This is a genomic window from Actinokineospora sp. (genome assembly GCF_050699995.1).
Lineage (GTDB): Bacteria > Actinomycetota > Actinomycetes > Mycobacteriales > Pseudonocardiaceae > Actinokineospora.
In genome coordinates this window covers 1-54,026 of sequence record NZ_JBOHGC010000292.1, presented here as the reverse complement: position 1 = coordinate 54,026, position 54,026 = coordinate 1, and the positions used below count along the sequence as shown (strand labels likewise).

The 54,026-nt window shown below is 68.9% G+C and carries 50 protein-coding genes, 1 tRNA gene, 1 pseudogene and 1 riboswitch; of the genes and pseudogenes, 26 read left to right on the top strand and 26 right to left on the bottom strand.

Annotation, left to right across the window (positions count from 1 at the left end):
• Positions 1-87: 87 nt before the first annotated feature.
• The 7 genes from ACRDSQ_RS14665 to ACRDSQ_RS14635 form a co-directional block, all read right to left on the bottom strand.
• Entirely contained in the window at positions 88-765 is a 678-nt protein-coding gene (locus ACRDSQ_RS14665; RefSeq protein WP_431421654.1) for a hypothetical protein, read from the bottom strand.
• A 126-nt stretch (positions 766-891) separates the two neighbouring features.
• Positions 892-3,234: a hypothetical protein gene (locus ACRDSQ_RS14660; RefSeq protein ID WP_431421652.1), complete on the bottom strand. Its 2,343-nt coding sequence runs from the start codon at positions 3,232-3,234 to the stop codon at positions 892-894.
• Positions 3,231-3,776 (bottom strand): nucleoside hydrolase, encoded by a 546-nt coding sequence (locus ACRDSQ_RS14655; protein ID WP_431421661.1) that lies wholly within the window; start codon positions 3,774-3,776, stop codon positions 3,231-3,233. The genes ACRDSQ_RS14660 and ACRDSQ_RS14655 overlap by 4 nt, the downstream gene beginning before the upstream one ends.
• Before the next feature lie 292 nt (positions 3,777-4,068).
• Positions 4,069-6,462: a TNT domain-containing protein gene (locus ACRDSQ_RS14650; RefSeq protein WP_431421651.1), complete on the bottom strand. Its 2,394-nt coding sequence runs from the start codon at positions 6,460-6,462 to the stop codon at positions 4,069-4,071.
• Positions 6,462-7,922 (bottom strand): TNT domain-containing protein, encoded by a 1,461-nt coding sequence (locus ACRDSQ_RS14645; RefSeq protein WP_431421650.1) that lies wholly within the window; start codon positions 7,920-7,922, stop codon positions 6,462-6,464. The genes ACRDSQ_RS14650 and ACRDSQ_RS14645 overlap by 1 nt, the downstream gene beginning before the upstream one ends.
• An 884-nt stretch (positions 7,923-8,806) precedes the next feature.
• The gene (locus ACRDSQ_RS14640; protein ID WP_431421660.1) at positions 8,807-9,934 is read right to left on the bottom strand and encodes a PQQ-binding-like beta-propeller repeat protein; all 1,128 of its coding nucleotides are present in this window, start codon (positions 9,932-9,934) and stop codon (positions 8,807-8,809) included.
• A 2-nt stretch (positions 9,935-9,936) separates the two neighbouring features.
• Complete coding sequence (locus ACRDSQ_RS14635; RefSeq protein ID WP_431421649.1) at positions 9,937-13,086, bottom strand: scabin-related ADP-ribosyltransferase; 3,150 nt, start codon at positions 13,084-13,086, stop codon at positions 9,937-9,939.
• Between the two features lie 1,042 nt (positions 13,087-14,128).
• Here ACRDSQ_RS14635 and ACRDSQ_RS14630 point away from each other — a divergent pair.
• Positions 14,129-14,812, top strand: coding sequence for a hypothetical protein (locus ACRDSQ_RS14630; RefSeq protein WP_431421648.1), 684 nt, complete (start codon positions 14,129-14,131; stop codon positions 14,810-14,812).
• On the opposite strand, the gene ACRDSQ_RS14625 is transcribed toward ACRDSQ_RS14630, so the two are convergent.
• The 5 genes from ACRDSQ_RS14625 to ACRDSQ_RS14605 all read right to left on the bottom strand — a co-directional run bounded on the left by ACRDSQ_RS14625 (position 14,718) and on the right by ACRDSQ_RS14605 (position 21,568).
• Positions 14,718-15,551 (bottom strand): WXG100 family type VII secretion target, encoded by an 834-nt coding sequence (locus ACRDSQ_RS14625; RefSeq protein WP_431421647.1) that lies wholly within the window; start codon positions 15,549-15,551, stop codon positions 14,718-14,720. The two genes, ACRDSQ_RS14630 and ACRDSQ_RS14625, sit on opposite strands and share 95 nt — an antisense overlap.
• Positions 15,552-15,572: 21 nt before the next feature.
• Entirely contained in the window at positions 15,573-16,058 is a 486-nt protein-coding gene (locus ACRDSQ_RS14620; RefSeq protein ID WP_431421646.1) for a YbaB/EbfC family nucleoid-associated protein, read from the bottom strand.
• A gap of 85 nt (positions 16,059-16,143) precedes the next feature.
• Positions 16,144-18,672, bottom strand: a complete 2,529-nt coding sequence (gene otsB, locus ACRDSQ_RS14615; protein WP_431421644.1) for a trehalose-phosphatase — start codon at positions 18,670-18,672, stop codon at positions 16,144-16,146.
• A gap of 15 nt (positions 18,673-18,687) precedes the next feature.
• Positions 18,688-20,133 carry an alpha,alpha-trehalose-phosphate synthase (UDP-forming) gene (locus ACRDSQ_RS14610; protein ID WP_431421642.1) on the bottom strand — a complete coding sequence of 482 codons (1,446 nt, stop codon included), beginning with the start codon at positions 20,131-20,133 and terminating at the stop codon, positions 18,688-18,690.
• Positions 20,134-20,221: 88 nt separating this feature from the next.
• Entirely contained in the window at positions 20,222-21,568 is a 1,347-nt protein-coding gene (locus ACRDSQ_RS14605) for a threonine/serine ThrE exporter family protein (RefSeq protein ID WP_431421659.1), read from the bottom strand.
• Between the two features lie 161 nt (positions 21,569-21,729).
• Here ACRDSQ_RS14605 and ACRDSQ_RS14600 point away from each other — a divergent pair.
• A tRNA-Thr gene (locus tag ACRDSQ_RS14600) sits at positions 21,730-21,805 on the top strand.
• Between the two features lie 213 nt (positions 21,806-22,018).
• On the opposite strand, the gene ACRDSQ_RS14595 is transcribed toward ACRDSQ_RS14600, so the two are convergent.
• Positions 22,019-22,210: a hypothetical protein gene (locus ACRDSQ_RS14595; protein ID WP_431421641.1), complete on the bottom strand. Its 192-nt coding sequence runs from the start codon at positions 22,208-22,210 to the stop codon at positions 22,019-22,021.
• A gap of 243 nt (positions 22,211-22,453) precedes the next feature.
• Between ACRDSQ_RS14595 and ACRDSQ_RS14590 the strand changes: the two genes are divergently transcribed.
• Positions 22,454-22,960: a SigE family RNA polymerase sigma factor gene (locus tag ACRDSQ_RS14590; protein ID WP_431421640.1), complete on the top strand. Its 507-nt coding sequence runs from the start codon at positions 22,454-22,456 to the stop codon at positions 22,958-22,960.
• Positions 22,957-23,451, top strand: coding sequence for a hypothetical protein (locus ACRDSQ_RS14585; RefSeq protein ID WP_431421638.1), 495 nt, complete (start codon positions 22,957-22,959; stop codon positions 23,449-23,451). Before ACRDSQ_RS14590 ends, ACRDSQ_RS14585 begins: the two co-directional genes overlap by 4 nt.
• 21 nt (positions 23,452-23,472) lie before the next feature.
• Here the strand turns inward: ACRDSQ_RS14585 and ACRDSQ_RS14580 are convergent, their stop codons facing one another.
• Complete coding sequence (locus tag ACRDSQ_RS14580; RefSeq protein WP_431421637.1) at positions 23,473-23,595, bottom strand: hypothetical protein; 123 nt, start codon at positions 23,593-23,595, stop codon at positions 23,473-23,475.
• 200 nt (positions 23,596-23,795) lie between these two features.
• Between ACRDSQ_RS14580 and ACRDSQ_RS14575 the strand changes: the two genes are divergently transcribed.
• From ACRDSQ_RS14575 to ACRDSQ_RS14525, 11 genes and pseudogenes are all read left to right on the top strand, one after another.
• A complete protein-coding gene (locus ACRDSQ_RS14575; protein ID WP_431421636.1) occupies positions 23,796-24,629 on the top strand; it encodes a hypothetical protein in 834 nt (277 codons plus the stop codon).
• A complete protein-coding gene (locus tag ACRDSQ_RS14570; RefSeq protein WP_431421634.1) occupies positions 24,553-24,930 on the top strand; it encodes a peptide-N-glycosidase F-related protein in 378 nt (125 codons plus the stop codon). Before ACRDSQ_RS14575 ends, ACRDSQ_RS14570 begins: the two co-directional genes overlap by 77 nt.
• Positions 24,931-25,111: 181 nt before the next feature.
• Positions 25,112-25,900 (top strand): PIG-L deacetylase family protein, encoded by a 789-nt coding sequence (locus ACRDSQ_RS14565; protein ID WP_431421633.1) that lies wholly within the window; start codon positions 25,112-25,114, stop codon positions 25,898-25,900.
• A gap of 80 nt (positions 25,901-25,980) precedes the next feature.
• Complete coding sequence (locus tag ACRDSQ_RS14560) at positions 25,981-26,748, top strand: Abi-alpha family protein (RefSeq protein WP_431421632.1); 768 nt, start codon at positions 25,981-25,983, stop codon at positions 26,746-26,748.
• 32 nt (positions 26,749-26,780) lie between these two features.
• Positions 26,781-27,980 (top strand): DUF445 domain-containing protein, encoded by a 1,200-nt coding sequence (locus ACRDSQ_RS14555; protein WP_431421658.1) that lies wholly within the window; start codon positions 26,781-26,783, stop codon positions 27,978-27,980.
• A gap of 43 nt (positions 27,981-28,023) precedes the next feature.
• Positions 28,024-29,052 (top strand): L-glyceraldehyde 3-phosphate reductase, encoded by a 1,029-nt coding sequence (mgrA, locus tag ACRDSQ_RS14550; RefSeq protein WP_431421631.1) that lies wholly within the window; start codon positions 28,024-28,026, stop codon positions 29,050-29,052.
• A 140-nt stretch (positions 29,053-29,192) separates the two neighbouring features.
• Positions 29,193-29,795: a diaminobutyrate acetyltransferase gene (ectA, locus tag ACRDSQ_RS14545; RefSeq protein WP_431421630.1), complete on the top strand. Its 603-nt coding sequence runs from the start codon at positions 29,193-29,195 to the stop codon at positions 29,793-29,795.
• Positions 29,713-30,957, top strand: a complete 1,245-nt coding sequence (ectB, locus tag ACRDSQ_RS14540; RefSeq protein WP_431421657.1) for a diaminobutyrate--2-oxoglutarate transaminase — start codon at positions 29,713-29,715, stop codon at positions 30,955-30,957. The genes ectA and ectB overlap by 83 nt, the downstream gene beginning before the upstream one ends.
• Positions 30,954-31,358: pseudogene (locus ACRDSQ_RS14535) on the top strand (ectoine synthase); the annotation flags it as partial. The gene ectB and the pseudogene ACRDSQ_RS14535, both read left to right, overlap by 4 nt.
• On the top strand, positions 31,347-32,219 hold the full coding sequence (gene thpD, locus ACRDSQ_RS14530; protein WP_431421655.1) for an ectoine hydroxylase: 873 nt from the start codon (positions 31,347-31,349) through the stop codon (positions 32,217-32,219). The pseudogene ACRDSQ_RS14535 and the gene thpD, both read left to right, overlap by 12 nt.
• A 214-nt stretch (positions 32,220-32,433) precedes the next feature.
• Positions 32,434-35,190, top strand: coding sequence for a BTAD domain-containing putative transcriptional regulator (locus ACRDSQ_RS14525; RefSeq protein ID WP_431421629.1), 2,757 nt, complete (start codon positions 32,434-32,436; stop codon positions 35,188-35,190).
• Positions 35,191-35,377: 187 nt separating this feature from the next.
• Here the strand turns inward: ACRDSQ_RS14525 and ACRDSQ_RS14520 are convergent, their stop codons facing one another.
• A complete protein-coding gene (locus tag ACRDSQ_RS14520; protein WP_431421628.1) occupies positions 35,378-36,181 on the bottom strand; it encodes an SGNH/GDSL hydrolase family protein in 804 nt (267 codons plus the stop codon).
• A gap of 193 nt (positions 36,182-36,374) precedes the next feature.
• On the opposite strand from ACRDSQ_RS14520, the gene ACRDSQ_RS14515 reads away from it, so the two are divergent.
• Positions 36,375-37,013, top strand: a complete 639-nt coding sequence (locus tag ACRDSQ_RS14515; RefSeq protein ID WP_431421626.1) for a DUF3159 domain-containing protein — start codon at positions 36,375-36,377, stop codon at positions 37,011-37,013.
• Here the strand turns inward: ACRDSQ_RS14515 and ACRDSQ_RS14510 are convergent.
• The 3 genes from ACRDSQ_RS14510 to ACRDSQ_RS14500 all read right to left on the bottom strand — a co-directional run bounded on the left by ACRDSQ_RS14510 (position 37,010) and on the right by ACRDSQ_RS14500 (position 39,643).
• Positions 37,010-37,948: an N-acetylglucosamine kinase gene (locus ACRDSQ_RS14510; protein WP_431421624.1), complete on the bottom strand. Its 939-nt coding sequence runs from the start codon at positions 37,946-37,948 to the stop codon at positions 37,010-37,012. The genes ACRDSQ_RS14515 and ACRDSQ_RS14510 overlap by 4 nt on opposite strands.
• 65 nt (positions 37,949-38,013) lie before the next feature.
• Positions 38,014-38,463, bottom strand: a complete 450-nt coding sequence (locus ACRDSQ_RS14505) for a winged helix-turn-helix transcriptional regulator (protein WP_431421622.1) — start codon at positions 38,461-38,463, stop codon at positions 38,014-38,016.
• A 157-nt stretch (positions 38,464-38,620) separates the two neighbouring features.
• Positions 38,621-39,643 (bottom strand): SIS domain-containing protein, encoded by a 1,023-nt coding sequence (locus tag ACRDSQ_RS14500; RefSeq protein WP_431421620.1) that lies wholly within the window; start codon positions 39,641-39,643, stop codon positions 38,621-38,623.
• Positions 39,644-39,780: 137 nt separating this feature from the next.
• Here ACRDSQ_RS14500 and ACRDSQ_RS14495 point away from each other — a divergent pair, with 137 nt between their 5' ends.
• Complete coding sequence (locus ACRDSQ_RS14495; RefSeq protein ID WP_431421618.1) at positions 39,781-40,533, top strand: GntR family transcriptional regulator; 753 nt, start codon at positions 39,781-39,783, stop codon at positions 40,531-40,533.
• The gene (locus ACRDSQ_RS14490; protein ID WP_431421616.1) at positions 40,530-42,005 is read left to right on the top strand and encodes an MFS transporter; all 1,476 of its coding nucleotides are present in this window, start codon (positions 40,530-40,532) and stop codon (positions 42,003-42,005) included. The genes ACRDSQ_RS14495 and ACRDSQ_RS14490 overlap by 4 nt, the downstream gene beginning before the upstream one ends.
• A gap of 43 nt (positions 42,006-42,048) precedes the next feature.
• Here the strand turns inward: ACRDSQ_RS14490 and ACRDSQ_RS14485 are convergent, their stop codons facing one another.
• Together ACRDSQ_RS14485 and ACRDSQ_RS14480 are read right to left on the bottom strand one after the other, a co-directional pair.
• Positions 42,049-42,735, bottom strand: coding sequence for a hypothetical protein (locus ACRDSQ_RS14485; protein ID WP_431421615.1), 687 nt, complete (start codon positions 42,733-42,735; stop codon positions 42,049-42,051).
• Positions 42,736-42,771: 36 nt separating this feature from the next.
• Complete coding sequence (locus tag ACRDSQ_RS14480) at positions 42,772-43,392, bottom strand: hypothetical protein (protein WP_431421613.1); 621 nt, start codon at positions 43,390-43,392, stop codon at positions 42,772-42,774.
• Between the two features lie 105 nt (positions 43,393-43,497).
• Here ACRDSQ_RS14480 and ACRDSQ_RS14475 point away from each other — a divergent pair, with 105 nt between their 5' ends.
• Positions 43,498-44,319: an AfsR/SARP family transcriptional regulator gene (locus tag ACRDSQ_RS14475; protein ID WP_431421611.1), complete on the top strand. Its 822-nt coding sequence runs from the start codon at positions 43,498-43,500 to the stop codon at positions 44,317-44,319.
• Here the strand turns inward: ACRDSQ_RS14475 and ACRDSQ_RS14470 are convergent.
• The 3 genes from ACRDSQ_RS14470 to ACRDSQ_RS14460 all read right to left on the bottom strand — a co-directional run bounded on the left by ACRDSQ_RS14470 (position 44,309) and on the right by ACRDSQ_RS14460 (position 46,472).
• On the bottom strand, positions 44,309-45,262 hold the full coding sequence (locus tag ACRDSQ_RS14470; protein ID WP_431421609.1) for a threonine ammonia-lyase: 954 nt from the start codon (positions 45,260-45,262) through the stop codon (positions 44,309-44,311). The two genes, ACRDSQ_RS14475 and ACRDSQ_RS14470, sit on opposite strands and share 11 nt — an antisense overlap.
• Positions 45,263-45,427: 165 nt before the next feature.
• Positions 45,428-45,607, bottom strand: coding sequence for a DUF397 domain-containing protein (locus ACRDSQ_RS14465; RefSeq protein ID WP_431421607.1), 180 nt, complete (start codon positions 45,605-45,607; stop codon positions 45,428-45,430).
• Positions 45,573-46,472: a helix-turn-helix domain-containing protein gene (locus ACRDSQ_RS14460; RefSeq protein ID WP_431421605.1), complete on the bottom strand. Its 900-nt coding sequence runs from the start codon at positions 46,470-46,472 to the stop codon at positions 45,573-45,575. Before ACRDSQ_RS14460 ends, ACRDSQ_RS14465 begins: the two co-directional genes overlap by 35 nt.
• A gap of 93 nt (positions 46,473-46,565) precedes the next feature.
• On the opposite strand from ACRDSQ_RS14460, the gene ACRDSQ_RS14455 reads away from it, so the two are divergent.
• From ACRDSQ_RS14455 to ACRDSQ_RS14445, 3 genes are read left to right on the top strand one after another with little or no spacing between them, the layout of a single operon-like run.
• Positions 46,566-47,033, top strand: a complete 468-nt coding sequence (locus ACRDSQ_RS14455) for an NUDIX domain-containing protein (protein ID WP_431421603.1) — start codon at positions 46,566-46,568, stop codon at positions 47,031-47,033.
• Positions 47,034-47,051: 18 nt separating this feature from the next.
• Complete coding sequence (locus ACRDSQ_RS14450; RefSeq protein ID WP_431421601.1) at positions 47,052-48,275, top strand: type IV toxin-antitoxin system AbiEi family antitoxin domain-containing protein; 1,224 nt, start codon at positions 47,052-47,054, stop codon at positions 48,273-48,275.
• Entirely contained in the window at positions 48,275-49,192 is a 918-nt protein-coding gene (locus ACRDSQ_RS14445; protein ID WP_431421599.1) for a nucleotidyl transferase AbiEii/AbiGii toxin family protein, read from the top strand. The genes ACRDSQ_RS14450 and ACRDSQ_RS14445 overlap by 1 nt, the downstream gene beginning before the upstream one ends.
• Positions 49,193-49,273: 81 nt before the next feature.
• On the opposite strand, the gene thiE is transcribed toward ACRDSQ_RS14445, so the two are convergent.
• Positions 49,274-49,921 (bottom strand): thiamine phosphate synthase, encoded by a 648-nt coding sequence (gene thiE, locus ACRDSQ_RS14440; RefSeq protein WP_431421598.1) that lies wholly within the window; start codon positions 49,919-49,921, stop codon positions 49,274-49,276.
• A gap of 28 nt (positions 49,922-49,949) precedes the next feature.
• Positions 49,950-50,056, top strand: a riboswitch (TPP riboswitch).
• Positions 50,057-50,059: 3 nt separating this feature from the next.
• Here thiE and thiO point away from each other — a divergent pair.
• From thiO to ACRDSQ_RS14420, 4 genes are read left to right on the top strand one after another with little or no spacing between them, the layout of a single operon-like run.
• The gene (gene thiO / locus ACRDSQ_RS14435) at positions 50,060-51,175 is read left to right on the top strand and encodes a glycine oxidase ThiO (protein ID WP_431421596.1); all 1,116 of its coding nucleotides are present in this window, start codon (positions 50,060-50,062) and stop codon (positions 51,173-51,175) included.
• Positions 51,172-51,372, top strand: coding sequence for a sulfur carrier protein ThiS (gene thiS / locus ACRDSQ_RS14430; RefSeq protein WP_431421594.1), 201 nt, complete (start codon positions 51,172-51,174; stop codon positions 51,370-51,372). Before thiO ends, thiS begins: the two co-directional genes overlap by 4 nt.
• 1 nt (position 51,373) lies before the next feature.
• A complete protein-coding gene (locus ACRDSQ_RS14425; RefSeq protein ID WP_431421592.1) occupies positions 51,374-52,129 on the top strand; it encodes a thiazole synthase in 756 nt (251 codons plus the stop codon).
• 29 nt (positions 52,130-52,158) lie between these two features.
• Positions 52,159-52,605, top strand: a complete 447-nt coding sequence (locus tag ACRDSQ_RS14420; RefSeq protein ID WP_431421589.1) for a MarR family winged helix-turn-helix transcriptional regulator — start codon at positions 52,159-52,161, stop codon at positions 52,603-52,605.
• Here the strand turns inward: ACRDSQ_RS14420 and ACRDSQ_RS14415 are convergent.
• Entirely contained in the window at positions 52,602-53,414 is an 813-nt protein-coding gene (locus tag ACRDSQ_RS14415; RefSeq protein WP_431421587.1) for an ion transporter, read from the bottom strand. The genes ACRDSQ_RS14420 and ACRDSQ_RS14415 overlap by 4 nt on opposite strands.
• 9 nt (positions 53,415-53,423) lie before the next feature.
• Positions 53,424-54,026, bottom strand: a 603-nt coding sequence (locus ACRDSQ_RS14410) for a PfkB family carbohydrate kinase (protein WP_431421584.1), incomplete at its 5' end; no start/stop codon positions are given.

Genomic DNA, 54,026 nt, shown 5'->3' with positions numbered 1-54,026 from the left:
CTCCCGACAACGGGCGGTTATAAGGAACGCCGATGCTTCCGCCATGTCCGGCCAGTGTCGCCGTCATCGCCCCGTGTCACGTGAAGATCAACCAACCGTGTCGTCACGAAAAGTGCGAAACCTCAGGCGTACACGTTGGTGGAATATCAACGCGCCCTGGAGCAACCACGGTGGGATCGAATGTTCCGCCCGTGGCATCAGACGCAGCTCGTCGGTGTAGTGCTCAGCCTTGTCCAGATGGCCGGGTTTGATCCGCCAAGTGGGCTCGACCATTGGATTCTCAAGCCTGTGGACGGCGGGGGCGTCCGGGGTGAACTCAAAGCTGATGCCGGGGTACGCACCGATCACGGAGCTGAATGTCCGCATCCGCACCCGATGCAACCACTGGCTGACCATCGCGGGCGGCGCCCACGGCCGTGGCTGTACGCCGGCGAAGGTGATGGTGGCGGACACCTCCATCCGGCGGGCGGTTGCCCAGCAGGTGACCGAGAGCTGCTGCCATCCTGGAGGCGCGGATCCGGCGATCGCCGCAGCGGCCCACTCAATCACCGTGCTCGCGTCGGTCATGAGCCGGTCGGACACCATCACCGGAGGAAATTCCGGCCACGGCCACGGCTGCGGCATCGGCGGCATGACGCGGATCTGGACAAGCGCGTCGCCGGGTTCGCCCACCAGCCCGGTGATCGAGTCGGCGGCGATGAGGGCCGGGCCTTCCTCGGTGAGCCGGAAGGTCTGGAGACTGAAGACCGACTCGAGCATCGCCATCGGGATCTGCTCGAACCGGAAGGCCCGGTCTCCGGTGACGGCGACCTCGAAAGGCACTGGCTGGTTCATGTCTTCTGATCCTCGATGGTCGGTTTACGCCTGCGATGCCTGCCGAATCGCGGACGATCACTCCGCGATTGGCGCGCCACCTGCGATCTCGGCCAAGTGCTCGCCTCGCATATCGACGCCGACTTGGCCGCCCGCGTTGACCACCACGAGGACGCCGGGCAGCACCGATAGCATCGGTCGCAGGACGAGCCGTTCGGGGGTGTCGGTGTCCGCTGGAAGGTATCGGGGAGACGAGTAGACCGGGAGCACGTGGTTCCCCTCGGCGTCGCGCACGATCATCGGGCCGCCGTCCGGGGCGGGCACCGTCCAGAACTCGGTGTCGAGGGCAGGGAGCAACACCGCTTCATACGGCAGCCATCCGGCGGTGACCAGGTTGAGCACGTTCTCGAACGGGTTCTCCGGGTCGGGCAGGCCCAGGCGGCGCGGGCCGGGGCGGTATTTGTCGTTGAGCCAGGCTTCACCAGTCGGTTCACCGTCCAGACCGACGCGGTACGCGCCCAGCAGTGTGGGCGTCGGCAGTCCGCCCAGTAGCCGGGGGTCAGCTTCCTTGTCGGCGCACCACAACCAGCCGTCAGGGTGCTTGCGCGCTTCCACGCGCATCGCGTCCGTAATGGGCGGAAGGCCTGGGTGTGGCGGTGTGCTGGGTGTGTATTTCGGGTCGAACACGACGTGCGCTCGGGTGGCCAAGGCCTCGAGCAGGTCCCGGTTCGGTGGGTCGGAGGGCAGGCCGGGGGTGCCATGCCAAGCGCCGATCAACGCCCCGACCAACGCGCCGGTGAGTGGGTCAGGGGCAGCGGACAGCGCGGCGGACGGGTCATGGCCGAGTTTCGCGGCGAGCAGCAGGGCACGTTCCCACGGGGTGTCCAACCACTGGTCTCGCACCGAGGTCTCGCGCTGTTCGCGCAACTCGAGAATGTGTGGACAGAGGCCCAAATCGGTCAACGCCACGTGTGTCGCCCGGGAGAGCAACCCACGGTCGAAGACCCGGTCGAACACCGGGCTGATGTCCGCGTTCCATATAGGACCGGCGAGCCAGTGATTGCCCGACGCCACGGCCGCGACCAACCCAAGCACCTCAGGGACGGGAGTGGCTGTGGGCAGCATGGCGTCCAACCAACCCGGCGGAGATCGGTCCAACCACAGCGAGAAATGCTCCCTCTCCGCCCGGTCGTGTGCGTCCTGCAGCAAGTCGTCCGTCGCCCGCAGCAGGCCCGCGGTCAGCGTTCCGTCACCGCCCGCGATGGACTCGCCAAGGGCGAAGCCGACGTAGGCGCCCGCGACCCAGGCCCAGCCGTGCGGCTGCTTGCCCATCAGGTCCCAGTCGACCGCCTTGCCGAAGGTCGGCGCGATCCACATCGGTGTCGTGCCATGGCCCCAGAAGCGCTGGGCACCGGCGGGTGGCGGCCCCTTTCGGTCTGAGCACGTCCAGATCAGGGCATCGGTGAGCACTGCGCGCTCATCGTCATCGATCGTGAAGCCGTTTTCCTTGGCCTCGTCCAGCCGCTCCATCAGCCGCGCCCGAACCACCTTGGCCAGGTGCGGTCTGCTGGTCGGATCCAAGGCCGACAGGGCCTCAATCACTCGCTCAGTCCATGCATGGTCGAATTCGGGCAGTTCCCGGTCCACGGCGGGAGGGTGCGGGAATGGTTCCGGCCACCGGTGCAGTGAATTGGCGTTCTTGGAGAGCTGGACCTGTGTCGGGTGGCCGGGGTTGATCCGTACCTCGTCCGCGGACATCGTCGACAGCAGCTCGCGCACGCTGATCTCCCGCCAGGACCAAGTGCGCGGCGGCATGCGAACCGGCGCGCTGTACGCCTCCAGCCACGTCCGGCCGTCCTCGTCATGCACCCGGTACGGGTTGCCTGCAGGGCAGTACACGGTGATATCGAGGAAGCCGGCGAACAGCCGGAGGTCATCCCCAAGCCACTCCTGCTGGTCGTAGGCGAGGAACTTGTCAGCGGGAGTTTGCGGTGCGGGCCAGCCCAGCCACACCGAACCCGGCCGGTACGCGGCGTTGCGTCGGAACTCGGCCGACCCAAGCGCCCGCACCCAGCCCAGCACGGCCGACTCCGGAACGCTTAAGTGCGCGAACGCTGTCTGATCCCATTCCGGGTCGACCACCGCGAGGTCCAGCCCGGGCTCGGGCCAGAACTCCGGCATACCACGTGTCCACGGCGACGGCGGACCCGAGGGAACGAATCGCCGCGGCGCGCTGCCGTCGTCTGGAACCTCTACCGCGGGCAACGGCACGATGTCGTCGTCAACGGCGTTGTATGGCACGTACCATTGGCCGCGCACCAGCACGACATTCTCGGTGAGGACGCGCAGTTGATCAGCAGCTTGACCATGGGTCGCTCTGATCCACTCCAGTGCGACGGCGATAGCCTCGTCTCGGTTCACCGGCCGCCTCCCCGCGCGCCCGCGGCTTCCAGCCCGCGGTCAAGCCAGCCCATGAACACCGGATAGTTCGCTGTCACGCTCAGCCTGACCAGGTGCCCTGTGGGGTTGATGGTCAACCGGCCTGCCGCGTCCACGAGCACGCGTTCGCGTGCCAGGCCCACGAACGGCATTTGCAGGCCGGCGGCGAGAGTCAGCGCGTCGTGCTGGATTGTGGATGGGTGGAAGTGCTCGAACCATTGATCCAGGTGGGCGGCCACCAGTCTTGCCCAGGGGAGTGCGTCGGGCCGGGAGAGGCGATGGTGCAGTGTGCCGCCGCGGCGTATCTCGATCTCCGGGGTGAACGTGGTGTCCGACAGGACTAGTTTCGGCAGGCGAGCGGTGCTCACCAAAGTGGCGGCCGCGACCGGATCCATCCGGAAGTTGTGCTCCGCGCGCTCGGGGTCGCGGTAGTTCACCGCGCCGCCCTTCTGCGTCACCACAAGCCGCTCGGCGAGATCCGGCCGTGCTGTCAGCACCTCGGCCAGGTTCGTCGCCGGACCGATGCAGTCACGACCGGGACATCGGTGCGGCCCAACAGGTCCAACAGCATTCGAACGAATCGGGCTCGTCGTCCACCCAGTTCGTCCACAGTGGTCACCAGTGCCAGTGTCGGCTCCCGCGCCGCGAGAACGATCGCGATGGCGTCGTCCGGGTCACAGCCCGCGTCGGTGTCCACGATCAACGGCGCACCCGCTTGTGAAGGCGGGAACGGCCCCCCGGACACGGTTTGCGGCAAACCGAAGCGGCCCGCGAGATCCACCAAGTCCTGCCGATCGCGATTCACTTCCCGGTCCATCACTCCGGTCGAGGCTGTGAGCGGGTGCGGTAGGTCGCGACGACGTCGTCGCCGGGTAGTTCGATGCTCATCTCGCCACCCGGGTTGATCACCAGGGTGACTCCGGGCAGCGCGCCGACCAGGCCTTCGCCCTGCGCCTGCATCGGGGCGTTCGCGTTCGGCGGGAGGTAACGGGGCGACGAGTACACAGCGAGGAACTGCCTGCCCTGCCCGTCGACGCCGATGCGTAGGCCGCCCGCGCCATCGGTTTCCAGTTGGAACGGGGAATCGAGCACCGCCGGCAGGATCCGCTCGTGCGGCAGCCAGCCCGCGGCGACGAAGTTGAGGACGAGTTCGAACTCCGACAGTGGTTCCGGGAAGCCGCGCTTGCTCGGGCCGGGCAGGTAGGCGTCGTTGATGTAGGTCACGCCGGTCAGGTCGCCGGAGTCGTCGACCTTGTAAGCGCCCAGGAGCGTGAAGTTCGGCGCCCCTTCGATGTAGCGCGGGTCCACCTCCGGGTCGGCGCACCACACCCAGCCGCCGGGGTTGCGCTTCGCCTCGGCGCGGAGGGCGTCGGTGATCGGCGGGAGGCCAGGGTGGCTCGAGGGCCCGTCGGTGATCTCCTGGATCTCGCCGGTCCCGAGGTAGTGCGCGATGGGTTGCGGCAGCAGGTAGATCCGGCCGCCGGCAGGCGACACGGCGGTGATGACGCTCCAGGTATAGGGGAGCCGGTAGCGGTGGTATTCGCGCTCGGCGTGGTCGGCGGGCAGCCCACGCTGCTCGAACGGTGTGTCGGCGGCGTAGACCAGGTTGCCGTCCGGTGTGCCATAGCGGTCGACTTCGAGGTCGGCGGGCAGGACCGCCATGACCTGGGTGAACTCCTGCAGCGGCGGGTCCAGCTCGGAGAGCGTGCCGAACGGCGCCTGCCACCAGGGGATCTCTTCGTCCTGGCCGAACCGCAGCTGCTCGTGGTCGGCCACGAGCTGCCCGCAGAAATAGGCGGCCGCGTCCCCGACGTCGCCGAAGCGCTTCCTCGACCTGGAGGAGTCGCCCTCGGCCCGGTACACCACGTACCAGTCGCCTTCGCGGACCAGGCACCAAGCCTGGTCCTGGTGTGCGCCGAGTGAGTAGAACCGTGGACTGGTGCGGTATCTGGTGATCACGGAGCGGACCGACGTCATCGCGTCCTCGAACGCGGCGTCCACTTCGGACTCGCGCCACGGCCTGCCCATCGCCAGCGCGGCGGCCCGACGCATCGCGATCTTCGGGACCTCCGCCGGGAGCTGGTAGTGGTTCGTCCGGATGTGGTCGACCAGGTCCAGCACCGGCGGGACGTCGTGCTTGTCCAGGTAATAGGCGACCGCGCTGGGCCACACGAACCGTCCGTCGGTGTGGAAGCCCATCGGCACGGCAGGCTCGTCCTGCGGGGCGAGCAGGTCGGCGGTCAGGCCGCGCGACGACAACACCAGCGGCGCGGCGCGTAGGTAATCCAATACCAGCGCCATTTCCCGCCTGCCGACCATCGGCCGGTACCAAACCGGGCGATCCTCGGCGTCCACCCCGTCGAACAGCCGGACCAGCTCAGTGGTGCCGCCTTGATCCTCAGCCCGTGTGCGCGCGCTCAGATTCGCCGACCACAGGCGCTGCCGCTGGTTCACGGCGGCCCCCAGCAGCCAAGGCTGCGTAATCGCGGCCCGCCTTGGGAGCAGGCGCAACTCGTCGCCGAGGGATCCGCGGCCCCCGGGCGCCTGCCACTCGGGTTCGTTGTCGAAATCGTACTGGACGTCGGCGGGCGCGCCCGGTGTGAACCTGAACCGCGCGGTGAACCACGTTCCGAAGTTCGACCCGAATTCGCGCATACGCGACCGGTGCAGCCATTGGCCGACCATCGCGGGAGGCGACCAGGAGCTTGTCTCACCACCGGCGAAGGTGACTGTCGCGGTCAACTCCATCCGCCGAACCGTTGCGGTGCACTTGATTTCGAGAGCCTGCCAACCTTCGGGTGCGAGACCGGTGACCGCGGCCCACGCCGCTTCGACCACCGGCCGCGCCTCGGCGTGCAAGACGTCACCCGGAACGATGACGGGAAAGTTCGCCCACGCCTGGGGAATCTCCGGCATCGTCCGGACTTGGACCAGGTGGCTCGTGCCCGCGTCGAGGTACCCGGCCAGCGGGTCGGCGTCGTGGACCGGCACGGCGCCGTCCGGCGTGAGACGCACTGTGGCGAGGTCGAAGACCGACTCGAACAGGGATCGCTCGACCTGCTCGACCACACGGCCGTCGGCCAGCGTGACGACCAGGTCGCCGAAGTCCCTGGGCTCCAGGTAGGCCGACGTTCCCGGCCCGTATTCGAACCGGAACGCCTGATCTCCATCGACCCCGATGGCGTGCCGCACCTCGACTGACTCACTCACTAGCGGTCTTCCCCCTGCATCCATAGGCTGCCCGGCGCCACGTGTCGCTCAAGTGAGCGGGGCAGCAGGTACGCGGTGCTGCCACCGGGCTGGTTGTGCCACGGCACGGTGGTGCCGGTCAGCACCTGGAGCGGACGTCGCACGTGGTACACGCGCGGTCCTTGCTCAGCACGTTCGGCCCGCAGTGACATCGCGGAGAACGGTGTGTCCTTGGCGAAAGTCAGGTTCCCGGACGCGGATCCGTAGCGCACCAACTGGTCTCCGGCAGGTAGCACGATCATTCGCTTGTCCCGCAACAAGGTCAGCGGCGGCTCGCCACCGAGCGGCTGGATCGGCCACTCGTCGAGCACGGCCTGCGTCTCGCGGATCTCGGGAGCGTGCAGGCGCGCCCGCAGCGGATCGATCAGCAGCGAGCCGAGCAGCTGCGCCGATGCCTCGGCCAAGCGGTCGAAGACGACGGGATTCACCGGCTCGCCGTTGTCGTAATAGGCGACCTGCCAACCCGCTTCCGTGCGTTCCAGGCACCAGTGGTGGTCGCCGTGCCGACGGAACAGGTAGGCACCGCTGCGCGACACCCCGTATTCGTCCAGTCGCTGTTGCAGGATCCGGAGTTCTTCTTGTTCCTTGGTGGTCAACCGCATCGGGATCGGCGGCAGCATGATCGGCTGGCCGGTGATGGACGCCTCGGCCTCGGCGACGGTGAGGTCGTTCTCCTCGGGGACGGTGAAATCCTGGCTCCTGATGTGGTTCACCAGGTCCGGTTCCGGTGCGATGCCGTGCTTGCGCAGGTAGTGCGGTACGTCGGCGGGCCAGATCCAGGTGCCGTCGGTGTGGTACGCGACCGGGACGTCCTCCGCGCCGTCGATCAGGTCCTTCTCGAAGCCGCGTTCGACGAGGAACGCGGGTGCTGTGTCCAGGTAGGTGAGGATGCGCTCCACCTCGGCCCGCGGCACGGCCGGGCGGTTCACGTTCGGCGGCCGACCGGGCACGACCTGGTCGAAGATCCGGGCTTGGCGGTACTTGGGTTCGGGAAGCAAAGCCCGAATCCACGCGGGTGTGTTCTCGGTGGCGCGTGGGAAGCGGTCCAGTTCGACGATGTAGTCGCCCATGGTCGGCTCGTGGTGCCAGCGGGGGAGGTCGTTGTGGTTGTAGGTGGCGCGGTAGCCGTCGTCGGCCCGGAGCCGGAACGAGTGCGAGAGCCAGGTCCCGATTTGGGGGTCGTACATGCCTTCGCGGAGCCAGACGAACAGGGCGGTGAGGGTGGGGTTGGGGAACCAGAGCAGCGGGGTGCCGTTGGCGTCGGTGACGTTCCAGTCGAGTTCGCTGTGTGACCCGGTGGCCCGGAACTCGATGTCGAGTTGCTGCCAGCCGACTGCGAGCACCGGGCGCACGGTGGCGCTGATTCGCTCCAGGAGTTGGTCACGCTCGGCGGCGTCAAGCGGGGCGTGGCGACGAATCACAAAGGGAGCGTCCCTGCCTCGGTCCAGTTCCCAGACCTTCTGCGGCATGTCGCCTATCTCGTGCCGTGCCAGCCAGATAGTGGTGATTTCCGCCGCAGAGACATCTCCGACCCATGGCATTCCCCGCTCGTATTGGACCAGTCCCAACTCTTGTGCCCTGGACTGGTCGCTCGTCAGGTGCACGGTGAACCGACCATCGATCCGCTGGCTATAGACGTTCCACTCTTCGCCTTTGGCGGTGCACAACAACCTTACCCCGAATTGTTGATCCAATTCGGCGTCCGGGACGTAACGCACGTGGGTGTTGTACCTGGGCTCGAACCCTTCAGGCACATTATCCCCTGGAAGTACCGAGATCCGCGTTCGACCGGGCGAATCATAGGAGTTCCGGAACACCCGGCCCTTCCAGAACGCGTACGGGCTGGTCGGGAACTCCCAGGCGTTCGTCGTGCTGTTCATCCTCGCCTCGCGTTCTCGTTCATGGCAGCCGACCCATTCTGGCAGCAGTGGCCGCTTTGTGGCCGGTCAGCCACGCGTCGCCACCAGGCGTGGTGGTCCACCGCTGTGTCGTGCGATTCCAGGCCGCCAACAATTCCTGCTCTCCCTCGGTTGTTCAAAGCCCATATCTCGGCTGGATCGCGGTCAAAACCGGCCAACCCGAGTATAAACTCCGGAACGGTGTGATCGACACTCTTCGTGAATCCATTGCCGGTGAATGGGGGATGCGTCGCCGCCCATTTTAAACTGGTCGGCTTCACTGTTTCCGCCATAGGGCGCGGTGGTGCCGGTGAGCGCGTGGAGTGGGCGTCGCACCACGTACACGTGCGGGTCCTTGCTCCGCGCGCCCTGAGCGAGGACTCGGAATTTGCCTTTTCCTTCATGGTCTAGATCGTGGTCAATGCCCACAGTTTTCCCTTCGCACCGACGTAGACGGTGCTTGTCGATCCGACGATCGGGAGATGGGTCAAGGGGCCGGGGGCGTACCAGGTCCGCAGGTGTCGGCCGTCGGCGTCCAATGCTCGCAACAAGGTATTCGCGGACATGTCCTGCCACTTGTGGTAGGTATCCCACTGCCATTGAGTGGGCGTCGCGGAGACGATGAGGCCCCCATCGGGTTTGGCCACTATGTCCGCGATTTCCGTGTGTAGCGGATGTTCCCATGCCAGTCGGCCATCCGGATCAAACGCTTGTACGGGCCAGTCGTATTCCAGTTGCCCGATCGTGCGCCGGCGGCCGCCTGCCGCGATTCTGAATCCGCCGTCAGGGTGTCGGAAAGGGACAAGCGGGGGCTGAATCACGCGATCAGGGGCGTACGGCTCCACCGTCTTCCGGGTGGTGTTCACCAGGAATAGTCCTCGTCCAGTCGGCCATGCGAGTCCGACCAACAGGGTTGACGGATCTATCGCGGTTGGAGATACGACAAGCTCGTTGTCGGTCAAGTCAGGTCGAGCGTCCTCAGCCCTATGAAAGCCGGAGTGGTCGAGCGCCCAACGCTGTGTCCCGTTCTGGGTGAGCGCCCTGAGGCGGCCGTCGAAGTGGGCAAGGACGACGTCGCCGAACGACGCTGGGTGCTGGATGACGGTGCCGACTCGTGGAAATCGTATGGACCAGTGTTCCTTGCCGGAACGAGCGCGGCATTTAAGGACCGACGAACCGTCCAGTTGGGCCTCTTCGTACAGCAGCTCCCCCCACGGTGCGAGTGTCAGTTCACTGGCCGCGGGGGCGGAAAAATCGTGCACAATCGCGCCGTTGGTTAGGTCACGTGTTATCACCGCGCTGCCTTCGATGCGAAAAACCAGGCCGCTGGAAACGATTGGCGCTTCGTAGGCGGGCCCGGTCGTCTCAGTCAACCAGATCAGGCGGCCATCTACCGCATAGCGCGCGTTCGATTGAGCATTCGAGACCAGGCACCCGCCGGCACCGTCGTCCACCAGGCTGCCACCTGATCCTGGGTGCAGGTCCGCTGACCACGAAGGACGCAAATACCTGCTCGCGCCGGCCGCATCTTCCACGTTCACTTCTTCCACCCCAAGGCCCGCTTTACTTCCATGATGGATGCGTTCAGCTCAGCCATTAAGTCCCTACGTCGTGCCGCGGATACGCGACCGGGCTCGGCGAGGTCGGCCCGCAGTGCGTTCATGGCATACAAGGTCGGTGTGAGTGCGCTGCGCGCGGCGAAGAGAGCAAGGGTGCTTCTGCTTGGCTGATCTCCTCCTGCGGCGATATAGCTTGCGGCGAAGTCGTCTCGTAGTTCGGCGATCTCGGGTGCCGTCAGACCAAACTGGCGTCCCCACGTCGCCAGCCACTGCTCGAAATTTCCAAGATCCCGTTCAGGCGATCCCACGGGACGTCCATCGGCGTCGATCGAGTAGTGCACTGTCGTGGTGTCGATGAACGTGACGTTTCTTTCCTGGTCCCAAAAGAAGTTGCCCGGATGGGCGTCGCCGTGGGCGTACGCCGCCATACCAGGTTCTCGTCGGGTCGCCTCGACAATTTGCTCTACACGCACGCGCAACTCGTCGACATCGAGGCCGGCGTTCCTGAGGAGATCACGGTTCTCGAGCAATTGGTCCGCGCGAGCCAGCATCGCACGCCGGTGGCTTTCGATGTAGTTCTCACCCACTGGACCACCCGAGCCTTCCGGTCGCGTGTGTAGTTCAGCCAATGCCTTCGCGGTCTGTCGTACGGCTGTCGACAGATCACGCAGTCCGTGTGCGCGTTCGTCGCCGACGGCGTTCGCCGCGTCGCGAACCAAATCGTCGATAGGTTTACCCGCCGCGACCGAGTAGACCACAGTCCCCGCGTGTCCATCGGGAGAGTGAATCATGCCGATCGCCAAGGGACGGGCAACCTCAAAGCTCAGGTCAAGGGACCGGAGGAGTTCGAGAGACGAAAGATCCCGGGCAAAGTCCGTGGTGTCCGGGAAGACCTTGGTGACCGCTGTGACCGCGCCTGACTCGTCACGTACCAGAAAGACGGGCGCGCCAGACACCCCTTTGGCTCCGCCGCCGCCGAGCGCTTGTAGATCGATCCGTCCTTGGTCAAGGGACGATGTGACGAAATCCGTCAGCCTCGCGTGAAGATCATTGCCAGCTGTGTGGATGGCGGGAAGGGAATTGATCAGCGCTTCGACTGTGTCCGGGGGAACCCCGCCAGAGTCAGTTCGACCTGTCGCAGCCGTGTTGAGAGCTGAGTCGACCGCGCGATCGGTCTCGCCGCGGCGTGAGGCGTCCGTGGGGGCGTTGTCCGGGGTGTCGTCGCCCCAGGTCGGTGTGTGGCCGGGCGGGTACGGGCTCCCGTGGACCTGCTGGGTGCCGTCCGGGTCGAAGCTGCGCCACTCGCCGTTCGGCGGCCAGCCGGGCTTGCTGCCGTCGCGGTCGTAGCGGCCCCGGGACTCCGAGGCGAAGACGTTGCCGTCGTAGTCGACCCAGGCGTCGGTGTTGGGCGCGGTGACCTTGACGCCGGTCTTCGCGGCCAGTTGGGCGGCGAAGCCGTCGGGCAGCTTGCCGGTGCCGCAGCCAAGCAGGGTGATCGGCGTCTTTCGATCCCAGTCCGGGTTCGCCATGAGGACGGCGGCGAGGTCGTCCGCGCTCAGGTTCGAGCGGCCCGCCTTGGCGTGGTTCTCTCCGCCGTGCAGGTCGATCACGAACTGGCCGGAGATCGGCTTGACCTGGTTCGCCGTGTACGACTCGTTGCGCTCACCCGGGTCGAAGATCGACATGCCCGCTTTGGTGGCATGCGCCCGACCGTCGACGGCGGCGGCCAATCGTTCGTCGTCCAGGTCCTTCAGGCGCAGTGGCCGCGGCTGCCGCTCCGGTTTGGGCTCGGCGGGCCTGGGCGTCTCCGCCCGGGGTACCGGCGTGCGCGCAGGAGTGTCGACGGGCGGCGTCGGAGCATGCGGGGCCTGCTGGCTGTCCAACGGTTCGTAGCCGCGGGGACCGAAGCTGTATCCGTCGTCGGAGGGCGCCGAGGCGGGCTGGGCAGGCGTGTTCGCCCAGCCGGGGCGGGTCGGCGGGGCCTGGCCGTAGGGGGACGGCTGGTTCGGGTTGGCGTACGGCGGGCCGCCGTGGGCAGGCGACCGGGACTGGCCGAGCCCGCCACCTGCCTGCTGGTTGGGTGCCGGGTATCCGCTCGCGGCGGGGTTCTGGTTGGCGGGCGCGACTCCGCCCGCGTGCTGCCTGCCCGCGTTTGGCAGGTCGCGCGCGGGGTTCTGGCCTGCCGGTTGCGGGCTCGGGGCAGGTTGGCGGTTGCCGGGTTCGCGGTTCGGCCCCGCGGGGGCGGGCTGTGCGGGCCGGTTCTGGCTCGCGGATCCCTGCTGATGTGCCTGCGGGGTCGGCTGTCCTGGGTGCCCAGCGCGCTGATCGGTCTGCGACGCGGCCGGGTCAGGCCGCTGGTGGGACGCGGGCGGTCCGTCAGCCGGTCGGGCGGCCTCGCTGGAGGTGGCCGCGCTTGCGGGGCGATCGTCCGCGGCTGCCGTCGTCGCCGGTGGGGGGCCGTCGGCCTGCTTGTTGCCGATGTAGTCCGGGTTCGGCTCGAACGGGCCTGGGACAAGACCGACGCCCGGCTCGTGGCGGACGGTGTGCCAGCCCGCGACGTAACGCCAATCGATTCCGCCCGGGAACAGGACCTCGGATTCGCTGTACTCCTGGGTCTCGCCCGCGGCCTTCATCGTCGGGTCGGTGAGGATGCCGCCAGGGGCGTTGATCACGTACAGCCTGCCCTCGCCGGTCCCCGCCCGCTCCACACCGACCTTCTGATCGGTCGACGTGCTGACGAAAGCGTTCGTGTCGCCGTGGACGTGTTGCTTGAGGTCCGGGCTGTCCGGCTTGAGCGGGCGGAAGCCGCCGTCCGCCTTGATCTCCTCGGGCGAGCGGGTATCGCCGCGGTAGAGGACGTTCTCGTCCTTCATCCAGCCGTCGACGTCGCGCATGAACAGCTTGGGCACGCCGAAGGTGGAGGGGTCGTTGCGGGTCAGCGCGACTGGCGGCAGACCGGGTGCGGGCGGGGCCGGGCTGCGCGGCTGGTTCTGGTCAGGCCGCGGCGCGTCCCCGCCGGTGGGAGTGGTCGACGCAGGCCGCTGCGGCGCCCCGGTTCGGTTCGGATCGTGGTGCTGCGGCGCTCCTAGCCCGTTCGGTGGGTGCCCGGGGCCGGGCCGTTGTGGCATGCCGGGTCCATTGGGCGGATAGCCGGGACGTGGGGGCGCGAACCCGCCGTGCGGTGGCATCCCTTGGTTGGGTGGGGTCGAGCCGGGGTGATGCGGGCGGGGCGGGTTGCCGGTGGTCGCCGGGTTTGCCTGCGACGGGAAACCGCCCTGCCGCGGCATCCCGCGCCCCGGCGCGTTCGGATGCGCGGGTGGTGCCATGCCCGGATCGGGACGCTGGGGATACCCGCCCTGACGCCCGGGCGGCGGGCCTGCCGCGGGCGGCATGCTCCGGGGCGGCTGGCCGTACGGGCCCGCGGCTGGTGGCGTGCCTCGTTGTGGCTGGCGGGAACCGCCGTTGTACGGGGCTGTGCCTGGGTGCCCGGGGCCGGCGGTGCCGCGCCCCGGTTGGCCGGGCGGGCCTGCGCCTGGTTGTCCCAATCCAGCAGGAGGCGGGTTGCCTCGGTTGGGTGGAGCTGTCGCCGGGGTGACGGGTCCGGCGGTCGGTTGCGTGCCCCGGTTCGGGTGCCCCGGCTGACCGCTGGGTGGGAAACCGCCCGGTGGGTTGCCGCGGGGCGGTTGGCCGGGCGGGCCGTTGTGCGGTCCTGGCATGCCGCGGTTCGGCTGCCCCGGTTGGCCGTGGTGCTGCGGACCCGGTGGCATGCCCCGATTCGGCTGACCGCTCTGCAAGAGCGGAGGACTCCCTGGGGTACCACGGTTCGGCTGGCCCATGGCGCCTGCGGGCGGGGTGCCCCGGTTCGTTTGACCTGCCTGTGGTTGGCCGAGCGGAGCACCCCCGGCGAGGGGCGCGCCGCGGTTGGATTGGCCTGCTTGTCCGGTTTGACCGCCCGACGCGGGTGGGGTGCCGCGGTTGGGTTGGCTGCTCTGGGCTTGGCCCACCTGAGCGCCTGGGGTTCCCCGGTTCGGTTGGGCGGACGCGTTGAGGGGGGATCCGCCGGGCGTCCCGCGGTTCGGCGACCCGGCCGGTGGCGTTCCCTGGTTCGAGGACCCAGCCGGTGGTGTTCCTCGGTTCCCTGTAGTGGGCGTGCTCCCACCAGGTGTTCCTGTGGGCGTGGTCGTCTTGGAGACCGGCGACACTGGCGTCCCGCTGTTCGGCGACCCGGTCCGCCCCGCGCCCCCTTGGACGGTCGGCGAACTGGACGGGCGGGCCGCGTTGCCGCTGGTGCCGGATTGCCCGGTGTTGCCTGACCCGCGCGAGACCGTCGGCGAAGAACCCTTGCTTTCGATCCCGCCCAGTTTGGACGCGGAAGCCTGGTCCGTTCCTCGCGTTGCCTGTGCTGTCGCCTTGGTTTTGGCGCCCGCGTTCTCCGCCGCGGTGGCCGCCTTGTCCGCGCCGCTGCGGGCGGTCGAGATCGCCTCGTCGGCCCGGCCCATGGCGACTTGGCCGAACACGCCCGCGCTGCCGGAACTCGCGCCGATGTTCAGTTTCGCCGCCACCCCGTCGCGGAGTTGGCTGCTGCGGGCGGCGATCCGGCCGCCAAGCGACTCCACGGAGTCGGGGTTCATCCCGACGCCGCGGCCCCCGCTGACGCCCGGCGAAGAAGACCCACTCGACGAGGAGGACGACGGCCTGCCGCCGCTGTCGCCGTGGTTCGTCGTCGAGGGTGAGCTGTCGTTCCCCCTGCGCCGGGCCATCAGGCGTTGGCCGGCGGCATTTCGTACGGCTGGATCGCGTCGTAGGCCGTCTTCGCGTAGTCGCCGTAGTCGGCGAAGCGCTCCAGGCCCTTGATCAGGCCCTGCATCTTCTCGCCCAATGCCTTGAGCCTGCCGCCCATGCGGGTCATGGCCGCGCTGAGCTTGGACAGCTTGGTCGCGATCTTCGTGGCCAGCATCGCCGCGCGGGTTCCCGCGTAGCCCGCGTACGCGACGATGGAGCTGCCGAATGAGAACGCGGCCGTCGCCGCCGCCATGATCGCGCCCGCGATGAGTTCGCCGAGCAGCTCGGAGATCAGATCGAACACCATGGCGCGCAGTTCGCAGACCAGCGCGCCGGACAGCGCGTAGATCGCCGCCGTGCCGTCCATTGTGGACCCGAGCGCGTCGTACTCGGCCGCCATCTGGTCCATGTTGGTGCGGAACGCGTCGCTTGCCTCGCCGGACCAGTCATCGACCGAGCCCATGTCCTCACGGTGCTCGCGGGCGATCATCTTCATCTCCAGCGCCGCCGACTTGAGCTGGTCGACATTGCCGTTGATCTCGTCCGGGTTGCCCAGCAGCGCGTCGAGCGGCTCGCGCAGGAAGCTGACGTGCTCAAGCAGCCAGCCGACGCCCGCCGACGCGATCCCGGCCAGTGGGTTGGCGGCGAACCCCACCGTCTCCACCACCAGACCGGCGCCGCCGATGGCGACGTCGAGAAAGTCCGGCCCCTCGCCTTCGGCGTCCGACGTCAGCGACTGGACGAACCCGTCAACACTCTCGACAATGCCCGCGCCACTGGACCACGTGGTCGAACTGGCTTCCTCAGACACGCACTACCCCCAGGACACGAGCTACTTTTTGAAGATCGCCGATTCGTCGCTGAAATCACCGTCGTCGAGCGAGTTCACGCCCGGATCGGGGCGGCGCGGCCTCGCCTTGGGCGGCTGCGGCGGCGGTTGCATCTCCTCGATGAACCCGGGCCGGTGCCGCTCCTGAGCCGCGGGCGCCTCTTCCTCCGGCGGCGGCATGTACTCGGTGATCGCCCGCAGCGTCTCCGACTCCGGCCCGTGCGCCGCCTCGAACACCTCGGCCACCTTCGTCGCGGCCGACCGCTGGGCCTTGCGGGCCACCGCCATGAGCTCAGCCGACAAAGCCGTGTGGGACTTGCCCATCGCCGCGGGAGTCAGGCGGACGTCGGTCAGCGCGCCGTTGGCCGCGACCGCCACCGTGATGGCCCCGTCGTCAGACGAAGCCGACGACGCGGCACCGGCCAGGCCGTCCTGGACCATGGCGGCCTTGGCCTGTGCGGCGGCGATCTTCCCCTCGAAGTCGCGCATCCACTCTTCTGGCGATTTCACAGTCCCCCCAGGTGTCCGGAACAGGCTGCCACACCACGCACCGTGACCGCAGGCGAACTGCCGACTACGCGGAGAGAAGCTGCGCGCACCTGATCAGACCGAGATGCGAGTAGGCCTGCGGGTGGTTGCCCAGGGAACGCTCCGCGATCGGGTCGTACTCCTCGGGCAGCAGCCCCGTGGGCCCGGCCGCGTCGACGATCTGGGCGAACAGGTCCTCGGCCTCCGGGCGGCGGCCGGTGAGCAGGTACGCCTCGATCATCCACGCCGCGCACAGGTGGAAGCCGCCCTCGTCGCCGGGCAGGCCGTCGTCGCGGTGGTAGCGGTACACCGTGGACCCCGAACGCAGCTCCGCCTCGATCGCGGTGACCGTGGAGTGGAAGCGCTCGTCGGCCGGGTCGACCAGGCCGACCATGCCGATGAGCAGCGTGGCGGCGTCGAGGTCGGTGCCGTCGTAGGCCGTGGTGAACGCCTTGACCTCGTCGTTCCAGCCGTTGGTCAGCACGTCGTGGGCGATCTCGGCGCGCAGGAACTCCCAGGCGGGCTCCGGCTCGCGGTCGTAGGTGGCGGCCAGGGCGAGCGCGCGGTCGATCGTCAGCCAGCACATGACCTTCGAGTACACGTGGTGGCGCGGGCGGTGCCGCTCCTCCCAGATGCCGTGGTCGGGCTCGTGCCAGCGCCTGGTGACCGCTTCGGCCATGGCGCACACCATGCGCCAGTCGCCGTCGGTGAGCTTGCCGCGAGCCTCGGACAGGGCCACGACAAGGTCGACGACGGGACCGAAGACGTCGAGCTGGACCTGCTGGTTGGCGAGGTTGCCCACGCGCACCGGACGGGAGCCCGCGTAGCCGGGAAGCGTGTCGATGACCGCTTCCGGGCCGAGTGTGGTGCCCGCGATCGTGTACAGCGGGTGCAGCCGCTCCGGGCCGGGCAGCGTGGCCAGCACGCCGTGCACCCAGCCGAGGAACGCTTCCGCCTCAGCGGTGGAACCCAGTGACACCAACGCTTTCGCCGTCATCGACGCGTCGCGCAGCCAGCAGTAGCGGTAGTCCCAGTTGCGGATGCCGCCGATCTCCTCCGGCAGCGACGTCGTCGCCGCGGCCATGATCGCGCCGGTCTCGCTGTGGCACAGGCCGCGCAGCGTGAGCGCCGACCGTGCCACCAGTTCCTTCTCGACGGCGGGCAGCACCAGCGTGTCGAGCCACTGCGACCAGTACGCCCCGGAGCGCGCCTTGCGATCGGCTTCGGGGATCTCGTGCGGGTCGAGGCTGTCGGTGCCACAGCGCAGCTCCAGCACCACCGGCGCGTCGGCGCTCGGCCGGATCACCGCGCGGGCGGTGTCGTGCATGCCGTCGGAGGTGATCTCCCAGGTGACGCCGGGGGAGCGCAGGGTGATCGGGTCCGACGTGTCGAGCACTCGGACGCCGTCGGCGGAGGCCTCAAGCCGCACCTGCACCTGGCCGAACTCCGGTCGCGGCGCGAACTCCACGACCGCCGGGGTCGTGCCCGACACCACGCGGATCAGGTCGGTGCGGTGCGCGTCGGTGAAGTGGTCGAGGTAGTCGGTGACGAGCAGACCCGACCAGCGGGTCTCGACCGTCATCGTCCCGGGCAGGTAGCGCTGGCCCAGCGGGAGACCGCCGCGTTCCGGGGTGACCGAGAAGTGGCCCGCGGCCGTGCCGCCGAGCAGGTCGGCGAAGACCGCCGCCGAGTCCGGCTCCGGGTGGCACATCCAGGTGAGGCGGGCGTCCGGGGTGACCAGGGCGACCGAGCGCTCATTGGAGAGCATCGAAAGCCGCTCGATCGGCACCGCCTGCTCGCCGTAGAGCCAGTTGCGGCGCTCCTCCAGGACCATGGCGAGCACGGTGGCGACGTCGATCGGGTCGTTGATCCGGTACACGGCAAGGCTTTCGCCGTCGCCGACCTTGATCCCGACGTCCGGGCCGGAGAGCCGGGCGAACGCCTTCTCATCGGTCACGTCGTCGCCGACGAAGATCGCCGCCGTGGCGCCGACCTGGTGGCGCAGCACGTCGAGGGCGTGGCCCTTGTCGGTGTGGATCACCGCCAGCTCGACCACGGCCTTGCCCTCGGTGACCTGCACGCCATCCCAGGTGCACGGGCCGGAGCGGACCACGGCCAGAATCCGCTCGGCCACCTCCGGCTCCGCGCGGCGCACGTGCACGGCGATGCTGGCGGGCTTGACCTCCAGCTGCACGCCCGCGGCGCCATCGACGAGCAGTTCCAGCTCCGCTTCGACGCGGGTGTGCAGCGCGCGGGCGTCGGCGTCGAGCGCGTGCACGAAGCCCACGTCGAACTCCGAGCCGTGGCTGCCGACCAGGTGCACCTCCGACGGCAGCCGCGACAGCGTCGCCAGGTCGCGCAGCGCCCGCCCGGAGATCACCGCCGTGGTCGTCTCGTGCAGCCCGGCGAGCGAGCGCAGCGCGCCCACCGACTCGGTGTGCGGCCGTGCTTTTTCCGGATCCTCGACGATCGGCGCGAGGGTTCCGTCGTAGTCGCAGGCGACCAGCAGTCGCGGTGTCCTCGCGATCTGCACGATCGCACGGCGCAGGTCGGCGGGCAGGGACTCGGCGGTCAACGCCTTCTCCTGGGGCTAGGGGCTCTGTTCAGGACTCAGGGCGTCGAGGAATGATCGAGCCCACCGGTCGACGTCGTGGGTCAGCACTTGACGCCTCAGCGCGCGCATCCTACGACGACCCTCAGCTGGATCGATCGTGAGGGCCGCATGCATGGCGTTCTTGACTCCGTCAAGATCGTGCGGATTCACCAGGAAGGCGCTCGTGAGCTCGGCCGCGGCACCCGCGAACTCCGAGAGCACCAGCGCGCCGCCGAGGTCGTGGCGGCAGGCCACGTACTCCTTGGCGACGAGGTTCATGCCGTCGCGCACCGGCGTCACGAGCATCACGTCGGCCGCCGAGAAGAACGCGGCCAGTTCCGCCCGGTCGACCGACTGGTGCAGGTAGTGCACGACCGGGCGGCCGACCCTGGCGAACTCGCCGTTGATGCGGCTCACCACTTGCTCGATGTCACCGCGCATGCGCTGGTAGTGCTCGACACGTTCGCGGCTGGGCGTCGCGAGCTGCACCATGGCGACGTCGCGCGGGTCGATCCGGCCCTCGGTCAGCAGCTCCTGCAGCGCGTAGAGCCGCAGGTCGATGCCCTTGGTGTAGTCGAGGCGGTCGACACCCAGGATGATCTTCTTCGGGTTGCCCAGGTCGGCCCGGATCTGGGCCGCGCGGGTCACGGTCTCGCGCTTGCGGGCCAGCGCGTCGAGACCGTTGGAGTCGATGGAGATCGGGAACGCGCCCACGCGGACCGCGCGGTCGCCGACCTGGATGACACCGGGCCGCGTCCGCACGCCCACGGCGCCGCGGGTCGGCTCCAAGCCCAGCAGCCGCCGGGCCAGCCAGAGGAAGTTCTGCGCGCCGCCGGGGCGGTGGAATCCGACCAGGTCGGCGCCGAGGAGACCGCGGACGATCTCGGCGCGCCAGGGGAGCTGCATGAACAACTCGGTGGGCGGGAAGGGGATGTGCAGGAAGAAGCCGATCCGCAGGTCGGGCCGCTGCTCACGGAGCAGCGCGGGGGTCAGTTGGAGCTGGTAGTCCTGGATCCACACCGTGGCGTTGGGCGCGGCGACCTTCGCGCAGGCGTCGGCGAAGCGGTGGTTGACCTTGACGTAGCTGTCCCACCAGCCGCGGTCGAACACCGGGGGCGCGACGACGTCGTGGTAAAGCGGCCAGAGGGTGGCGTTGGAGAAGCCCTCGTAGTAGTCGCGGACCTCGTCGGCGGTGAGTGTCACCGGGTAAAGGCGCAGCCCGTCCTCGGTGAACTCGTCGACCTCCACATCGGCCACGCCGGGCCACCCGACCCACGCGCCGGTGTTCTTGCGCAGGAACGGGGCGAGCGCGCTGACCAGGCCGCCGGGGCTGTGCTTCCAGCGTTGTGAGCCGTCGGGCAGCCGCTCCAGGTCGACCGGGAGCCGGTTCGCGGCGACGATGAAGTCGGCGCCGTGGTCTCTGGGGGCGTTGTCGCTGCTCACGCCTGGCGTGCCTCCTTTGGAAGCCGGTGCGGGAATGCCCGAATTCCAAGGCTAGTCACTCCGCGCCGGCACCGCGTGGTGCGAATGTCTATGACTCGGTGTGACGTTTGTTGGGTTGCAATGGGCCGGATAGCCGGGGTCCGGCGAGCCGCCGCTCCAACCGCCCGAGCTTGGTGCGCACGGGTTGCGCCAAGTATTCGCCGAGCACGACCCCCGCGGCCAGCGCTAACGCGATGGCGGCGGCGATCATGAGCGTGGACAGGCCCGCGGGGGAGCGTTCGATCGCCAGTTCGTACAGCGCGCGGTAGGTCGGAAGGCCGGGAAGCAGTGGAACCATGCCGGAGACCACGACGATCAGCGGCGGCATCCGGAACCGCCGGGAGATGACGCCACCGGCGAACCCGATCACCACGGCCGCCCCCGCGGAGGCGACGATCGGCCCGGCCCCGGCCAGCACGAGTCCGCCGTACCCCGCGGTCCCGACACCACCGGCGACGGCGGCGACCAGCATGGAGCGCGGCGGGGCATAACTGGCCAGCGCGAAACACCCTGCCGCGGCGGCCCCGGCCAGCGTCTGCACCGGCAGGCGCAGGGCGGAGGGCGGCAGCGGGTCGGCGAGCGGTGTCTCTGGCAACCCGAGCGCCACCGCGATGTTGAGGGCGATGACGACCCCGGCGGTGAGGCCGGCGGTCATCAGGGAGACCTCCATCGTGCGGCCCGCGGCGGTGACGTTGAACCCGGTGATGGCGTCCTGGACGGTGGAGACAACGGTCAGCCCGGAGAGCAGAACGGTGATAGCGGCGGCCACCAGCACGGTGGGTTTCACCGCCGGAAACATCCCGCTCGCGAGCAGTGCGAGAGCCCCACCGGTGGCCAGCGCGCCGCCGAGGACCTGCTGGAAGAAGAACGGAAGCGCCCGCCGGTTGAGCATCCGCCCCACCCGGTCGATGAGCGCGGTGATCAGAGCGGCGAACAGGGCCATCAGCGGCGCCCCACCGATGAAGATCGTGACCGCGGCGGCCAACCCGGCGTAGGACATCGTCGCGACCCACCGCGGGTAGGGATGCTCGGCGGAGTTGATCCGGTTCAGCTCGGCGTGCGCGTCCTCGACCTCGATCCGCCTGCCCGTGATGTCCCGCACCAGCTTCTCCACCGCCGCCAGCCGCGTGTAGTCCAGACTGCGGGTCTGCACCACGCGCAGGGTGGTCACCGGGGAAAGCTCGGTGCCCCGGTGACAGGCCACGGTGATCGACGTGAAGATCACGTCGACCTCACAATGCGGAAGCCCATAGGCATTGGCCACCGCGATGATCGTCGCGGTCACATCGGCGGCCCCCGCGCCCGACGACATCTGCACCTCGCCGATCCGCAGAGCAAGATCCAAAACGAAGTGGACCGTCCGCTCTTCGGGGAGTGCGGGCCCCTGCACGACCATCGGCTCAACCGTCGGCTCCACGACCACCTGCCGCCGAGCCCGCGTGAATCTCACGCTCCGACCACCTCCACGTGTCTCCACTCGACGGTTACGGATCAAGGCCCACTCCGCAACCGGGTGGCGTGTCGGCTTAGGATTAGGCGGACACCTCGGGGTGTCGTGCCGGTGTAGCTCAATTGGCAGAGCACTCGCCTTGTAAGCGAAAGGTTAGGGGTTCAAGTCCCCTCACCGGCTCCACGCTCTACCTGCGGGAATAGGATCTTTCAAGATCGTTTCCGGCCTCAACGGCTGCACGAATGACTGCGAAGTCGGGCCGATTTGGCTGTCATCGAATGAGCCGTGCGGACATCTGATGCAGATCCGGCGGGGTGAGAACTCGTTGCAGGTCAAGGTGTTCGCAGGTATTGATCCGCTGAGAAGGCGAACCTCCGGCACGTGATCGAAGATGGCTCAAGTCCACGACATCGAGCAGACCGCAGCGCCCTCGTGCTCGATAAGTCCTACGCCCAGCCGCGCCGCTGTAGCGGCCGCTGCGACGGTATCCCGCAGATCGAGCACCGAGTCCAGGGCGAGCTCGAGTGCCGCGGTGTCGTGCTTCGGCGTCCGCGTCGCCGAGTGCCTGCCGCCGGCTACCCGCCCCACGACTGGGTTGAGAAGAGCTGCGAGGTCGTCGAATGTCCATCGCCACCAACCGCTGACACCAAGCGGCAAAGGACCAGTGATAACGAACCGACGCGTCTCAACGAACCGCGCCAGGCTGTAGAGGACGTCAACTCCCCCATCCCCGGGTTCCTCCCGCCGATCGGCGCGATGCGACCTCGGGTCGGGCGTGCAACCTCCGCCCCCGGCACGCTGTATGTAGTGGTGAACGGAGAGGGGACTCGGGTGGATCGTCACAACTTCTCGCAGGTCGCGCGCGAGAACGCGGTGCGGTGGCGGCGGATCGCGTTCCTGATCAGCGGCGATTGGGGCAGGGCGGAGGACATGGTGCAGGAGGCGCTGCTGCGGATGTATCGCCAGTGGCACCGCATCGACGTCGGCGGCGTCGATGCCTACGCGCGCAGGGTGTTGTCCCGCCTGGCCATCGATGAGGCGAGACGTCGGGAGCGCCGGGGTGAGGTGTTCGGTCCGGTCCCGGAACGCCCGGCGGCCGGATCGGCCGTCGACGATGTCGTCGATGTCCGTGCCGCGATCGCCCGGGTGCCTCCGAGGCAGCGGGCGGTGTTGGTGCTGCGGTACTACGGCGGGCTGTCTGTCGCCGAAACCGCCGCCGCGCTGCGCATCAGTGAGGGGACCGTCAAGTCGCAGTGTGCCCGTGGGCTGAACGCGCTGCGCGCCGCGTTGGGCGAGTCCGCTCGCGAAGGTCAAACGGAAGCCGGGGAGCTTAGATGAGTGACAAGAACCTGTTCGACCGTGCGCTCGGGGCCGATGAGCCGGAACTGGGTCTGGACTTCGCTGAGATCGAACGCGCGGGCGCCAGGGCGGTGCGGCGCAGGCGGGTGGCGCTGCCGGTGCTGGCTGGGGTCACCGCCGTCATGCTGGCGGGCGGAGCGTTCGTCATGACGAGCCGTGGCGGCCCCGAACGGGACATTGGGCCCGCGGCAAGCTCGGCGGCGTCCGCGACGACGGGGAACCTGGGTGCGCCGGTCGTCGGGGTCGGGTATCCGTTCGAGTTGAACACCCACTGCGGCATCCGAAGTGCGACGTTTGGCGGGCGGTGGTGGGCGGCTATCGCCCCGACCGAGCAGCCGCACCCGGGTGGGCGGGACATCACGGTCGGGACGATGACGCTGGTTCGGCCGGATCTGGCGCGCTTCACCTGGCCGGATGGCACGGCGGAATTCGTCCCGGTCGACTCCGAGCCGATGCCGCCGTGCCAGTGACGACTTACCGCCCTACCGCGATCAGCGGTAGATGGAATAGATCGAAGCCAGCAGCGCCGGGTTCTCCCCGCCGATGTCCTCTCGCATGTTCGCCTGGAAGTACATGACGTCACCGGGCCACTGGTTGTGGCCCAGATGGGTCACGCGCGGCCGTCAGCAGCACGGCCGCGCACGCCGCCGACAGCAACGTCGCCCTGAACAAACCCGCCGCTGGCTCAGCGGCGTGCGCGAGCACCGAGGGTCCGGCCAGGCGGTCAACGGGCAGCGGTGGTGAATCGGCTACCAACAACACGAAGGCGTTCTCTATCCGGCTCTCCGCCGACGGCAGCACGTGGTCCACACCGGTGTCCATCACCAACAACACCGCCGACATCACTACCCACCTCATCACCACCACCAGCGCTCGTCACGCCAAGCTCGTGATCACGACGCCGACGCAGAGCACCGACACCGCCGCGCGGATCTACGAGTTCGAGGTCTACACCGGAGCCGCGCCGCCCGCTCCTACCGTGGTCCCGGTCTTTGACCGCATCCCCCAGTTCGGCATCTACGTGAGCACCGAGCCGAACTACACCCCGCCCGCCGGCGTGCTCATGTGGAACCGCGGCACCGAGTACGCGAAGAAGCTCACCGCCGAGGAGCAGGGCAAGCTCGGCACTGACGTCGCCCTCCGGCTGACCTATCACGCGCAGTGCGACAACTACGACCGCTTCGGTTCGATCTTCTACATCAGCATGCCCAAGGGCGAGGTGCCGACCGCGGCCACGCCTCGGGTGACGCTGCAGGACTTCATCACGCCGTTCAGCGACTACTGGCAGGGCACCATGGCCACCCGCGTCTACCCGGACGCGCCCATGGCCGCCTACGCCGGCGCCCTGTCCGACCCGAACCGCGACATCTACGTCGGCATCAGCGGCGGCTCGAACCCGTACGCGCAGGACGCCTGCTCGAACCGGCCGGTGGACGCGGCGTTCAAGGCCGTCGGGTTCACCTACTCGCTTGCCCTGGTGTCGACGCCGTCGGCCGTGAGCGGGGACCGGGTCGTGACCAGTGCCCCTGTCGCGATTCGAGATCAGGTCGAACACCTACACGACCCAGTCCATGGCGAACACGGCCGCGACCGGCAAGGGCACGCTCGCGGTGAGCATCGCGGGCTACGGCGCCGCGTCGGGCGGTGAGGAGTACTCCAAGACGACCGTGACCCTCACCGCGCTCGGCAGGCAGGTCGGCCAGTTCTCAACGGGCGTCGACTGCGCCCAGTACGAGCAGTACAGCCCCGACGGCAACCCTGGCATCTTCCGCGACAACCTCACCACCAACCCCCGCAGCTGGTGCCCTGGCGCACTGGTCGAGACCCGGTTCTTCGACCTGGGCGACATCGCGGGCCAGCAGGTGGCGGTGACGATCGGCATCAACCGTCCGGTGCCGTTCGTCGGCGACTCGAATTACCGGACCAGCGTGAGCCTGATCGAGCGGTGACATAGGGAACGGCCCCGGAGCTGGGGGTCCGCCGGGGCCGTTCTCCCACTGCATCGCCGCCCGCCGGAGATCGTTTCACGTGGACCGAGGAAATCTTTTGACGTCCACATCGGACAGTGTGTGACCTGCGGCGGAAACGAGTCCCGGCGGACTGTCGGACAGATCGATTACCTTCGATGTCATGGCTACATTGGTGTCGTTCCACGCCCACCCGGACGATGAGTGCATCTCCTGTGGCGGGGTCATGCGCAAGGCCGCCGACGAAGGCCACCGGGTCGTGCTCGTAGTCGCGACCCGGGGCGAGTTAGGCGAGGTCCCCGACGGTTTCCTGGGCGAAGGCGAACCCCTCTGGCAGCGCCGGGTCGAGGAGACCCGCGCCGCCGCCAAGATCCTCGGCGTGTCCCGCGTCGAGTTCCTCGGCTACCACGACTCCGGAATGATGGGCGAGCCCACCAACGACGCGGAGGGCTCGTTCTGGACCGCGTCGGTCGAGGAGGCCGCCGTCCGGCTGGCCAAGATCCTCGTCGAGGAGGACGCCGACATCCTGACCATCTACGACGACTTCGGCGGCTACGGCCACCCCGACCACATCCAGGTCCACCGGGTCGGCAAGCGCGCCGCCGAGTTGGCGGGCACACCCAAGGTCTACCAGGCGACGATCAACGCCGACCTGATCCGCCGCGGCCGCGAGGAGGCCGAGGCGCGCGGTGAGACGGGCTTCGGGCCGCCCGCCGACATGAAGATCGGCAAGCCCGAATCGGAGATCACCGCCGCGGTCGACGTCTCCGAGTACCTGGTCACCAAGCGGGCGGCGATGCGCGCGCACGCGAGCCAGATCAGTGAGGAGTCCTTCTTCCTCGCGATGCCGGACGAGGCCTTCCATGGCGCCTTCGGCATCGAGTGGTTCATCCGTGAGGGCCACGGGCCGGGGATCACCGAGAAGGACCTGTTCGCTGACCTGACCGGGTGACTTCGGCGACAACCTGAGTGACCTGCGCTTTCTTCGCTCGTTGTGGTACACCAGAGATCCCAATGAGCCTGGAGGCCGCCATGGACGACGATCGGCGCGCGCTTGCCTCCGCCAACGGGTCCGACCCGACCGCCGAGATGGTCGACCGGGCGGGTCGGGCCCTCGGATGGCTCTATCGCAGCGGGTGGCAGGTCGCTCGGCGGCTTCCGGGCGGCGAGGTGGCCGAGCGACAGGTGCAGAAGGTCGAGGAAGCCATCGTCGCCGAGGTGCGCAAGCACCTGGAGCCGCTGCCCGACCCGGAGCCCCGGCTGATCGAGGCGGCCAGGGTTCGGGAGCCGATGCGGCTGGCGATGTCGCAGCTGCTGGAGCGGTCGGTCACCGACAGCAAGGACGCCGCCCGCGACCACTACTTCGAGTCTGTCCTGCGCCAGCTGCTGCCGGACGAGGCGCGGATCGTCTCCGCGCTGTCGGACGGCACTGTCTTCCCGCTGATGCACCTCGCCGCGCGGACCGCGCGCGGCGGGGCGCAGCGGTTCATCCTGCAGAACGCGTCGACGGTCGGCCGGGTCGCCGGGGTGGTCCAGCCGGGTCTCGTGCCGCTCTGCGTCGGCAGGCTGCTGCGGTTCGGGCTCGCCGAGGTCGGTGAGGAAGACCCGACGCTCGGCGTGGCCTACGAGATGCTGCTGACCGACGACCGGGTCCGCGCCGCGGAGGACCGGGCGAAGGCGCAGAGCCGGTTCGGGGCCAAGGCGATCCGGCTGACCCTGCGGATCTCGGAGTTGGGCGCCCAGTTCTGGGCGGTGTGCGACCCGACTGCCCGCGGGCTGACGCTCGGGGAGCGCCGGTGAACGGCATCATCGCGGACATCCAGGTCAACTGGATGGTCTACGCGTCGATGCCGCTCATGGCGGCCCTGATCGGTTACGTCACCAAGCTCGTCGCCATCCGGATGATGTTCCAGCCACTGGAGTTCGTCGGCAAGAAGCCCTATTTCGGCTGGCAGGGCATCGTGCCGCGGCGGGCGGCGCGGATGGCCAGTATCGCCGTCGACACGATGACCGACCGGCTGATCTCGGCGAGCGAGGTGATGGGCAGGCTCGACCCGGAGCGGGTGGTCAAGGAGATCGAGAAGCCGCTGCTCGCCGGGGTCGAGGAGATCGCCGAGGAGATCGCCCAGGAGTTCCAGCCGGGGCTGTGGGAGACCCTGCCCGACCAGGTGCGACGGCGGATCGTGCGGCACGTCCAGGCCGAGGCGCCCGGGGTGGTGGCCTCGCTGCTGGAGACGGTCAAGAACGACGTCGACGCGGTGTTCGACCTCAAGGACATGGTCGTCACGAACCTGGTGCGGGACAAGGCGCTGCTCAACCGGATCTTCCAGCACGCGGGCCGCAAGGAGTTCCAGTTCATCGCCCGGTCCGGGATCGTGTTCGGCTTCGCGATCGGGCTGGTGCAGATGTTCGCGTGGGCCGCGCTGAAGAACCCGTGGGTGATGCCCATCTTCGGCGGCCTGACCGGCTGGTTCACCGACTGGCTCGCCCTCAAAATGATCTTCAACCCGAAGAAACCGACCCGCTACCTCGGCATCTTCGAGTGGCAGGGGCTGTTCCTCAAGCGCCGCAAGGAGGTCGCCGCGGACTACGGCGAGCTGATCGCGCGCGAGATCATCACACCGAAGAACGTGATGGAGGCGGTTCTGCGCGGGCCGCTGTCGGACCGGCTGTTCGCGCTGGTCGCCGCCCAGGTCCGAACCGTGATCGACAAGCAGTCCGGCCCGGCCCGGCCGCTGGTGATGCTGGCCGTGGGCAGCGGCCGCTACCAGGCGATCAAGAACAGCATCGCCGAGAAGGTGATCGCGCGGCTGCCGGAGACGATGACGCACATCGAGTCCTACGCCGAGGACGCGATGGACATCCGCAACACCCTGGTCACCAAGATGCAGGAGATGACGGAGGACGAGTTCGAGGCGCTCATCCGGCCCGCGTTCGAGCAGGACGAATGGATCCTGATCACCGTCGGCGCGGTCCTCGGCTTCGGCGTCGGCGAACTCCAGGTCATCATGGTCAAGTACCTGTCGGTCTGACGGCGGCGTGCGCCACCGGGCGCGCGCAACTACGGTCGGGCTCATGGCCTATGTCGCGTCGGACGACCGCTACGAGCGGATTCCCTACCGCCGGTGCGGTCGCAGCGGGCTGAAACTGCCCACGGTCTCCCTCGGGCTTTGGCACAACTTCGGCGACGACCAGCCGCACGAGATCGGCCGGACGATCCTGCGCCGCGCGTTCGACCTCGGCGTCACCCACTTCGACCTGGCCAACAACTACGGCCCGCCCTACGGCTCGGCGGAGCGCAACTTCGGCCGCGCGCTGGAGCGCGAGTTCGGCGCCTACCGCGACGAACTGGTGATCTCCACGAAGGCGGGCTACGACATGTGGCCCGGGCCCTATGGGGAGTGGGGCTCGCGCAAGTACCTGCTGTCCTCACTGGACCAGTCGCTCAACCGCATGGGCCTGGACTACGTCGACATCTTCTACTCCCACCGGTTCGACCCGGACACGCCGCTGGAGGAGACCGTCGGCGCGCTCGCGAGCGCCGTGCAGCAGGGCAAGGCGCTCTACGTCGGCGTCTCGTCGTACTCGCCGAGCGCCACCCGCCAGGCCGCCGAGCTGCTGCGCGCCGCCGGGGTGCCGCTGCTCATTCACCAGCCGTCGTACTCGATGCTCAACCGCTGGGTTGAAGGGGAGCTGCTGGACACCCTCGGCGACCTGGGTGTGGGCTGCATCGCTTTTTCCCCGCTGGCGCAAGGCCTGCTGACCGACAAGTACCTCGACGGCGTCCCGCCCGGCTCGCGCGGCAGCCGCGATTCCTCGCTGCTGCCCGAGATGCTGTCCGACGACAACCTGCGGCGGGTGCGCGGTCTCAACGAGATCGCCAAGTCCCGCGGCCAGACGCTCGCGCAGCTCGCGGTGTCCTGGGTGGTGCGCGACGACCGGGTCACCTCCGCGCTGGTGGGCGCCAGCTCGGTGGAGCAGCTGGAGAGCACCCTGCGGGCGGTCGACGGGCCGCCCTTCACCGACGACGAACTCGCCGAGATCGACCGCTACGCGGTGGATTCCGGCATCGACCTGTGGGAAAGCTCCCGATCATCGGGATAGTGCGTTAACACGCTGTCAGCGGGGCGCACAACCGTGATGTTGTCATCCTCACGGGGGTATTCACGAAACCGCTGGTTAGCCGGTCGCGCCGCGATCGGCCATCCGGTATGCGTGAAACGACCCTGTTACGTTGCCTTGGCATGTCGGGAAAACGGGAACGCGAGGAGATCGGCGCTCCGTCCATAGCGGATGGCGCGGCGATCTGGAGAATCGCGCGTGATTCACGCGCGCTCGACCTCAATTCGTCCTACGCCTATCTGCTGTGGTGCCGGGATTTCGCGGAGACCTCCGCTGTCGCCCGCGTCGACGGCGAGGTCGTGGGTTTCGTCATCGGATTCGTTCGGCCGCGGCGGCCGGACACCGTCGTGGTGTGGCAGATCGCCGTCGACGAGTCGCAGCGCGGGTCGGGTCTCGGTGGTCGGCTACTTGATCACCTGATGGCTCGTGTCGCAGCTCAGGGTGCGTATCACCTGGAGACCACCATCACTCCCGGCAACGCCGCGTCGGTCGGCCTGTTCGCCTCACTGGCCAAGCGCCATGACGCCCGCCTGCGGCGCACGGAGCTGTTCGGGGCCGAGCAGTTCCCGGACGAGCACGAGGCTGAAGACCTTTACCGAATCGACTTTCCGAACGGGATGGAGAGCAGTGAGCGTTTTCGACATGATCGAGTCCGAGGTGCGGAGCTATTGCCGGAGCTGGCCGGTGACATTCGATCGCGCGACCGGCAGCCGGATCTTCGATGAGAATGGCCAGGGCTACCTCGACTTCTTCGCCGGAGCCGGAGCGCTCAATTACGGGCACAACAACCCGATTCTGAAACAGGCCGTGATCGACTACATCCAGCGTGACGGCGTGACGCACTCGCTGGATATGCAGACCGTCGCCAAACGCGACTTCCTGGAGACCTTCGTCGACACCGTGCTCGCGCCGCGCGAGCTGGACTACAAGGTCATGTTCCCTGGTCCGGCGGGTGCGAACGCCGTCGAGGCGGCGCTGAAGCTCGCCCGCAAGGTCACCGGCCGCGAGTCGATCATCAACTTCACCAACGCCTTCCACGGCATGACGCTGGGCGCGCTGTCGGTCACCGGCAACTCGCTCAAGCGCGGCGGCGCGGGCGTCCCGCTGGTGCATGCCACCCCGATGCCGTTCGACAACTACCTCGACGGCCTCACACCGGACTTCATGCTGTTCGAGCGCCTGCTCAAGGACAGCGGCAGCGGCCTCAACGAGCCCGCCGCGGTCATCGTGGAGACCGTGCAGGGTGAGGGCGGTATCAACGTCGCCAGCGTCGAGTGGCTGCGCAGCCTCTCGGAGCTGTGCCGGCGCCAGGGCATCCTGTTGATCGTCGACGACGTGCAGATGGGCTGCGGCCGGACCGGGCCGTTCTTCAGCTTCGAGGCCGCGGGCATCAAACCCGACATCGTCTGCCTGTCGAAGTCCATCGGCGGCTACGGCCTGCCGCTGGGCCTGACCCTGCTGCGCCCCGAACTCGACGTCTGGGAGCCGGGCGAGCACAACGGCACCTTCCGCGGGATCAACCCGGCGTTCGTCGCCTCCACCGAGGCCCTCAAGACCTACTGGTCCGACGACACCCTGGAGAAGTCCACCCTGGCCAAGGGCGAGCAGGTCGGCCGCGCGCTGACCGACCTCGCGCTCGCCTACCCGGAGGTCGCGCTCAAGGCCAAGGGCCGCGGTCTGGCCAGGGGTCTGCAGTTCACCGACGGCGACATCGCGGGCAAGGTGTGCCGCGCCGCGTTCGACCGGGGTCTGCTGATGGAGACCTCCGGCCCCGACGGCGAGGTCGCCAAGATCACGCCGCCGCTGACCGTCACCGACGCCGAGCTGGAGGAAGGCCTGGCGATCGTCGACGACGCCGTCGCCGCGACCCTGGGAGGCCCGCGGTGATCGTCCGCTCGGTGCACGACCTGACCGACACCGAACGCGACGTCAAGACCCCGAACTGGCGCAGCAAGCGGATCATCCTCGCGCAGGAGGGCGTCGGCTTCTCGGTGCACGAGACGACGCTGGAGCCGGGGACGGTCAACGACTTCTGGTACGCCAACCACGTCGAGGCGGTGTTCGTCGTCGAGGGCGACGGCGAGCTGCTCGACAAGGAGACCGGCGAGACGCACGTGCTGGCGCCCGGGTCGCTGTACCTGCTCGACGGCAACGAGCGCCACCAGCTGCGGCCGAAGACCCGCATGCGCACGGTCTGCGTGTTCAACCCGCCCGTGACCGGCCGCGAGGTGCACGACGAGAACGGCGTGTACCCGCTGCTGACGACCAGTAGCGCGGTGACGATCTCGACCCAGGACCGCTACCGGACCCGCACCCGCGACCGGCTCGAGCCGATCTCCCGGCTCGAACCCACCGTCTGGTCCGGTGTGGACGGACCGATCGACCCGGAGACGCTGGTCGCCCACGACGCGCGCGGCTTCTCGGTGTTCCAGGACCTGCTCGGTCCCTCCGAGGTGAACGCGTTCCAGGACGAGCTGCGGCGGCTGTCCACTGACGCCACGCTCAAAGCCGACGAGCGCACGATCGTCGAGCCGAAGTCGCAGGAGGTGCGCTCGATCTTCGAGGTGCACAAGATCAGTGACCTGATCGCCGAACTGGTGGCCGACCCTCGGGTGATCGAGCGGGCCCGGCAGATCCTTGGCTCCGACGCCTACATCCATCAGAGCCGGATCAACTACATGCCTGGCTTCCGCGGCAAGGGTTTCTACTGGCACTCGGACTTCGAGACCTGGCACGCCGAGGACGGCATGCCCAGCCCGCGCGCGGTGAGCATGTCGATCGCGCTGACCGACAACTTCCCGTTCAACGGCGGCCTGATGGTCATGCCCGGCTCGCAGCGCACGTTCATTCCGTGCGTCGGCGAGACGCCCGACGATCACTACAAGGCGTCGCTGTCGATGCAGGAGATCGGCGTGCCGAGCGAAGCCGACATCACCATGCTGGCGAACGCGTGCGGCATCGAGCAGTTCACCGGGCCCGCCGGGTCGGCGCTGATGTTCGACTCGAACGTCATGCACGGGTCGGGCAGCAACATCACGCCGTTCCCGCGCTCCAACATCTTCATTGTGTTCAACAGCGTGGAGAACGAACTGGTGGAGCCGTTCGCCGCGGCCAGGCCGCGACCGTCCTTCATCGCCGCCAGGGGGTGACCGCCCGCTCGCGGTTTGTTACGTTGTCGCGAACCGCGAAGCGGTGATGCTTCGTCGGATGTTGACCAAGAGCCCGCCGTGACCGCACTCGGGGCGTACGCCAATCGGTTGACTCTTCGAGTACCCCCGACGTCACCAGCCGTTTGCCCCTAGGTTGTCCTGCGGTGTGTGAACGCGCCCGTGGGGACGGGTGCGTCAACCTGGGGGTGGCGGGGTGGACTCGACAGGCGACGACGGGCCGCGCTTCTGCGTGCTCGGCCCGGTGGGTGTGGCGGTGGGGGAGCAGCTGCACTCGATCGGCGGGCCGGGACTGCGTGGGCTGCTCGCGATCCTGCTCTTGGAACCCAATCAGGTGGTTCCGATCGAGCGGATCGTCGACCTGCTCTGGGACCACGAACCACCGGTGACCGCCCGCACGATCGTGCAGGGCTATGTGTCCCGCACCAGGAGGTGGCTGTCCACATTGGACCCGACGACGTCGATCGAGACGACCGGCGCGGGCTACCAGCTGGTGATCGACGAGAGCCGGATCGACGTCTCGATGGCCCGGCGGCTGCTCGCCGGGGCGCGCGGACGGGCGCCCGAGGTCCGCTCGGCGATGCTCGCCAAGGCGCAGACACTGTGGCGCGGGCCAGAGCTGTCCGACATCGGCGACCGGGTCCGGGCCCCCGAACTCGCCGAGCTGCGGCTCGCGGTGATCGAGGCGCGCATCGACGCCGACCTCGAACTCGGCAGGCACGACGACGTGATCGGCGAACTCGCCGCGCTGGTCGACACCCATCCGTTCCGGGAGCACCTCGTCGGGCAGTTGGTCTTGGCCCTCTACCGGTCGGGCAGGCGGGCGGGGGCGCTGGAGATCTACCAGCGCTTCGCGCAGCGGGCGGCGGGGGAACTCGGTCTCGATCCGGGCCCTGGCCTGCGTGAGCTGCACAGCCGGGTGCTGCGTGACGACGAGCGGCTGCTGACGCCGCGGGCGGACCCGGTGGTCAGCCCGCGGGTCGGCGTGCTGAACCCGGCGCAGCTGCCCGCCCCGCCGTCGGGCTTCGCCGGCCGCGAGTCGGAACTGGCGTGGCTCGACGGGGTGCGCGGCGCGGGGGTCGCGGTGCTCGCCGGGCCGGCGGGAATCGGGAAGAGCGCGCTGGCGCTGCTGTGGGGCAGCCAGGTCGCGCGCGAGTTCGTCCACGGGCAGCTGTACGTGTCGCTACGCGGGTTCGACCCCCGGCACCCGCCGCTCGACGCCGCCGACGTGTTGACCCGGTTCCTCCTGGCGCTCGGTGTCGCCGCGGTGGACATCCCGCCCGAGGTGGCCGAGCGGTCCGCGCTCTTCCGGTCGCTGCTGGCCGACCGCAGGGTCCTCGTGCTGCTCGACGACGCCCGCGACTCCGAGCAGGTCCGGCCGCTGCTGCCGGGGGCCGGGCGGTCGCTGGTGCTGGTCACGAGCAGACGAAGACTGGACGGGCTGGTCGCCGACGGCGCCCGGCTGCGGGTCGTGGACACCTTGCCCGCCGACGCGGCCGTCCAGCTGATCGAGCACGCGGCCGGGCCGCCGGTCGACGGCGCCGAACGCGCGCAGCGGGCCCGGCTCGCCCGGCTGTGCGGATTTCTGCCGCTGGCGCTGCGGATCGCGGGCGCGCGGCTGGCCGTCAGTCCTCAGTGGACGGTCGGCGACCTGGTGGCGGAGCTGTCCGACGAGCGCACCCGGCTGGGCGCCCTCGATGTTGAGGACGCGAACACGAGCGTCCGGGCCGCGCTGGACGTCACCGTCCGCAGGCTCGACGAGCCGCACGCGGCCACGCTGCGCGCGCTCGGCGCGTTCCCAGGGCAGTGGGTGAGCCCGTACGCGGTGGCCGCGCTGTGCGGGACCGACGTCGGGCGGGCCCGGGCCAGGCTGCGGGTGCTCGCCGGGTCGTTCCTGGTGTCTGAACTGGACCGCGACGTCTACGGCATGCACGACTTGGTCCGCCTCTTCGCGCGCGAACTCGCCGGGTCCGGAGTGGAGTCGCTGCGCGCGGTCGCGGGCCACTACCTCTATGCGGCCGACGTCTGCCGCCGACACCTGCGCGCGGTCGACGACGAGATCGCCCCCGACGTGTCCCCCTGCCCGGACATCCCCGACCGCGACGCCGCGTTGGGCTGGTACGACCGGGAGTGGCCCAACCTGCTGGCCGTCGCCACGGCCTGCGCCGACGCGGGCCTGCACCGCGAGGTGTGGCAACTGGCCAGGGTCGCGGGCGACTACCGCCGAGTCCGCTCCCGCCGCGACGACTGGGAATGGCTGCTGGACCTGGGACTCACGTCGGCACGGGCGTGCGGCGACCGACGCGGGCAGGTGCTGCTGCACCTGAGCCGCTGTGTCCTGCTGACCCGCTTCGGCGCCGAACACGAGACGATGGCCGACGCGGACGCCGCCGTCACCATCGGCGCGGACCTCGCCGACCCCAAACTCAGCGCGATGGCCCACAACACCCGCGCGAGCGCCTGGTACGGCCAGAAGCGGTTCCCGGAGGCCCTCGACGGCTACCGGCAGGCGCTGTCGTTGGCGCGGGTCGCGGGGTACCGGTTGGGGGAGGCGAACCTGCACAACAACATCGCCCAGGTCCACTTGAACCTCGGCGCGCCGAAGGAGGCGCTGGAGCCGCAGCGGATGGCGGTCGAGCTGTACCGGGAAGTCGGCGACCTCGGCTTCGTGGGGCTGGCCTTGGCGAACCTGGCGGAGCTGGAACACGAACTGGGCCTGCTGGCGGACTCGGCAGCCAACGCGCGGGAGGCGGTGGCGCTGGCGGAGGTCAACGGCATGGAGCTGACGGAGGCCTTCGCCCGCGAAGTCCTGGCCCGCACCCTCCGCGACAGCGGCGACATACCGGCCGCCCGCACCGAACTGATGATCGCGATCGAACGCTACCGTCAAGCCCAGTCCCCAGCCGCCGACGCCGCCCGCGCGTCCCTGGCGTCCCTGCCCCCACCCACCTGACCACTCCCCGACTCGCGACCGGGCGGTGGGATTTAGTGATGGTTTAGCGGGGGTGATCGAAGCGCCGGCAGGGTTGGTGCCGGCGCCCAGCGTGGTGCCATTGGGCTGCGCGGCTTGGGGGTGCGCGGCCCGACGTACCGGCCGGCGCTCCTTGGGGGGAGAGAGCCGGCCGGTCGTTTGTGTACGGCTAGACGTTGGCGGCGTGGTCGTCGCCGCGGTACGGGCGGGACTCGCGGTAGGGGCGCAGTTCGCGGTGTTTCGGCGCGAGGCCGTCGCCCATGGACTCGCCCATGATCTGCCTGCGGATCCACGGGATGAGGTGCGTCGTGGTCCACGCCAGGTCGGCCTGCCGCGAGTGCAGCCACGGCTTCGGCTCCTCCGGCGGCAGCGGCTCACGCCAGTCGTCGTCCGTCCGCACCGACAGTGCTTCCGCGACTCGGAGGGCGATGCGGCGGTGGCCGTCGCCGGAGAAGTGGAGCCGGTCGTCGCACCAGGAGCGGCGGTCGTGGAGGACCTTCATGGACCACAGGTCCACCAGGATCGCGCCGTGCCGTTCGGCGATGGCGTGCAGGTGTCCGTTGTAGATCGCGACCTTGCCGCGCACGCGCCGCAGCAGCGGCTGCACCTGCGGGTCGGGGCCGGTGAACATCACGACCGTGCACCCGGCCGCCTTCAGCTCGACGACGGCGTCCTCGAAGAGGGCGGCGACGTTGTCGGCGTCGCGGCCGGGGGTGATCAGGTCGTTGCCGCCGCCGCACAGGCTCACCAGATCCGGGCGCGTGTGCACCGCGATCGGGACCTGTTCGTCGATGATCTCCTGGAGTATTTTCCCGCGCAGCGCCAGATTGGCGTATTGGAAGCCCGGACTCTGCTCCGCCATCATCGCGGCCAGGCGGTCCGCCCAGCCCACGAAGTGGCCGTCCGGACCCTCGTCACTCATTCCCTCGGTGAAGCTGTCACCGATCGCGACCCAGCTCGACCACCCGTGCACAGCTGTCCCCTCCCGCCGAGAGCCGATCTTTCTCCCACCCCGATCAAACGCCCAGAATGCCGTGGCATTCCCGACCTACGCCACCGTCGGTTACCGAAGCGTAGATTCAGTTACCGCTGGTGACCACTCATTTCCTGTCCGATATCCGGAGTTAGGGCTACCTAACAGATTCGGCGTACGGCAGGCTGTACGCGTGGCCGCCTCTTCCGACACCCTCGCCGACCTGCTCGGCGGGCGTCGGGGCGCGGTCGACGCCACCGTACCGCCTTTGGCGTTCCTGCTCGGCTGGTTGCTGACGGATCACCACATCGGCTGGGGCGCGGGCGCGGCGGTGGCCGCTGCCAGCGCTTTGTGTGCCTACCGGCTGATCACTGGGGCGAAGATCACAGCCGCGCTGGGTGGTCTCGCCGCGATCATCGCCGCCGCGCTCGTCGTCCTCTACACCGGCCGCGCCGAGGACTTCTTCCTGCTTCGGCTGCTCGTCAACATCGCCAGCGGGCTCGCCTGGGCGCTGTCCATCCTGATCCGCTGGCCGCTGCTCGGCGTGGTCGTCGGCGCGATCCTCGGGCAGAAGGCGCGCTGGCGCCGTGACCCGGACCTGCTGCGCGCCTACGGCCGGGCGAGCTGGGTGTGGGTGTTCGGCCAGTACGGCGTCCGCACGCTGGTCTTCGGAGCCCTCTGGCTCTCCGGCAACGCCCTCGCGCTCGGCATCGCACAGGTGGCGCTGTCGTGGCCGCTCGTGGGTGTCGTCGTCGCGGCCAGCGCGGTCATCCTCCGCCGCTCGCTGCCCGAGGACCACCCAGGCCTGCGTCACCCCCGGATTCCCGCCTAAGCGACGGTCACACCGCCACACGGGTGCGGCACCGACGCCCCGAACGCCTCGCGCGCCGCCAGCCAGCCCGCCCCCGCGACCCCGTCCTTCGCGGTCCGCACGTCATGGCCGTCCAGGATCGCGCGAAGCCGCGCCCCGATAGGCGTGTCCGGCCCCGCGACGGTCCCGACCAGCACGATCGGGCCGCCGGACCACGCTTCCAGCGCGTGTGACGCCAGTGCCCGGGCCGCCCGTTCGATGATGTCGGCGGCCACCGGATCGCCGGCGTGCAGGCTGACCAGCGGCGCGAACCGGGCCAGGCGCACCGGCGCCTCGGCGTTCACCGCCCTGATCAACCGGGCGAAAGCGTTCTCCGGCCCGCCGATAGCGAGGTCGAGGACGGCCGAGGTCAGCGGACTGAGCCGGTCATCGCGCTGCACGGCCTGGATCGTCGCCCGGACGGCCTCGCGACCGATCCAGAACGCCGAGCCCTCGTCGCCGAGCAGCCAGCCCCAGCCGCCGACCGTGGCGGCGTGCCTGCGGTCGGTGATCCGCATCGCGATGGACCCGGTTCCCGCGATCAGCACCGTGCCGCCCGGGTCGGCCGTCCCCGCCGCGAACGCGACCTCGGCGTCCGAGAGCACCAGCGCGGGCCGGTCGACACCCGCGGCGGCCAGCGCGGACCGGAACTCCTCCGCGACCGCCGGGTCGCTCAGCCCCGACGCGCCCGCCATCCCCAACACGCACGAGACGGCCGAGTGCGCCCCGACCGCTGCCGCGATGGCCGCGCCGATGTTGGCCGCCGCCACCGAGGGAGGGTGCGAATTCGGGTTTCCACCACCGGATTCGCCCCGGCCGACCACTTCGCCGGACGCGGTCACGGCCACCGCCCGAGTCGCCGTGCCACCGGCGTCGACACCTACCGCGACCTCGCCCACCGCATCCTCCTCCGTCACGATTACGCCGTTCGGCGTAACATGGTGATCGCCCGCTCCGTTCAACCCCCTCGACGGAGCGGGCTTCACTTGTCCTGAGCCGGTTCCAAACTCACTCGCCGATCGCTCAGCTCGCCGCCGCAGTGCGCGCAGCCCACGACGGCGTGCGTCGGTCTGCCGCAGTCGCGGTGGCGCACCACCAGCGGCGGCTCTCCCTGCTCATTGAGCCACCGGTCGCCCCACCCGATGATCGAGGCGAGCACCGGGAAGAAGTCGTGGCCCATCTCGGTCAGCACGTACTCGTAGCGCACCGGCCGGTCCTGGTAGCGGACCCGGTCGAGCACGCCCGCGCCGGTCAGCCGGTCGAGCCGCTCGGTCAGGGTGTTGCGGGCGATGCCCAGCTCGGCCTGGAAGCGGTCGAACCGGCGGGTGCCCAGGAACGCCTCCCGCAGCACCAGCAGCGTCCACTGGTCGCCCAGCAGATCCATGGTCCGCGCGACCGAGCAGTGCCAGCGAGCGAACGAGGTTCTCCGCATCTCAGAAGTGTAAAGAGTTGCGCAATAAGACGAACTGTTCCGCCTCCCCGGAATTCTTGGTTTTGGTCACTCTCCGTGTGCTGCTCGCCATTGGTGGTGGCCGTGGTTGGTTTCGTCACGGTCCCCTTAGGTCGCGGTTGGATAGCGTGGCCGTTCCTTATCGAGTTTTGGTGATCTTGGAGAGTCCTCTTGGGTGGTCGGGGTCGCGGCCGCGGGCGAGTGAGAGTTCCAAGGCCAGCCGCTGCAGCAGGAGGATCTCGATGATCGGGGCGACTTCCTCCGCCGTGCGCGGGAGCGCGATCTCCGAGCCGAACGCGGACCCGACCGTGGTGACGTCCGCGCCGCTGCGCCGGACGTGGTCGATCACCGCGGCCATCGCGTCGCCGCCCGCGCCGACACTGGTGATCGCCAGGACCGAGGTCTCGCTGTCCAGCGCCGCGATAGGCCCGTGCAGCAGGTCGGCGCCGCTGTAGGCGCGGGCCGACAGATAGCTGGTCTCCGCGAGCTTGAGGGCGGCTTCCGCGGCCGTCGCCGAGGAGAACCCGCGGCCCGTGCACACGACCCAGTCGGCGAACCGCATCCGGGCCACGGCCGCCTCGACACCCTCGGCGGCGAGAGCGCGCGCGGCGGTCTCGTCGATGCCGTGGGCCGCCGCGCCGTCCTGGCCGCGGATCGCGTCGACGAGCAGGTAGAGGGACAGCAGGGTCGCGGAGTAGGTCTTGGTCGCCGCTACCGCGAGTTCCGGGCCCGCGCCGATGTCGACGGACAACTCCGCGGCCTCGTTCAGCGGCGAGTCCGCCGTGTTCGTCACCGCCACCGTGAGCGCTCCGCGCGCGCGTGCGGCGAGCGTGGCCTCCACGAGATCCGGTGAGCCACCGCTCTGGCTCACCGTCACATAGAGGACATCCGTGAGATTCGGTTCTGCGCGATACAACGTCGTGGTCGACGGCGAGACCAAGCCCGCGGGCAGCTTGAGCAGCACTTCTGTCAGATATTTCGCGTAGAGGGCCGCGTGGTCGCTGGACCCGCGCGCGGCGAACAACGCGAACCTGGGCTGTCGCGCGGCGATCAGCGCGCCCACTTTCGCGACGTCGCCGCGGCGGGCCATGACCCCCGCGAAGACCGCGGGCTGCTGATCTATCTCCGCCCGCATCGACTCGCCCGGTCGGTGTTCCGTCATCCGCCATCCCTTCGCTAAGGTCTAGACCAATCGTAGAGAATTGGTCTCCCGAGGGCAATCCCGCGGGTGCGAGAGCGGGAACGACGTGCGACAGGGCATCCTGTAGGCGGGCTGTGTAGCGGGTAGTGGGAGGACACATGTTGGAGATGTCCGAGGCCGAGGGGCGGGACACTGTCGCGCGCGCGCAGCGGGAGCCGAAGTACTGGGGACTCAAGCGGCACCTGCTTGACCTGCTCAACTCGCTGCCGCCCGGATCGCCCATCCCGACCGAGCGCTCGCTGGCCACCGAGTTCGACGTCTCCCGCACGACCGTCCGACAAGCGCTCGCCGAGCTGACCGTCGAAGGCCGCCTGCTGCGGGTCCAGGGCAAGGGCACGTTCGCCGCGGAGCCCAAGGTCGCGCAGCGGCTGCAGCTGTCCTCCTACACCGAGGACATGCGCGCCCAGGGCCGCGAGCCGTCGTCGAAGCTCCTAGAGGTCTCTGAGATCCCGGCGGAGGCCGACCTCGCGCGTCTGCTTAATATCCGCGCGGGGGCCAAGGTCCTGCGGCTGCACCGGCTGCGCCTGGCCGACGGCGAGCCGATGGCCATCGAGTCCACCCACCTGCCGCTGGGCCGGTTCCGGGGGCTGCGCCGCTACGTCGTCGACGGCGGCTCCCTCTACCAGGTGCTGCGCGAGCGGTTCGGGGTCGAGATGGGCCACGCGGAGGAGACCATCGAGACCGCGCTGGCGGGCCCGCACGAGGCCGACCTGCTCGGCGCCGACGTCGGGATGCCCATGCTGCTGCTGTCACGGCACTCGTTCGACACCGATGAGCAGCCGGTGGAGTGGGTGCGGTCGATCTACCGGGGCGACCGCTACAAGTTCGTGGCGACGCTCAACCGTCCGTGATCACCGACGTCCGCTGGGGCACCCCCGCCGCGCGCGGGGTGATCGCCACGACGATCCTCGGCTCCGGCATGGCGATGCTGGACGGCACGATCGTCAACGTCGCGCTGCCGCGCATCGGGGATGAACTCGACGCCTCGGTCGCCGGTCTGCAGTGGATTCTCGACGGCTACCTGCTGGCCCTGGCCTCGCTGATCCTGGTCGCGGGCGCCTTGGGAGACCGCTTCGGTCGACGGCGGGTGTTCCTGGTCGGCGTAGTCTGGTTCGGCGCCGCCTCCGTCCTGTGTGGACTCGCGCAGAGCACGGAGATGCTGGTCGCCGCCCGCGTGCTCCAAGGTGTCGGCGGCGCGCTGCTGACGCCGGGGTCGCTGGCGATCCTGCAGTCGGTGTTCCACCGTGAGGACCGCGCCCGCGCGATCGGCGCGTGGTCCGGTCTCGGCGGCATCGCGGCGGCGGCGGGTCCGCTGGTCGGCGGGCTGCTGGTGCAGGCATGGTCGTGGCGGCTGGCGTTCCTGATCAACGTGCCGGTCGCCGTGTACTGCGTGTGGATGGCGCTGCGGTTCGTCCCGGAGACGCGGGACGAGGAGTCCGCGGGCCCCATCGACCTGGTCGGGTCGGCCCTCGGCGCGCTCGGCTTGGCGGGTGTCACCGCGGCGCTGGTCGAGGCGCCGGTGCGGGGCCTGGACTGGCTGGTGCTCAGCGCGGGGATCACCGGGTTCGTCGCTCTCGCGGCATTCGTCCAGCGACAGCGCCGCGGCCACGACCCGCTGGTCCCGCCCGCGCTCTTCGCCGACCGGACCTTCGTGATCGCCAACGGCCTCACGTTGGCGGTCTACGCGGCGCTCGGCGGTGTCTTCATGCTCATGGGGCTGCAGCTGCAGATCTCGCTCGGCTACTCACCGGTGGCCGCGGGCGTCGCGGGGGTGCCGATCACCATCGTGATGCTGCTGCTGTCCGCCCGATTCGGCGCGCTGGCCTCGAAGTACGGCCCGCGGTGGTTCCTCGTCAGCGGCCCCATGCTGGTCGCCGCCGCCACCCTGCTGCTGATGCGGGTCGAGCCGGGGGCGAGCTACCTGGGCGCCGTGCTGCCCGCGGTCACCCTCTTCGGATTCGGCCTCGCCGTTGTCGTCGCCCCGGTAACCGCAACCGTCCTTGCCGCCGCACCGGACCGATACGCCGGTGTCGCGTCAGGCGTGAACAACGCCATCGCGCGAACCGGCGGTTTGCTCGCTGTCGCGGTGTTGCCTGCTGCTGCCGGACTCACGGGCGCGGCTTACGCGGATCCGGTCGCTCTCACGGCGGGCTGGCGCACGGCCCTGCTGATCTGCGCTGGACTTACCGTGGTCGGCGGCCTGCTTGCCTTGGGCGTGCGGGGGAATGTGCTCGCCGTGGAGGAGCACGCCCCCGAGTGCCCCCACCCGGGCGAATGTATGTCCTGCTCGGTCGACGCCCCGCCGACACACATCAAACCCTGACGGCCGCCGCCGGGAATGCCCGGCGACGGCCGTGTCAGTGTGTTCAGCCGACCGCGTTCCTGACCCGCTCACGCAGCTGGCTCATCGACTTGATCTGGGTCCACTGGCCTTCGAGTTCCTCGATGCTGCCCAGCAGCTTCCCGCCGTCCTCGAAGACGATGCCCAGGACGTCCGGGATCATCAGCTTCGCGCCTTGCGGCAGGCCTTTGCCCGCGTTGCGGGACTTCGCCTTTCCGTCGTCCTCACGCAGGAAGAGCATCACCGGCGTGCCCGCGGGAATCGACTGCCGCCACTTGTCGAGCGTGTTGACCGGCGTGCCCGTGGCGTCGTTGTAGCGGCCGCCCTGCCACAGCTCGACGTAGACGAAGCCGTCCTTGACCTGGTCGGCGGCCTTCGCCTTGAGCTTGTCGGCGACCTTCACCCGCAGCACGACGTGCATCAGCGCGTACGGGTCGGCCTCGGTGTCGAAGGTTTCGCGGCCCTGCTCGATCCCGTCGACCGTGCCCGCGACGATCGCGTCGTGGCGGTTGGACTTCACCAGCGCCTCCGGAGTGGCCGCCGGTTCGACGTCGTTGTCCGCGCCGCGCAGGACGCTCACGTCGAGCCCGGCCTGCTGCACGGCGGCGGCTGGTCTCGCCTCGGTAGTCGTGCTGTTGGTGGACGCGCCGCATGCCGCGGTTCCGAGCGCGGCGGCCAGCAGGATCACCGGCCCGATCAGCCTTTTCTTCACTTCGGCTCCATTGGTGGTCGTTGTAGGCATCGGCGATCAGAACCAGGCGTTGATGTGGTCGCGGTGGTGCGCGGTCCACGTGCGGGTCCACGCGGCCGAGGACGTGCCGGTCCAGCCCGAGCGCTGGCAGCTGTCGTCATATGGCGACGGGTAGTGGTTCAGGCCGAGGGTGTGGCCGAGCTCGTGGCAGGCGGTCTTGCGCCACTGGTTGGCCTCGTAGGTCGAGCTTGAGTAGTGCGACCGGACCAGTGCGCCGTTGATCTTCACGAAATACCGGTCGCAGCGGGCCGGGGAACTGCCCGCCCAGAACACCACGCACTGCGCCGAGCCGATCCACGAGTCGCTCGTGGTGCCCTCCTCGCGCCAGACGACGTCGGTCTGTCCGGCGCCCTCGAGATCGCAAGTGGCGTGGTACTGCCGGTTCGCCGCGGTCGCGTCGGTCATATAGACCATCGCGTTGTACATCTGGGTCTTCACCGCGTCCGACGGGTCGATCACCGAATAGCAGTAGTTGTGGTAGCCCGTGTCCGGCCGGAAGTTGCTGTTGAACGGCCAGGTGTCGGCCGAAGCGGTGCCCGCGGTCGCCACCGCGATGAGCGGGGCGACGATCACCGCCGCCCCTAAGAGCCGGGCGAGCCGCTTGAGTACCCGTCCCATTTGACCTCCATTTTCCGAATACCGATGCGGGAGCCGCCTCGGGGTTTGACCCGTCGAACGGTTCCGGGGGGCGGTTGCGGAACGGTTGGATCAGGGGGAGGCCGAATGGAGTACCGGGTACTTGGCGCGCTGGAGGCGCACGACCGCGGTCGTGTCGTGGAGCTGTCGCCGCGGTTGCGTGACCTGCTGGCGGTGCTGTTGAGCAGGGCGGGGGAGCCGTTGTCGGTGGGCCGGATCGCGGAGGCGCTGTGGGGTTCGGCGCCACCCAGATCGGGGTTGAAGACCACCCAGGTTTATGTCCACCATTTGCGCCGGGCACTCGGCGGGCGATTAGAGGTGGAACACCGGGGCAGTGGTTACGTTCTCGCCGAACACAAGGAACTCGACGCGGATCGGTTCGAGGATTTCGCGACCCAGGGCTACACGGCACTCGCCGAACACGACCACGACGGGGCCGTGCACCACTTCCGGCGCGGGCTGTACCTGTGGCGTGGGCCCGCGTTCGACGGCCAGGAAGGCCTGCCTATCGTCCGCGAGGAAGCCGCGCGCCTCGACGCGTTGCGCCAGCGGGTGACCGAGGACCGGGTCGAGGCCGAGCTGGCCCTCGGGCACCACCGCGACCTGGTCGCCGAACTCATGGTGCAGGTGGCGGCGAATCCGCTGCGGGAGCGGTTGCGCGCGCAGCTGATGATCGCCCTGCACCGGTCAGGGCGGCGGGCGGAGGCGCTGGCGGTGTACCGGGAGGGCCGCCAGCTGCTCGCCCGTGAGCTCGGACTCGAACCGGGAACCGACCTCCGCCGCGCCGAACACCTGATCCTGACCGACGCGGCCGACGGGCTGACCATGCGGTGCCCGAACTGCCGCACGTCGATCTCGTTGCGCCACAACGCTTCCCGGGCAGCCCGCCGGTCGAGGATCAGGGGCTGAGCAGGTCGGCGAGCAGGTCGGTGTCGATGTTGCCGCCGGAGACAACGGCCACCGTGCGCCCCCTGGGCAGCTCCTTCGCGCGATGCAGATAGCCGGCTGTCGCGACGGCGCCACTGGGCTCGGCGACCAGGTTCGCCTTGTGTGCCAACAGGGCGACGGTTTCGCGGATCTCATCCTCGGAGACGGTGACGATGCCGTCCACGAAAGCCTGCTGGTGCGCGAAAGTCAGCGGCGACGGCTGCGAGCGCAGGCCGTCGGCGATGGTCCGGTTGCGGTCGTCCACCGACCACGACACCAGCTCACCGGCGTTGAGGCTCGCGGCCGTGTCGGCCGCCAGCTCAGGCTCCACGGCCCAAACCCGCGCTGCCGGTCGAAGCGCTTTGATCGCCGCCGCGACACCGGAGATCAACCCGCCGCCGCTCACGGGGACGAGGACGAGGTCGACGTCGGGCAGGTCGGCGATGATCTCCAGCCCGATCGTGCCCTGGCCCGCGATGACATCCGGGTGGTCGAATGGCGGGATGAGCGCGGCCCCCCGCTCGGCGACGATCTCGTCCGCGACCACCTCACGCTGCCCGATCTCGGAGAGCACGACTTCGGCCCCATGCGCCCGGGTCGCGTCGATCTTGACCTGCGGGGTGTCCTTGGGCACCACGATCCATGCCCGGACCCCGAACATCTTGGCCGCGTACGCCACGGCCTGCGCGTGATTGCCGCTGGAGTACGCGACGACGCCCTTGGCCCGCTGCTCGTCGGTCAGGTTCGCGATGGCGTTGTAGGCGCCCCGGATCTTGAAGGCGCCGATGGGCTGCAGGTTCTCCGGCTTGAGCCACAAAGGGCGGTCCGGGTCGGACCAGAGGCAGGTCAGCAGGGGTGTGCGGGTGGCAGCACCTGCGATCCGTCCCGCGGCGGCGCGGATGTCGTCGATCGTCACGAGGTTCACGACTCCAGTGTGCCTGGTTCCGTGAATGGGAATTACTGGGTTAAGGGTGCCGCCAAACGGACCTATTACCGGCAGTGAGCGCGCAATACCGTCACGTTATCGCCACTGGCGAGGACGTGAGGGCGCCCGTGGGCGAGCCGCCAACCCTGCTCGGCTCGCCCACACTCACGGCCGTGAGATGTGGGTGACGAACGTGGCCCAGGACTGGGCGGCCACAGTGACGATCGGACCAGTGGCGTTCTTCGAATCCCGGATGCCCGCGTGATCGAGATCGAGCGAGACCTCGACGCAGGAGCCTTCGGGAACATCGCTAAAGCTGCTCTTGCGCCACCTGGCTCGCGTCATCCCAGCTGCCTTCCGCCCGGTCGTACTCATCCGCCAGCTTGGCGAGGAGCACCCGGGATTCTCCCGCATCGAGTGCGAGGCCGGCTAGCTGCCGGTTGAGGGAGCGGTAGGCGCCGACATAGTCGAGGTCTTCCAAGAACAGGCCCCCGACGGGACCGTCGAGGTAGGCGAGAGTTCGGTACTTGGGGAAGCCGAAAAGTTGGAACGGCCCACCGAGCGACGCGCGGTCGCGAGCAGATGCGGGCACGACACGGATCGAGATGTTCCATTGGTCAGCAAGGAAGAGCATCGCAAGCAATTGCTCGGTCATGATCCGATAGGTGCCGACCTCCAACCGCAACGCCCGTTCTTGGATGAAGAAGATGAACTTGGCTGGCTTGTTTCGGAACAGGATGCGCTGCCGCTCCATCCGGGCTTGTACGCGCGCCGCGCGGTGTTCCTCCGAGATGTCGACCCGAGCGAACAAGGCGCGGGAGTAGGGCTCCGTCTGCAGCAGACCGGGGATCAACTCCGGCTCGTAGCTGACGGACTTGCTTGCGCTGCTCTCATGGAAGATCAGCGATCGAAGCGAATCGCCCATCCACTGACCGTGTGGGCACAGCCAGTACCCGCGATCATCGTTGGTCGCCCGGCAGGCGTCGATCAGTTTCCGCACGTCCTCGTAGTGGGCGCCGCAGGCAGCCATGTAGTGCACGACTTCCGTTTCCGTCGTCGTCCCCCGGAATCCGGTCTCCAGTCGGTGCAGACAGGCCGCGGAGAATCCGAGCTTCGGACCCAGTTCGCGCAGGGTCAGGCCTGCGGCCTCCCGGTACCCCCGCAGAAGATTGCCCAGCTCACGCGCGCCCGCTCGGTTCCTCGCTCCCATTGGACACACGCTAGGAAAACCACACGTCTCAGCGCGCTACTTCGCGGGGCAATCCACCCCATCGCGCTAGCTGTTTCACCCCGGGAATCAGACGTGACTGCCTGCCCACTGCCAGAACATGACACAGACACGGCGGGGGTGCTGTTTCGCGACCGTGAGGACAGGGTGCTGCTTCTCGAGCCGTCGTACAAGCCGACTTGGGAGATCCCAGGCGGCGCGGTGGACGCCGACGAATCGCCGTGGGCGGCTGCATCACGGGAACTGGCCGAGGAACTGGGGTTGGACCGGCCGGTGGGTCGGTTGCTGGTGGTCGACTACGTCCGACCGCAGGACGGCAGACCCGAGGGCGTGGTGTTCATTTTCGACGGCGGCCACTTGGAGGAAGCCGACTTGGCGGACCTGGTATTCGCCGACGGGGAGATCCTTTCGGCCCGCTTCCATACGATGGAGCAGGCTAGGACGAAGGTGAAGCCGTTGCTGGCCGCCCGGCTCGCCGCGGTCGAGGCAGCCCACCAGGGCGTGAGCGCCCTGTGCGAGGACGGTCGCCTGGCCGGATTCTGACCCACGTCGCCGTCACCGATGGACCCCCGGCGCACGACGGGCAGTGCCGGCCCGCACCTTTGCCGACCAAGCAGCCAGTATGAGCATCGAAAATCACAGGCCGAGAACAACGTTAGTAACATCTGGAGGTTGCTAACGTTGCGCCTGGTGTGTGATAATCGTTGTGTGGACCTGGTGAACGCGATGGAAGCGATGGCCGACCACACCACCGAACAGTGGGGCATGATCACTGCGGCCCAGGCCAAGGCGGCGGGCGTGGACGGTATGACGCTGCAGCGCGCCGTCGAAGCGGGCCTGCTCGAAAGGGTTCGCCGCGGCTGTTACCTCGCCACTGCCGCCACCATGCCTAAACACCTGCAGCCCAAGGCCGTTTGGCTGACGCTGAACCCGACCGTCCCGGCCTGGGATCGTCCGGATCTCGACCCCGACGGCGGGGTGATCTCGCACAGCTCGGCCGCTCTGATCCACGACATCGGCGACCGTCGCGCGGACATCGTCGAGATCACCGTCCCGCGACGGCGGGTGACCCGCGAGCAGGATGTGAGTCCGCGTCGTGCGGAGCTGACCGAGGACGATGTGGAACTCGTCGACGGGCTACCCGTGACCACCGTGCCGCGTACGATCATCGACCACCTGGCCGACCACGTCGACGGCGGTCACGTCGGCGCGATGATCTACCACGCCGCTCGCCGCGGCCTGGTCGACCTCGACCAACTGGCCGATAGATCAGGAACTTACGCGCGTCGATATGGCCTGACCCGAGGCAACGGCCGAGGTCTGATCGAGTACCTGCTCGCTCAGGCTGGGCGCAGCCTCGCCGATCTCGTCGCCCCCGACGGGCTCGTTCGCACTTCAGACCTACGGCACGTCTTGGGGGTGATGCCTAAGGCGGCACTGGGCACGTCGATCAATACTGGACTCGCGCAGGTGCTGGAGTCCATTCAAGGAACGGTATCGACGGCGGAAATTCTCGAGAAGCTGTCCGAGCCTTCGTCGCGTATGCGTTCGCTCGCGCGGCTGCTGGAGGCTCTACCGCAGCCGTCGTCTCACATCGAGGGCCTCCTCGGGTCATTGCCGCAGCTTGAAATGCTCAACCGGCAGGCCGACTTGCTTCGAGCGTTCGGGTTGCCGGAGGTCTCGGCGCGATCATCGAGCATCATGGACGCGGCGCTCGCGGCCGCGGGCGCCGAGGCCGCGCGCTCCGTGGCGATACCTGGCGAGGACGACGAGGACTCACCCTGATGGATTCACCCGCCGCCGCGCGGCGACGGCTCAATCATCTTGCCCGAAACCACGCCCGTACCACCGGGCAGAACAGCACGACCTTGGTCGAGCGCTACCTCTATGACCGGCTGCTGGCCCGTCTGGCCATCCATGACTCTGATGGCTGGCTGGTCAAGGGAGGCCAAGCCCTCCTCCGTCGCTATCCCCAGGCCCGCCACACCCGAGATCTCGATCTGCTCCATCTGTCGTCGTCAAATGCCGATCTTGACGACGCCGTCGCGGTCCTTCGCACGGGCGCCGCTCTCGACCTCGGCGATCATCTCCGCTACGTCTACCTCGACACCGCGACCGCGTCGAAAGGCGGGCAAGCCCGCCGCGTCCGATTCGTGCCGCACTACGGGCGTACCGCGCTGAACACGATCAGCGTCGACCTCGTCGTCGGCCATGCGCCGTTCGGTCAGCCCACTACACGCTGTCTGCGGTCGTGCGTACCCGGCCTGGACGATGGCCAATGGCCGGATGTCCATCTGTACCCGATCATTGATCACGTCGCGGACAAAATCTCCGCCATGTATGAGCTTCATGGCCCTCAAGCCATCCCGTCCTCGCGCTCACACGACCTGGTCGACCTGCTGCTGATCATTTTGAGCGAGACCATCGACGGGGCCATGATGCACACTGCCCTGCACGCTGAGGTCAACCGCCGCCTGCGGCGCGGCACCGTGCTGGTCCTGCCCACCAAGTTCCACGTTCCAGGCGGCGAGAAATGGCGAACGGGCTATGCCCGCGATGCCCACGGCGTCACCGGACTGGAACACCACCAGACCCTCGACGCGGCCGCTGCCCTCGCTGACGCGTTTGTCACGCCTCTGCTGCCCTCAACTCCACCCGGATGCTGGACGCCGAATCACCTGCGCTGGCGTGAGCTGCCATGACTCTGCGCCCGACTCCTCACCGCTCGCGTCGATGAGTCAGGCGTGGAACGTCTTCGCCAAGAGTGCGGACGAAGGTGGAATCTAGGTGGTCAGACGCTTGACAAGCGCTTGCGCGGCGGCTTTTGGGTCTTCGGCGTCTGTGATCGCCCGGACGACGACGATGCGGGTAGCGCCTGCGTCCAAGACCTCCGGTAGACGCTCGCCGTCGATGCCGCCGATGGCGAACCAGGGGCGTTCCAGCTTTAGCGCCGCCGTGGCGCGGACCAGGTCGAGGCCGGGGGCCGTGCGGCCGGGCTTCGTGGGGGTGGGCCAGCAGGGGCCGGTGCAGAAGTAGTCGACGCCCGGTTCTGCCGCTGCCGCTGTGGCCTGGGCCACATCGTGGGTGGAGCGGCCGATCACGACCTCGTCCCCGACGATCCGGCGGGCCAGCGACACGGGGATGTCGTCCTGGCCCAGGTGCAGCACGTCCGCCTGCGCCGCCAACGCCACGTCCGCGCGGTCGTTCACCGATAGCAGGGCCCCACGGGCCGCGCAGACCTCCGCCAATTCAGCCAACACGCGCAGTTCCGGGCCCGCTTCGAGTGACTTGTCTCGCAGCTGCACGATGTCGACGCCGCCTGCGAGGGCTGCGTCCACGAATCCCGCGAGGTCAGGGCGGTTGGGAGTGCACAGGTAGAGGCGGGCTTCGCTGAGCTTCCGCCTGATCTGGTCACCATCAAGTCCCGGCATGAAGCTGACGGTAGTGCGCTACGGTGAAGGCTGGTCGCACGGGAGTCCGAGTACGGGCTGAGAGGGAGCTGGATCGCTCCGACCGTCGAACCTGATCCGGGTCATGCCGGCGCAGGGAGCGTGATGGTGGTGGAAGACATGCGTGACGAGCGCGTCGCCGTTGTGGGCGGTGGCGTTATCGGGCTGTCCGTGGCCTGGCGGCTCGCCGAGTCCGGGTACCCGGTCGTCCTGATCGATCCCTCGCCGACGCGTGGGGCTTCCTGGGTGGCGGGCGGGATGTTGGCCCCGGTCACCGAGTCGTGGCCGGGTGAGGAAGACGTTCTCGCTCTCGGTACCGAATCGCTCACGCGGTGGCCTCGTTTCGCCCAAGACCTCCTGCCGTTCGGTGATCCCGGATTGCGGACCGAGGGCACGCTCGCTCTGGCGCTGGACTCGGCGGACGTGGGGACGCTTGAGGTACTCGCCGACCACCTGGGCACGTTGGGGCGCGCGGTCGAGCGGCTCACCGGCAGGCAGGTCCGTACGCTGGAGCCGACCATCGGGCCACGGGTCCGAAGTGGACTCTCCGTGCCCGGCGATCTCGCGGTGGACAACCGAAACCTTCTCCTCGCACTGCGGCAAGCGGCCACCCAAGCAGGCGTCGAGTTCGTGGCCGAGCGGGCGACGGCGGTGCGGCCGGGAATGGTCGAGCTCGGAGAGTCCTTTATGGACTGTTCGGTGGCGGTCATCGCCGCGGGCGCGTGGAGCACCGGACTGCATCCGGCGCTGGAATCCGTCACGCGGCCGGTGAAGGGGGAGATCCTGCGCCTGCGCACCCGCCACGGCACGCTTCCCTTGCCCACCAGGACGATCCGCGCGCACGTCGAGTCGCGGCCGGTCTATCTGGTCCCGAGGGCCGACGGGGAACTGGTGCTCGGTGCGACCCAGCACGAGGTCGGGTATGACGAGGACGTGACCGTCGGCGGCGTGCGTGACCTGCTCTCCGACGCCGAACAGGTCCTGCCGGGCGTCGCCGAGTACGCGCTCACCGAGTGCGCCGCAGGCTTAAGGGCAGGCAGCAAGGACAACCTGCCGCTCATCGGCTGGCTTGAGCCCGGTGTGCTCGCCGCGACCGGCCACCACCGCAACGGGCTGCTGCTGGCCCCGGCCACAGCGTCCGCGGTCCTCGACATCCTGCGCACTGGCGCGGCCCCCGAGTACGCGCGGGCGGCCGACCCGTCCCGTTTCCTGACCACGCAAGGAAGGACGCGATGAGGATCGAGCTCAACGGCAGCCCCAGCGAGGTCGCCGACGGAACCACGATCGCCGACCTGCTCACCCTGCTCCAGTTGCCCGCCAACGGGATCGCGGTCGCACTCGACGGCGAGGTGGTGGCCCGCGCCGACCACGCGGGGGCGCCGGTGTCCGAGGGCTCCGTCGTGGAGATCCTGACCGCTGTGCAGGGAGGCTGACATGGACGACCCACTGGTCATCGCCGACCGGGAGTACTCCTCCCGGCTCGTCACCGGCACCGGCGGCGCCGCCAACCTCGCCGTGCTGGAACGCGCCCTGGTCGCCTCGGGGACCGAGCTGACCACCGTCTCGCTGCGCCGGGTCGACACCGCGGGCGGGACCGGTGTGCTGGAAGTGTTGCGGCGACTGGGAATCGATCCGCTGCCGAACACCGCGGGCTGCCGCACCGCCGCCGAGGCCGTCCTCACCGCCCGGCTGGCCAGGGAAGCGCTCGGCACGAACTGGATCAAGCTCGAGGTCATCGCCGACGACAAAACCCTACTGCCCGACCCGATCGACCTCCTCGACGCCGCGACCACACTGGTCGACGACGGGTTCGTCGTACTGCCCTACACCAACGACGACCCGGTCCTCGCCCTCCGGCTGGAGGAGGTCGGCTGCGCCGCGGTCATGCCGCTCGGGTCGCCGATCGGGACCGGCCTGGGCATCCGCAACCCGCACAACATCGAGCTGATCGTGGCCCGCGCCGGCGTCCCGGTGATCCTCGACGCGGGCATCGGCACCGCCTCGGACGCCGCGCTCGCGATGGAGCTGGGCTGCTCAGCGGTGCTTTTGGCGACCGCGGTCACCAGGGCCTCGGACCCCGAGAAGATGGCCACGGCGATGCGCTCAGCGGTGGTCGCGGGCCGCCTCGCCCGGCAGGCGGGCCGCATACCGCAGCGGTTCTGGGCGCAGGCATCGAGCCCTCCCCGATGAATCGCCGGTGGCGCGCGGCACAATGAGGTATGACATCGGAAGCCGAGCAGGCCGCGGGCGACGTACCCGCGCGTCTCTACCTGGCCATCGGGCGCCTGTCCCGGTCGCTGCGCCGGTCGGGCAGCCCTGGCCTGGGGCACGGCTCGATCTCCGCGCTGTCGACCCTGGTTGCCTGCGGCGAACTCCGATTGGGCGACCTCGCGGGTAAAGAAGGCGTGGCCGCGCCCACCATGTCACGGATCGTCGCGAGCCTGGTCGAGTCCGGCCTCGCCCGCCGTGAGCCGGACGCCGCCGACCGCCGGGCGTTCCTGGTCCAGGCGACCGAGGAGGGCGAGCGAGTCGTCTCCGGTGTCCGCTCGACGAGGGTGCACGAACTCGGCCGCAGGCTGGAGCGGCTGCCCGCCGACCAGCTGGAACTGCTCGTCGCGGCCATCCCGGTGCTCGAAGCCCTGCTGGCCGAGGAGCAGAAGGGCTAAGGCCGCTCCTCCGCGAGCCCCCGCATCGCCGCGACCTCCGCGCGCAGCGCCCGGATCTCGACGAGCAGCAACTGGTCGGACGCGGCCTGGGCGGCGGCGTTCTTCTCCTCCGCCTCCAGCACGTCCTCGGTCATCTCGTTCTCCATCCCGCCCACCACGACGGCGATGAACAGGTTGAGCACCGCGAAGCTCGACACGAGGATGTAGACGACGAAGAAGATCCACGCCATCGGCTGTGCCTTCATCAGCTCCCTGGCGATGTCCGGCCACGCCTCGCCGGTCATGACCTGGAACAGGGTGAACAGGGAAGTGCCGAGGTCGCCGAAGTTGTCCGGCTGGACCGACCCGAACATCTTGGTCGCCATCACCCCGGCGACGTAGAGGATCAGCGCCAGCAGCGCCATGATCGACAGCATTCCCGGGATCGACCGCAGCAGGCCGCTGACGACCCGCCGCATCGCGGGAACCATCGAGATCAGGCGCAGCATCCGCAGCACGCGCATCGCCCGCAGCACCGAGAACGGACCGCTCGTGGGCACGACCGCGATCCCGATGATGATCAGGTCGAAGACGTTCCACGGGTCGCGGAAGAACCGCCAGCCGAAGGCGTAAAGCCGTAACGTGAGTTCGACGACGAAGATGGCGAGCGCCGCGCGGTCCAGGAAAGTCAGGACGGTGCCGAACTGTCCGACCACCGCTCTCGAGGTCTCCAGGCCGAGTGTGACGGCGTTGAGGAGAATGATTGCGATGATGAACTGCTGGAACCGTCGGTGCGTGACAAGTCCCCGGATGCCTTCGCGCGTGATCACTCGGATACCCTAAGGCGTCAGAAAATCACCGGCGTCGGGAAGCCGCCACAGCGGCGAGACCGGCCCGACACCGCTACCCAGCGGATACGCGGCTTGCACCGATCGGGTGATGAAGTCCTTGCCTGCCTTGACCGCGCTCACCAGATCGTTGCCTTTGGCGAGTGCGGCGGTGATCGACGACGCCAGCGTGTCACCGCTGCCGTGCGTGTCTTTGACGTCGAACCGCGGGCCGACGAGCTCGATGAAGTCGGTGCCGTCGTAGAGCAGGTCGAGGCACTCGGCGTCGTCGTACATGTGGCCGCCCTTGACCAGCACCCACTGCGGGCCGAAGTCCGCCAACGCCTTCGCGGCGTCGCGCTGCTGGTCTCGGGTGCGGACGTCGAGGCCGGTGAGCAGCCGCACCTCGTCCAGGTTCGGGGTGATCAGGGTGGCGCGGGGGAACAGCTCGGTGCGGATCGCGTCGAGCGCTTCCCCGGCCAGCAGCGGGTTCCCGTGCATCGACGCGGCGACCGGGTCGACCACCAGCGGGATGCCGGATCGTCCTATGTGGACGCGGTCGAAGGCGGCGGCCACCGCGGAGATGATCTCCGCGGTGGCCAGCATGCCGGTCTT

Coding starts and splice junctions, on each gene's coding strand:
- ACRDSQ_RS14665 (WP_431421654.1), bottom strand. CDS start 765: ATGGCGATGCTCGAGTCGGTCTTCAGTCTCCAGACCTTCCGGCTCACC.
- ACRDSQ_RS14635 (WP_431421649.1), bottom strand. CDS start 13,086: ATGCCACAACGGCCCGGCCCCGGGCACCCACCGAACGGGCTAGGAGCG.
- ACRDSQ_RS14620 (WP_431421646.1), bottom strand. CDS start 16,058: ATGCGCGACTTCGAGGGGAAGATCGCCGCCGCACAGGCCAAGGCCGCC.
- ACRDSQ_RS14605 (WP_431421659.1), bottom strand. CDS start 21,568: ATGGTCGTGCAGGGGCCCGCACTCCCCGAAGAGCGGACGGTCCACTTC.
- ACRDSQ_RS14585 (WP_431421638.1), top strand. CDS start 22,957: ATGAGTGACAAGAACCTGTTCGACCGTGCGCTCGGGGCCGATGAGCCG.
- ACRDSQ_RS14570 (WP_431421634.1), top strand. CDS start 24,553: ATGGCGAACACGGCCGCGACCGGCAAGGGCACGCTCGCGGTGAGCATC.
- ACRDSQ_RS14565 (WP_431421633.1), top strand. CDS start 25,112: ATGGCTACATTGGTGTCGTTCCACGCCCACCCGGACGATGAGTGCATC.
- ACRDSQ_RS14560 (WP_431421632.1), top strand. CDS start 25,981: ATGGACGACGATCGGCGCGCGCTTGCCTCCGCCAACGGGTCCGACCCG.
- ACRDSQ_RS14555 (WP_431421658.1), top strand. CDS start 26,781: ATGGTCTACGCGTCGATGCCGCTCATGGCGGCCCTGATCGGTTACGTC.
- mgrA (WP_431421631.1), top strand. CDS start 28,024: ATGGCCTATGTCGCGTCGGACGACCGCTACGAGCGGATTCCCTACCGC.
- ectA (WP_431421630.1), top strand. CDS start 29,193: ATGTCGGGAAAACGGGAACGCGAGGAGATCGGCGCTCCGTCCATAGCG.
- ectB (WP_431421657.1), top strand. CDS start 29,713: ATGATCGAGTCCGAGGTGCGGAGCTATTGCCGGAGCTGGCCGGTGACA.
- ACRDSQ_RS14505 (WP_431421622.1), bottom strand. CDS start 38,463: ATGCGGAGAACCTCGTTCGCTCGCTGGCACTGCTCGGTCGCGCGGACC.
- ACRDSQ_RS14500 (WP_431421620.1), bottom strand. CDS start 39,643: ATGACGGAACACCGACCGGGCGAGTCGATGCGGGCGGAGATAGATCAG.
- ACRDSQ_RS14495 (WP_431421618.1), top strand. CDS start 39,781: ATGTTGGAGATGTCCGAGGCCGAGGGGCGGGACACTGTCGCGCGCGCG.
- ACRDSQ_RS14480 (WP_431421613.1), bottom strand. CDS start 43,392: ATGGGACGGGTACTCAAGCGGCTCGCCCGGCTCTTAGGGGCGGCGGTG.
- ACRDSQ_RS14475 (WP_431421611.1), top strand. CDS start 43,498: ATGGAGTACCGGGTACTTGGCGCGCTGGAGGCGCACGACCGCGGTCGT.
- ACRDSQ_RS14465 (WP_431421607.1), bottom strand. CDS start 45,607: ATGACGCGAGCCAGGTGGCGCAAGAGCAGCTTTAGCGATGTTCCCGAA.
- ACRDSQ_RS14460 (WP_431421605.1), bottom strand. CDS start 46,472: ATGGGAGCGAGGAACCGAGCGGGCGCGCGTGAGCTGGGCAATCTTCTG.
- ACRDSQ_RS14450 (WP_431421601.1), top strand. CDS start 47,052: ATGGACCCCCGGCGCACGACGGGCAGTGCCGGCCCGCACCTTTGCCGA.
- ACRDSQ_RS14445 (WP_431421599.1), top strand. CDS start 48,275: ATGGATTCACCCGCCGCCGCGCGGCGACGGCTCAATCATCTTGCCCGA.
- thiE (WP_431421598.1), bottom strand. CDS start 49,921: ATGCCGGGACTTGATGGTGACCAGATCAGGCGGAAGCTCAGCGAAGCC.
- thiO (WP_431421596.1), top strand. CDS start 50,060: ATGCGTGACGAGCGCGTCGCCGTTGTGGGCGGTGGCGTTATCGGGCTG.
- thiS (WP_431421594.1), top strand. CDS start 51,172: ATGAGGATCGAGCTCAACGGCAGCCCCAGCGAGGTCGCCGACGGAACC.
- ACRDSQ_RS14425 (WP_431421592.1), top strand. CDS start 51,374: ATGGACGACCCACTGGTCATCGCCGACCGGGAGTACTCCTCCCGGCTC.
- ACRDSQ_RS14420 (WP_431421589.1), top strand. CDS start 52,159: ATGACATCGGAAGCCGAGCAGGCCGCGGGCGACGTACCCGCGCGTCTC.